We start from the raw sequence: 55,541 nt of genomic DNA on the forward strand, positions 1-55,541 counted from the left end.
ACGCTGACCAGTTCCAATCCGACTTGGCCGCGGGAGGCGGCCTCGGCGATCAGCGCGTCCATCAGCGCCTGGAACATCCCGGCCTTGGCCCAGGAGTTGAACCGGGAGTAGACGGTGGACCAGGGCCCATACCGTTGCGGGACGTCACGCCAGCCCGACCCGGTGCGGAACCGCCACAGGATCCCGTTGAACTGATCCCGCACCCGCCGCGGCAACGGCCCCGTGGCCGCGACCGGCACATGCGGCTCGATCAACGCCCACTCGGCATCGGTCACATCAAAACGCGCCACATCCGTGTTCTACCAGCGCGCCACCAGCCAACCTAGATCCGAACTTCAAACAGCTCCTAGCCCGCCCAGTTCCCGCCCCACCTCGCCGGCCTCTCCAGCAGCCCGCAGCACCCGCCGTGCGGGCCCTCGACCGACGCCACCCTGCCGATCGGCAGCAGACCGGGACCCGTACCCACCTCGCCCCCCAGCTCCACCACCCGGGCACACGCCGCCTCCACGTCGTCCACCGCGAAGAACACACCCCACTGCGACACCGCGCCCAGACACGACCGCATCGTCCCCGCCACCGGCCGCGCCCCACCGTGCCGAGCCGACGTGTACAAACCCGACGCCCGTTCACCGGCCGCCGACCTCCAGCCCAGCTCCGCGGTCCAGTAGGCGTCGTCCTGCTCCGGCGCGCTCGTCAGCAACTCCACCCAGCAAGGCTCACCATGCCGCGGCGGCGGCGCCCACGGACCGTGCAACACCCGCCCACCGTCCACAGAGGAATTCGCCCGCAACACCCGCGACTCGCCACCACCGAAGAACACGTGCCAACCCTGATCACCCGCAACGACCCGAGCCGCCAGCCGATCACCCACGAAACCCGCGAACGACCCACCCGGCTCCGCCACCACCGTCCACCCCAGCACCCCGGCGAAGAAATCCACCGACAACTCGGGCTCGGCAACGCTCAACTCAAGACGACGAACACCACAAGACGACACGGACATCCCATCGGGCGGGGATCAGGAGCGCGCACCATCCTCTGCTCCGACCACCCGAGACGACAATGCGCCATTCGGACGCATGCGCTCCGCACCCACGATGTCACGCAACGGCACCGGCCGGCCCAGGTGAAAACCCTGCCCCACCCGCACCCCCAACCCCCGCAAAGCCTCCACCTGCGACGGACGCTCCACCCACTCCGCCACCGCCGACAACCCCAACCCGTCCGCGATCCGCACGATCCCCGACACCAGCACCGCGTCCGCGTCACTGGTCTCGATGCCCTTCACGAACTCACCGTCGATCTTGATCCCCGTGATCGGCAGGTGCTTCAGGTGCACGAACGACCCGAACCCCGAACCGAAGTCGTCCAGCGTGATCCGGCACCCGAAACCCCGCAGCTGCGTCGCCAGCGCCACCGCCGCGTCCAGGTTCGTCACCGCCGCCGTCTCCGTGATCTCCAACCCCAGCCGCCCCGGCGCCACACCGGCAGACCCCAGCCTGTCCAGCACGAAATCCCCGAACTCCGGGTCCTCCAACGTCCGGCCCGACACGTTCACGTTGAACCGCAACCGCGAATCCGGCTGCGCCACCAACGCGTCGATCGCCGTCGACAACACCCACCGGTCCACGTCCAGGATCAGGTTCGACCGCTCCGCCACCGGCAGGAAGTCCGCAGGCCCCAGATACGGCTCCTGCCCGTCCTCCAACCGCAACAACAACTCGTGCCCCAGCGTCACACCCGACGCCAACTCCACCATCGGCATCCCGCACAACGCCAGACCGCCACCCGCCAGAGCCGCCCGCAACCGGTCCAGCACACTGACCCGCTTCACCGTGTCCGCGTAGTGGTTCGGCTCGTACACCGTCACCCGGTCCCGGCCCGCCGCCTTAGACGCGTACAACGCCAGATCCGCGTTCGCCAGCACCAGCTCCCACGAATCCCCCGGACCGAACTCCGCCAGCCCCGTGCTCACCGTGATCCGCGCCGGCGTCCCCGTCCCCGCCAGCGGAAAACCCGCCACCGCGTCCCGCAGCCCGTCCGCAACCTCCGACGCGTCCTTCGGCGACGCCCCCGGCAACACCACCGCGAACTCATCACCACCCAGACGAGCGATCAGCCTGTCACCCAAACGAGACTGCAACGCCGACGCCAGCATCCGCATCACCCGGTCACCCACCGCATGACCGCGCAGATCGTTGACATCCTTGAAGTTGTCCAGGTCCAGCACCAGCAACGCACCCGAACCGTTGTTCGCCAGCTCCCGCTCCAGCGCCCGCGTCAACGCCCGCCGGTTCGGCAACCCCGTCAACGGGTCCTGCTCCGCCATCCGCACCAGCTCGTCGTGCACCCGCGACGACTGCGTCACGTCATGAGCCGTGCCCAACGCCCGCAACGGCGCGCCGTCATCACCCAGCACGACCTCACCGAAGCACTCGAACACCCGCTCCTTGCCGTCCGGACGCAACATCCGGTGCGTGTACGTGAACACCGACCCCGTCTTCAGAGCCGCTTCCAGCGTCTCCTCGATCATCGGCAGGTCCTCCGGGTGCACCAGCTGCGAGTACAGCTCGAAGTCGAACGCCGTCCCCGGCTCGAACCCGAACATCTCCAGCAACGTGTCCGACCACGTCACCCGGTCCTCGCGGATCGACCACTCCCAGGTCCCCATCCGGCCCAACGCCTGCGCCCGGCGCAACGCGTCCGCCTCCTGGGTCACCGTCAGCTCACGATCACGCCACGCCGACACGTCCACGACCTCGTACATCAGATCGTCACCCAGCCGGGAGCACTGCACCTCGAGCCACTTCGGCCCCGGGACCAGCACCTCCCGCACCGGAGCAGGCACCTCGGGCACCCCCGGCAGCAGCGCGGGCAACGACCGCCCGTACGCCTGCTCGACCGGAACCCCCAGCACAGCACCCAGCGCGCGGTTGCACCACAACAGGTTCCCGCGCGCATCCGTCACGGCATAGCCGACACCCGCCCGGTCCAGCACCGTGCGGCAGTAGGAGGTCACGCGCGTCATGATCGTCCGATCACCGGACGTAAGCAACCCGCTACGCCGGTAGGTTCGCTACTTGGCGAACGGCTATCGCAGCCGCTCCAAACCCTTCGCCGACTCCACCAGCTCGGCCGCCAGCTTCCTCAGCTCCTCGTTCTCCGCCCCGTCCTGCGCCGCCGTCACCACGTCCTCCGCGGCACACCGCAGCTGGAACAACCTGTCCTGCAGGTCCGCCAGCTCCGCGGTGCTCAGCACCACCGCGTCCTCCGGCAGACCACCGCGCTGCAACGCCGCCCTGCGCTCGTACGCCCGCTGACGACACGGCTGCGCGCAGTACCGCCTCGGCCGGCCGATCCGCCCACTCCCCGGCAACCGCCTCCCGCACCACGCACAGTGCCTGGGCTCATCCGCCTCCATGGAGCGCTCCATGGCGCGCGACGGTAGCGAATGCCGGTGGGTGGTCTCCAGCGACGCGCCAGAAAGCCCGACCTTCGTAGGGAACCGGACAGTACCCGGCGGTCCGTCGATGTCGCTTCCGGGGCGATTCTGATCGACTTCGATCGATCTCTTGCGCCTCTGCGTGGTCGTTTCGTGCGATTGCGCTGGTATTTGGCGCCGATATGTTTTGTTTTCGTCTACACTGAAGTTATAGAGAATAGAAGAAGACATCTCGCCACCTGCCGTCCACCCCGGAGCCACCACCGGAAGGCAGACTCCACGACGTGACACATCCCTACCTCGCAGGCCCGCACCCCCGCGCCTTCGCCCACCGCGGCTGGCACGTCGACGACCTCACCGGCATGGAGAACTCGCTGAGCTCGTTCCGCAGGGCCGTGCAGGAGGGCTACCGCTACATCGAGACCGACGTCCACGCCACCGCCGACGGCGAGGTCGTCGTCCACCACGACCACACCCTCGACCGCACCACCGACGCCACCGGCGTCGTCTCCGCACTCCCCTGGACCGAGGTCAAGCGCTCCAACGTCGGCGGCCGCGAACCCATCGCCCGACTCGCCGACGTCCTCGAGGAACTCCCCGACACGTTCTTCAACATCGACGTCAAGTCCGAGAACGCCGTCGAACCCGTCATCACCCTGCTGCGCAAGGCCAAGTCCCTGCAGCGCGTCTGCCTCGCCAGCTTCTCCGACAACCGCCTCGCCCGCCTGCGCCGCCTCGCCGGACCCGAACTCCTCACCTCCATGGGCCCCCGCTCCGCCGGCGCCCTCTGGGCCGCAGGCCGCATCCCCTTCGCCGGACTCGCCGTCCGCGGCCAGGTCGCCCAGGTCCCCGTCAGCCAGGGACGCCTGCGCATCGTCGACCGCCGCTTCGTCCGGGCCGCCCACCGCAGGGCCCTCGAAGTCCACGTCTGGACCATCGACGACGAGGCCGACATGCGCGCCCTGCTCGACCTCGGGGTGGACGGACTCGTGACCGACCGGCCCGACGTACTGCGCCGAGTTCTCCAGTCCCGCAACAGCTGGTAACAGGTTGGACAGCCGATCATGGGAGGCGTCGGCGGACAAGTACAGTCCGCCGACATGAAGGTCCAGGGCGACGCCGCCGACGCCAACACCACAGGCCGCCGCAAGGAACAACGCGGCTGGGTCTGGTACGACGTGGCGAACTCCGTGTTCCCCACGTCCGTGATCACAGTCTTCCTCTCGCTGTACCTCACGAGCATCGCGACCAACGCCGCCAAAGCCGACACCGCGCTCAACGGCGCCAACCCCTGCGCGAACGACAACGCCTTCGACCGCTGCGACGTCACGCTCCTCGGCCTGCAGTTCCCCTCCGGCTCGCTGTGGGGCTACCTGCTCTCCGCCGCCACCGTCATCCAGGTGATCGTGCTGCCCGTCATGGGCGCCATCGCCGACCGCACCCAGAACAAGAAGAAGATGCTCGGCTTCTTCGCCTTCACCGGCTCCGCGGCCACCATCGCGCTCGCCACCGTCGAAGGCACCAACTGGAAGCTCGGCGTCCTGCTCTTCGTCCTCGCCAACATCTGCTACGGCTCCAGCGTCGTCGTCTACTACGCCTTCCTGCCCGAGATCGCCACCCCCGACGAACGCGACGCCGTCTCGAGCCGCGGCTGGGCCTTCGGCTACCTCGGCGGCGGCGTCGCCCTCGCCATCCAGCTCGGCATCACCCTGTCCGCCGACGCCCTCGGCATCACCTCCGGCGACGCCGCCCGCATCGCGTTCGTCATCTCCGGCATCTGGTGGGCCGCCTTCACGATCATCCCGCTGCGCGCCCTCACCGAGCACCGGAACCCGCACGTCCGCGAACACGGCGCCTCGGTCGTCTCCGCCGGCTTCAAGGAACTCGGCACGACCCTGAGGCAGGCCAAGGCCTTCCCGCTCACCCTGGCGTTCCTCGGCACCTACCTGATCTACACCGACGGCATCGCCACCGTCGCCAACGTCTCCGCCCAGTACGGCAGCGTCGAGCTCAAGTTCGAGCAGCAGACGCTGATCACCGTGATCCTCATCGTCCAGTTCGTCGCCTTCATCGGCGGCGTCCTGCACGGAGCCGTGGCCAAGCGCATCGGCGCCAAGAAGACGATCCTCGGCTCCCTGGTCGTGTGGATCGTCGTGATCACCGCGGCGTTCTTCGTCCAAGCGGGCGACGAGACGTCGTTCTACCTCGTCGCGGCCGGCATCGGCATCGTGCTCGGCGGCACGAACGCCCTGTCCCGCAGCCTCTTCAGCCAGATGGTGCCGCCCGGCCGCGAAGCGCAGTACTTCTCGCTCTACGAGGTCGGCGAGCGCTCCACCAGCTGGCTCGGCCCGCTGGTGTTCGCGGGCGTCGGCCAGGCCACCGGCAGCCTGCGCCCCGCCATCCTCGCCCTGATCATCTTCTTCGTCGCCGGCTTCGTCCTGCTGATCTTCGTCCCCGTCCGGCGCGCCATCAAAGCCGTTGGCAACAAGGAACCCGAACTCGTCTGACCACTCCTCGAAGGGGCGGTGCCGGTGCGGCACCGCTCCTTCGTCACGCCCGGACCCGCCGCCCGCGCCGCACGGGCGCCACCACCGCGAGCAGGAGCACTGCCGCCAGCACGTTCCGCTCGGCGGTGACCTCACCCCACGCCGCTGCCAGCACCACCAGCGGCACCAGCTGCAGCAACGCGAACACCGACAACGCCCTCCCGAACACGGCGTCACCCCGCACGAACGCGAAGACGCGCACCGCCGCGGTGACCAGCCCGACGAGCAGCAACCCCGTCCCCGTGGCGAACCCGCCGACCACGCCGAGCAGCACCGCTCCCCCACCCCACCACAGCAGCCTGCGCGCGGGCGGCGTCGGCGCCTCGCGGTGGAACCCCAGGCACAGACAGGCGAACGTCACCAGCGACGGCACCGCGAACGTCGCCGACAGCAACGCCTCCCGCACATCCCCGACGGACAGCACCGGCACGACCACCGGCGCGGCCGCCGCGACCTTGGCGAGCGTCCGCCGCCCGTCCAGCAACGCCGCGAACGCCACGAACGGCGCCAGCTCCAGCACCCGCCACCACACCGGATCCGGACCGTGCCGGCCGGCGAGCACGACCACCACCGCCGCCGAGTAGTACAGCCCCAGCAGCAACCCGAGCATCCCCAGCGCCCGCACCGCTTCCCCGCGCCACACCACCCTCGCCGGCACACCCGTGAACGCCGCCCCGGCCGCCAGGTGCGTGCGCACCGCGAGCCCGAGCACCGCCCACGTCTCCCACCACCCCGGCCAGCTGTGCTCCAGGTCGAGGTCGTCGGTCCGCTCGACCAGGAAGATCCCGACCATCTCCTCCTCACGGTCCCGCCGGTACCACCCCGGCAGCACCTTCAGCAGCGCCCGGTACCGCCGCTCCAGGTTCGTCACGCCCGACCCGCCCACGCCTGCAACCCTCTCCCCCGCAGCACCGCGCTCGCCGCGCGCACGTTCGCGCTCAGCCGCGCCACCTCCGCCTGCAACGCCCGCACCCCGGAGTCGGTGAGCCGGTAGTAGCGCCGCAGCCGCCCCTGGTGCACCTCCTCGCGGTCGCGCTCGGCCAGCCCGTCCGCCACCAACCGGTCCAGCACGCCGTACAACGTGCCCACCCGCAGCACCGTCCGCCCCTCGGACAGCTGCTCGACCGCCTGCACGATCGCGTACCCGTGCAGCGGCTCCTCCGCCAGTGCCGTGAGCACCAGGAACGCCTGCTCGGACATGACTCGACCACTCATGTCGCTGAATATATCGCGACGCGAGCTATATCGGGAACCTGAGTGACCGTGTGGATTTGAATTTGGTCAACACTGAAGCTATCGAAAGAACGAAGGGAAGAATGACGAGAGCCGGAGCGGCGACTTCAGGCGGCGCCACACCGGCCACCGGCGTACTCGGCGGATCCCGTCAGCCGAAACAAGGTGCGCGACGACTGGAACCCGCTGTCGGCGCAGCCCTCCCCTGCCCCTCCACCCACCCCTCCACGGCGGGCGGCGGGACACTTCGCGTTCGATGCCACGTTCGCGAAGGGAGCACTCGACCTGGGTCGGGCGTGCCGTGACGCCTCGAAGCTCTGCCCACTCCCCCATCTGAATACCCTGCCGACCACCGGCAACGGCTTCCTTCAGTTAACACTGAAGCTATAGAGGTTCCGAGCAGAGTCAATGTTTCGAAACCGGCGACAGCGGCTATGCCTTCCCGGAAGTAGCAGGTCGCATTCGGAGGGCGGACGATGGAGAGGGACGGACCGTGGGGATTCCTCATGATCGGGATCCAGGCACTAGGGTGACCCGCCGTGGACGCCCTCCCCGATCCGACAGACGCCCTGTCCGCTGTCCCTGTCGCTGGTTCCCGGCGCTCAACGCCGGTGGTCGGGCACCTCAAGTTCTTCTTCGGTCCGATGGACTGCGGCAAGTCGACGCTCGCCCTGCAGATCGACCACAACAACTCGCGCCAGGGCCGGCGCGGACTGCTGCTGGTCCGGCACGACCGGTCCGGCCGGCCGCAGATCTCGAGCCGCATCGGCATCACGCGGGCGGCCTCGGAGATCCGCGACGACGATCTCCGCCACCTGGTCCGCGCCGAGTGGGCCGAGGGCCGGCGGGTCGACTACCTGATCGTGGACGAGGCGCAGTTCCTGTCGGCCGCGCAGGTGGAGCAGCTCGCGGAACTCGCGGACGACGTCCAGGTGGACGTGTACTGCTTCGGGCTCGCCACCGACTTCCGCGGGGAGATGTTCCCCGGATCGCGCCGGCTGTTCGAGCTCGCCGACGAGCTGAAGGCCATCCAGGTCGAGGTCCTGTGCTGGTGCGGGGTGCCCGGGAGGTTCAACGCACGGGTGCGCGCCGGGCAGGTGATCAGGGCCGGGGACACCGTTCTCGTCGCCGACACGGTGCCGGACACGGAACAGCACCGATCGGGTACGGAGAGCGACGGTGTTACCGAGAACACCGAAACTACTGTGCGCTATCAGGTGCTCTGCAGGCGTCACTTTCGGTTGGGAGACCTGGGGCCTGACGTCGCACAAGGTGGCCAACTCCGGTTGGCCTAGGCGGTTACCAGCGGCCTCCACTGGGCCATTAGAGTGATGCATGAGCCCAGAAGCTTGATAACGCGTCACGATCCTGTGGCGATCGCATCCATTAGTAGGAAGCCTTCGTTGACGAGTGAACGACGTCACTGTGGGCAACCATGAGAGCGAGCCGGAAACAAACGGAGCAATCCGGGCGTTGCACACGGTGAGCAAGAAGCCTGGGCCCCGGCCCTGAGCCGAGCGAAAGGACACCGCCATGGCCGACCGCGTTTTGCGTGGCAGCCGGCTCGGAGCAGTCAGCTACGAGACCGATCGCAACCACGATCTCGCTCCGCGCCGGGCAGCGCGGTACGCCTGCCCGAAGGGACACGACTTCGAGGTCCCGTTCTCCGACGACGCCGAGTTGCCGCCGACCTGGGAATGCCGTCTCCACGGCACCGAGTCGAAGATCATCGACGGTGTCGAGCCGGAGGTGAAGAAGATCAAGCCGCCGCGCACGCACTGGGACATGCTCCTGGAGCGCCGATCGATCCCCGAGCTCGAGGAGCTGCTCGACGAGCGCCTCGAAGAGCTGCGCGGACGCCGCACCCGCACGGCCTGATCTCGACCTGACAGGTCGCAGACGCTCCAAGCCGTCCCGGTCTCCCGCCGGGGCGGCTTTTTGCGTGCCTCGTCAGGGCCGCTAGGAGGCCCGTGCGGCCGCTGTGATCAAGTTCCGGCCCCACCACACCCCCACGGCCGCCAGGACCGCCCAGATCGACAACGCGACGATCGAGCGCGGTGAGCCGAGGTCGCTCAGCGCGTCCCCCAGCACCGCGGCGAGCACCGTCGAGGGCACGAGCCCGAGCGCGGTGCCGAGCGCGAAGTGCCCGGCGCGCACCGACGTCACGCCCGCGCCGTAGTTGGCCAGCGCGAACGGCAGGACCGGCAACAACCTGATCACGAGCGTCGCCTCGACCCCGCGCCGCGAGAAGACGCGTTCGAGCACGGCGAACCGCTCCCCGAGCCAGCCCTCCACCGTGGCGCGGCCGAGCCGCCTGGCGACCGCGAACGCGATCATCGCGCCCGCGGTGAACCCCGCGATCGCGAGCGCGCTCCCCCACCCCACGCCGAACAGCAGACCCGCCGCCGTGGCGAGCACCGGCTTGGGGAAGAACACCGCCGTGCCCAGCGCGCACACCGCCACGAACACCGCCGGTGCCGCGCCGCCCGCGGAGTCGACCAGGGCGCGGAGCTCGGCGCCGTCCGGGAGGTCCACGAGCTGCGCCGCCACCGCCATGGCGGCGACGAGCAGCACGAGGAGGACCAGGCCCGCACGTCGCATCAGACCAACGTACCCGGCAAGCTGGAGGGCATGACCGTGCTGCTCCCCTCCGGCGAGACGATCCCCGCGCTCGGCATGGGCACCTGGATGATGGCCGAGCGCCCCGGCAGGCGCGCCGACGAGATCACCGCCCTGCGCACCGGCCTCGACCTGGGGCTGAGCCTCGTCGACACGGCCGAGATGTACGCGAACGGCGCGTCCGAGGAGCTCGTGGGCGAGGCGATCGCGGGCCGGCGCGACGAGGTGTTCCTGGTGTCGAAGGTGCTGCCCTCCCACGCGTCCGCGGCAGGGACGGTGAGGGCGTGCGAGGCGTCGCTGCGCCGGCTCGGCACGGACCGCCTCGACCTGTACCTGCTGCACTGGCGCGGCGGCGTGCCGTTCGAGCAGACCCTGGAGGGCTTCGCCGCGCTGGTCGAGTCGGGCAAGGTCCGGCACTGGGGTGTCAGCAACCTCGACCTGGACGACATGCGCGAGCTGACGGCGTTGCCGGGCTCCTGCCAGACCAACCAGATCCTCTACAACCTCTCCCGCCGCGGCCCCGAGCACGACCTGCTGCCCTGGCACGCCTCCACCGGCATCCCGGTCATGGCCTACTCCCCCGTGGAGCAGGGCCGGCTGCTGGACTCCCCCGCGCTCGCCTCGGTCGCCGGACGGCACGGCGCCACGCCCGCCCAGGTCGCGCTGGCGTGGGTGCTGCGGCTCCCGCACGTGAACGCGATCCCCAAGGCGGGCACCGCCGAGCACGTCCGGGAGAACGCGCGGGCGCTGGAGCTGCGACTGACCACCGAGGACCTCGCCGACCTCGACGACGCCTTCCCTCCCCCTTCCGGGCCGACCCCGCTCGCCGTGCTTTAGTACCGCGGATGAGCTGGACCGAGATCGAGCGCTGGATCGGCGAGAAGGCCCCCGCCCTGGACGCGGCGCTGCTCCCGCCTTCCACGGCCATCGACATCGCCGATGCCGAGGAGACCATCGGTTACGCGCTGCCGGACGACGTCATCGCCTGGTGGCGGCGGTTCGGCGGCATCGGCGAGACGTATCACCACTGGCCGCTCGTACCCGACATCTGGCAGCCGCACGGTCTCGACCGCGCCCTGCACTTCCGCACGCTGATGATGCAGGCGATCAGCGGGATCGCGTTCGCCACGATCGGCGAGGAGAAGGACTACGAGGCGGTGGCGCTGCGCGAGCCCGCGGGAACGCCGTGCGTGGACATCTGGTTGCCGGCGTGGCTGCCCGTCGCGGCGGACGGTTCCGGGCACGAGCTGTTCGTCGACCTGCGCGGAGGCCCGCTGCACGGGTGCGTCATGGAGTGGGGCAAGTACAGCGGCGCCGACGGCGAGGCGGTGTGGCCCGGCGTGACGGCGATGCTCGACGACACCCTGAAGGCGCTTCGGGGCGAGACCGCGCACCGGCTGGTGTTCGAGCGCGGGAACTTCCACTGGGAGTAAGACGCGCGTCCCAGTTCCGGGGCCGGCTGCCGCGCGGATCGCCACCGTCGACTCCCGGCACCGGACACAGGAAGCCAGGTGAGCGACACGTGCCAGGCGTCAGCAGCCCGCGCAGGTCCCCACACCTCGCACGCTCCAGTTCCGGCGTGTGACGCGCACCCCTGAACTCGAGGGGAGTCGCACGATGCACGTCTTCGACATGACGTTGCGCATCGCCGGGTGCATGGGCCTCGGCGCGCTGATCGGTTTCGAGCGGCAGTACCGCTCGCGGATGACGGTTCTGCGGACCAACGCCGTCGTCGCGGTGGGGCCGCGTTGTTCGTCCTGCTGTCCGCGCGCGGACGTGATCCTGCGCGACGGGCTGTCGGTGCGCGGGCTCAACACCGCGGCCACGCTCTGGTGCGCGGCCGCGGCGGTGGGGTCGCTGGCAGGTGCCGGCCTGCACGCCGTCGCGGCGGCCGGGACCGTGGCGATCATCGCGGTCGACGTCGGCCTGCGGGAGCTCTGCCGGGCCGTCGACCGCAAGGACGACGAAGGTCCAGGGCGCGGAACGGCGCAGGGCGGTGCGCGGGGAGCGTCGAGGCTCCGCGCACACCGCCCTGCGCCGTTCCGGTCGCTGCTAGCGCGGCTCGTACGTCAGGCAGTTCGCGTGGTGGCCGCCTTCGCCCTGGCCGACCCGCACGCTTTGCGCCGTGCACTCCAGCGAGGCGTTGTGCCGGCAGTCGGTGCGCGAACAGGCACCGACCTGGGCGACGACCTTGTCCAAGCCGCCCTTCGTGCCCAGCGGGATGAACGTCCCGCAGTCGGCGGCGCCGTTGTCACCGCGCACGGTGATCGCGAAGGCGTGGCAGCCGTCGTGGTTGTAGGAGCAGTCGCTCACGGTGCAATCGTGGACTGCGGGCATCGCCGGGTTCTCGAGAGTGGTCATGTCCGCTCCTGCCGTGGTGGGAAAGGTTCGGTAATCGCGACGATGCCACCGCGGCGCCGAGCCCGCAATTCGGGAGAAAATTAGGGGAGCCTATCCTTTCGCGATTCGGCAATGTCATTTCCCCTCGTCGGAGCACATCCCCGCCGGAGGAGATCACGCTGGTCAGCCACCGTGGTTCGCCCGGTGGGGCGATCCGGGGAAATTCGGGGTTTCACCGCCGCATTCACCGGGACCGTCTCGCCGCGCCATTGTTCGGACCCGGCCGGACGCGATCTCTTCCGCGCGTCACCCGTGGTCCAGAACGCGCCTCGGGAACCGCCGGGTGCGTTCTTCGCCCGGATCGCCGATCACACGCCCAGGCGAAGCCGCCGCAACGACCCAGCCGAAGCGCGTGTCCTCGTCGCTCGTCACGGCAGGGGCCGCGCCACGCCGTGTTCGAGGGCGTTCGCGCTACCACCCAGGTCTCGCCGGAAGCGACCCGCCGGAATAAACGGGGTCTGGTCCGGTTAGTATGGGTGACACGTCAACCAACTAGGTCGGGTGTGCTGTGAAGATCGCTGTTCTCGGTGCGGGCCACGTCGGTCCCGTCCTCGCGCGCCTCGCCCTCGGCGCGGGCCACGAGGTCGCCATCGCGGGCTCCGGTGATCCCTCGCGGATCGAGATGATCGTCGGTTTCCTCGCGCCGGGCGCGAAGGCGCTCACGGCGGCCGACGCGGTCGCCGACGCCGACCTGGTGGTGCTCGCCATCCCGTGGCACCGGTTCTCCTCGCTGGAGCCGGGCGCGTTCGCGGGCAAGGTCGTCGTAGACGCGATGAACCACTGGCCGCCCTCCGCCGAGCCCCTCGGCACGAGCGAGCAGGTGGCGGCGCGACTGGCGGGCGCGGACGTCGTCAAGTCCCTCAACCACGTCGCCTACCAGGACATGGAACCCGCCGCGGGTCGTGCCGTCGGCGTCGCCGGCGACTCACCCGGCGCCGTCGAGGTCGTCGCGTCGTTCCTGCGGGACATCGGGTTCGACCCGGTGCCGGTGGGACCGCTGGCCGCGGGACGGCTGCTGGAACCGGGCAGCCCGCTGTTCGGCGTCGCGGCCCGCAGGCAGGAGTTCGAGACGCACACCAAGGAGCAGTCATGACCACGTTCGGACTCGACACGTTCGGCGACGTCACCCACGACGCCTCCGGCACCCCGCTGTCGCACGCGCAGACCATCCGCGACCTCGTCGACCAGGGCGTGCTCGCCGACCAGGTGGGCCTCGACTTCTTCGGCATCGGCGAGCACCACACCGCGGACATGCCGCTGTCGGCGGCCGACGTGGTGCTGGCCGCGATCGCCGCCCGCACGTCGTCGATCCACCTCGGCTCGGCCGTCACGGTGCTGAGCTCCGACGACCCGGTCCGGGTGTTCCAGCGCTTCTCCACGCTCAACGCGCTGTCGGACGGCCGCGCGGAGATCATCCTCGGGCGCGGGTCCAGTGTGGACTCGTTCCCGCTGTTCGGCTACGACCTCGCGGACTACGAGGACCTGTTCGAGGAGAAGACGCACCTGTTCGCCGAACTGCTCAAGGGCGGGCCGGTCACCTGGCAGGGCAAGACCCGCGCGGCGCTGCACGAGCAGGACGTCGTGCCCCACACCGAGCCGTTCCCGACGTGGATCGGTGTCGGCGGCAGCCCGCAGTCGGTCGTGCGCGCGGCCTCGTACGGCTTCTCGCTGATGCTCGCCATCATCGGCGGTCACCCCGGCCGCTTCGCCCCGTTCTCGGAGCTCTACAAGCACGCGCTGGAGAAGTTCGGCCACGAGCCGCAGCCGATCGGGATCCACTCCCCCGGCCACGTGGCGCCGACCGACGAGCAGGCGCGCGAGGAGTTCTGGCCGCACTACCTCGACGTGATCGGACGGCTGGGCAAGACGCGCGGGTTCGCCACGCCGACGCCGGAGTCCTACGCGCACGAGGTGGGGCCGCACGGCGCGCTGTTCGTCGGCTCGCCGGAGACGGTCGCGCAGAAGATGGCCCGCACCATGAAGAAGCTCGACGCCAGCCGGTTCGACCTCAAGTACGGGATCGGCGGGCTGTCGCACGACTCGCTCCTGCGCACGATCGAGCTGTACGGGACGCGGGTCGTGCCGCGGGTCCGGGAGCTTTTGGACTAGACCAGTGTGATCAGCACGACAGCCGCCACGGCCGGGTTCACCCTCGGGCCGCCGGAACTCCCCTGATACTGCGAGCGTTGGGTTGCTGGAGAGGAAACCGGTGATTGTTCCCATGCCCACGAGCGCGCCCCGTCGCACGGGCTCGTTCGTACTGACCGAAGACGTCACCGTCCGGGTGACCGGACAGGCGCGCACCGCCGCCGCGATGCTGCGCGAGCACATCTTCAGACAGACCGGCTACCTGCTGGCCGAGTCGCCCGACGGCATGCTGATGGTGTCGCACGACCCGGCGATGCGCGGGCTCGGGCCCGAGGGGTACGCGCTGCTGGTCAGCAACGACGCGGTGATGCTGCGCGCCGGCACGCAGGCGGGGCTGCGGCACGGCGTGCAGTCGTTCCGGCAGCTGATGACCGGCGACGGCACGGTGCGGGCGGCCGACGTGCGCGACTCCCCCGCCTTCGCGTGGCGCGGGGTGTCGAGCGCGCTGCTGCCGCCCGCCGAGATGCGCAGGGCGATCGACCGGATGGCCGCCTACAAGCTCAACGTGCTGCACGTGTTCCCCGACGGCGATCCCGACCACCTGCGCGCTCTCGTCGAGTACGGCCGCGATCACGGCGTCACCGTCGTGCCGGAGCTCAGCCCGGCGACGATCGAGCTGCTGGAGCTGTTCCCCAGCCGGTGGGTGCACATCGGCGGTGCCGAGCTCACCACGAAGTTCGCCGCTCTGCTGGAGCGGCACGGCCGGTTGCCGGTGCGGTGGCACGACGGCAGCAGCGACGTGCTGGGCCCGCACGGCAAGCTCGCCGAGGGCGACGACGGGCTGCGGGCCGTCGCCACCGCGGGCTGGGTGGGCGAGCTGCGCACCGCCTCGGCCGTGGCTCCGGCCTGGTAGCCGTTCACAGTTCTCGCGTGACCGCAGGTCACGGGCGGCTCGCGGTTCACCTGTTTATATTTCACCTACCGCTGCGGAGCGTGTGCCGAACGGCGCACCCGGTTGATCCACAAGGCGGCTGCGGCGGGGAACGCCGCAGCACCGGGCGTTGTGATCACGACCGCGAAGCGTTCCGGTGCCTGTCCGCGAGCTGTCACCCGGCCTCGGTGACCTGGTTGGCCGCGGCGGACGCGTGCCATCGTGGGTGACGTGCGCTCCACTGCGGAATCCCGGTCCAGTCACGACTTCCGGCTCCTGCTGGTCGACGACGACCGGGAGCTGGTGGAGCTGCTCGCCACCGTGCTGCGCGGCGAGGGGTACGTGGTGGACGTCGCGCGCGACGGGCAGCGCGGCCTGCACCTCGCGCTCACCCACCCCTACGACGTCGTCGTGATCGACCGCGGGCTGCCGGTGATCGACGGGCTGGACCTGTTGTCCCGGTTGCGTTCCCGGTCCGTGCGGACGCAGGCGCTCGTGCTCACCGCGATGGGTTCGGTGCACGACCGGATCGAGGGCCTCGACGCCGGCGCCGACGACTACCTCACCAAACCGTTCGACCTGGGCGAGCTGACCGCGCGGCTGCGGGCGCTGTGCCGGCGGGCCGCGGAGCTGGCGGCGGTGCTGCGGATCGGCGCCGGCCGCCTCGAGCTGGAACAGCACCAGGTCGTGCTGCCCGACGGCGAGAGAATCCCCCTGACCGCCAGGGAGTTCGCGCTGCTGCGAGTGCTCGCCACGCACCCCGAGACCGTGCACACGCGCGCGGCGTTGCGGCGGACCGTGTTCCAGGACGCGCCCTCGACGTCCATTGTGGACACCTACGTGCACTACCTGCGGTCCAAGGTCGGGCGTTCGGTCGTGCAGACCGTGCAGGGGGTCGGCTACCGGTTGGGGGCTCTGTGAGGTCGTGGGCCGAGGCGGAGCGCGCGGAGGTCGGCAGGGCGCGGCTGCGGGTGAGCGTGCTGGTGGCGCTGGCGATCGCGCTGATGATCGCCTTCGTCGGCGGGATCGCCTACGTCGTCATGGTGCACGCGCAGGAGACGCAGGTGTCGCGCGAGCTGCGCTACAACGCCCGGTACGGGGTGCCGGGCATCGCGCCGCGCTGCGCGTGGGTGTTCGTGCTGGAGGACGGGACGCTGCACGAGGGTGACCTGGAGGTGCCGCGCGGGTTCCCGTTGCGCGACGACATCGACGCGGTGCACGCGTCACGTGGCTCCATCGAACGCGACGTCAAGGCGAACGGCACGGAGTACATGGTGCTCACGGCACCAGGCGCGGACGGCACGACGGTGCAGGCCGTGTTCGACCTGCGCTACCAGCTCCTCGACCGCGCGCACCTGCTGTTAGCGCTGGCGATCGCACTCGTGGCGGGCCTGCTGCTGGCCGCGCTGGTCGGCCTGACCATCAGCCGCCGCACGGTGGGACCGTGGGCGGAGGCGCTCGCCCGGCAACGCCGGTTCGTCACCGACGCGAGCCACGAGCTGCGCACCCCGATCGCCCGCGCGCACCTGCGGGCCCAGGTGCTCGCCGCCGGGCTGCCCGCCGACCAGCGCACCGACCTCGACGCGCTGGCCAGGTCGATCCGCGGGCTCGCCGACGTGGTGGACGACCTGCTGGCGTCCGCGCAGCTGCAGGAGCGGCGCGACCGCGTCCCCGTCGACCTGACCGACGTCGCGGAGGCCGCGGTGGTCGGCGAGACCGAACGTGCCACCGAACGACGGATCACCGTGTTGCTCGACCACCCCGGGCGGCCCGTGCTGGTCGGCGGGATCGAGACCGGGCTGCGCCGCGCCGCCGACGAGCTGCTGGCCAACGCCCTGCGCCACACCCCGGAAGGCGGCCGGATCTCGGTGAGCGTGCGGACCGTCGCCGGGCAGGCGGAGCTGGTGGTGGCGGACAACGGCGACGGGTTCCACCCGGCCGAGGCGGAGCGCCTGTTCGAGCGGTCCCACCGGGGACCCGGTGAGGGGCGGTTCGGGCTGGGCCTCGCGCTGGTGCGGGAGATCGTGACCGGGCACGGCGGGACCGTGGAGGCGGTGGGGCGGCCCGGTGCGGGAGCCCGGTTCACGCTGCGGCTGCCCCTGGCCGAAGCGGGCCTGCCGGTCGGCGGGGAACACATGACCGGCGCGTGCCCGTGAGCAGCGCGGCCGGCCCTCCTCACCACTCCCCGTCGACGGCCACCTCCGCGGCGACGCGCACGTCGGCGTCCAGCGGCCGGTCCGGGTCCACCGGTTCGATGGCCGCCACCAGCGCGTCCAGCAACGCGGCGCACCGGGGCGCGGTCGGCCGGCGCGCTCCCACGTGCACCGCCTGCCGCAGTCCCAGGGCGAGCGACCCGCACAGCATCCGCAGCAGCTCCGCGAGGTCGTAGGCGCGCAGGGCGGCCTGGGTGCCGAACGGCACGACGTCCTGGTTGTGCAGGTTCGTCGGCAGGCTCTGCGTGCTGGCGGGCAGCACACCGCGGCGGATCTCCGCGACGAACGCGGTCGTGGCGAGCTGGACTCCCTGCAGTCCGTGCTGCTGACCGGGTCCGGCGGCGAGCATGGGCGGCAGGCCGGTGTTGCGGGCCGGGTCGACGAGCAGGTCGAGCTGGCGTTCGGCGAGGTTGCCCAGCGTCGCGGTGACCATGGTCAGGACGTCGGCGGCGAAGGCGGCGGGCTGGCCGAAGAAGTTGCCGCCGTGCGCGACGAGGTCGTCGCCGGGGAAGAACAGCGGGTTGTCGCTGACACCGCCGAGATCGGCCGCCACCACGCCGTCGACGTAGCGCAGGGCGTCCTCGGCCGCGCCGAGCAGCTGAGGTGAGCAGCGCAGGCTGTACGGCTCCTGCAACGCCCGCAGGCCGCTCGGGGTGGTGCCGTCGAGCACCGCGCGCATCCAGGACGCCACCTCAGTCGCACCGGGGTGGCCGAACGCCGAGACCAGGCGCGGGTCCGCGAAACCGGGATCGGCTCCCAGCAGATCGGTCAGCAGGCACGTCAGCGACGCCAGCGCCCGGTGCGAGGCGCGCACCGACGACAGGGCGAGCGCCGCCGCGGCCGTCGTCACGGACGTGCCGTTCACCAGCGCGAGGGCGTCACGGCCGTCCAGCCGCAGGGCTTCCAGACCCGCCGAGGCCAACGCCTCCGCGGCGGGCAGGCGGGCACCGTCCAGGTAGGCGTACCCGCGGCCCCGCAGGGCCTGGGCGGCGTAGGCGAGCGGGATCAGGTCCCCGCTGGCGCCCACCGAGCCGTAGCGCGGGATCGCCGGGGCGAACGTCGTCGCGAACATCGCCGCCAGTCCCGAGACGACGTGCGGCGAGACCCCGGACAGGCCCTGCGCCAGCGACCAGGTGCGCACCAGCAGCGCGGCCCTGGCGATGTCCGCCGGGAGGTCAGGGCCCTGGCCCGCGCCGAGGTGCGCCAGGGTGTTGTCGCTCTGGTCGGCCTCGGTGGCACGCCCCGCGAAGCCCACCAGCGCGCCGAAGCCGGTCTTGGCCCCGTACACCGGGCGTTCGTCGTCGGCGAGCACCGTGCGCAGGTAGGCGCGGCCGCGCTCGACGCGGTCCAGGACGTCGGAGCCGACGAGCACGGGCATCGGCGCCGACGCGCGGAGGAGGTGCGGAACGGTCAGGGGCGAACCCAGGTCCACGGACGTGTCTGCTGCGGTCGCGGTCACCGCACGGACGGTAGGCAGCCGATCTCAGAGAGTTCTGAGATCGCGTGGGTAGCTTCCCCGTCCATGGCCCACGAGTACCTGATCATCGGCGCCGGACCGGCCGGTTTGCCGCTCGCCGCGCTGCCGGCGCGGGGCGGTCGCGACCACGCCGTCCTCGAGAAGCACCGGGACCTGCCCGAGGCGCACCAGCAGCCGCTGGTCGCGTTCGTGGAGGAATGCCTTGCCGGCGCGTGACGCCGAGCCGTTCCCGCGCGCGGTGCTCGACGTGCTCACCGCCGCCGCGGACCGGCCGGTGTTCGAGCACGGCACCCGCGTGGTGACCGGCGCGGAGATGCTCGACCTCGTCGCGCGGATCGCGTCCGGGTTGCGCGGCAACGGGATCGGGCCCGGTGACGGGCTCGCGCTGCTGCTCGGGGTCGACGCCGGGGCGTTCGCGACGATCCTCGCCGGACACGTCGTGGGCGCTCGGGTGGTGGGGGTGCGCCCGGGACTGACGGACGCCCAGGTGCGGCACCTGCTCGGGCTCGACATCGCGGCCGTGGTGACCGACGCCGGTGGAGCAGCGCGGGCGGTCGCGGCGGGGACACCCGTGCGGCTCACCGTCACCGACCTGCTCGCCCACTCCCCCGAACCCCTGCGTTGCCGCGGGAAGCTCGGCGACGTCGCCCGCCTCATCCACACCAGCGGCAGCACGGGCGCCCCCAAAGCCTGCGCGCAGACCTACGCCGCCATGACCGGTGCCTGGACCGCGCGGCCCGAGTCCTGGCCCCCTGCGATCCGGGACCTGGCGACGAGGCTCGACCGCTACCTGGTGTTCGGGTCGCTGTCGAGCCAGGTCATGTTCGAGTACGCGATCCTCACCCTCACCGCGGGCGGCACGATCGTCGTCGCCGACCACCCCGCCGACGCGATCACCGAGCTCAGGGCCACCGCACGCGTGATCACCGCGCCGGGCCTGGCGAAGCTCGTCGCCGCCCAGAAGCGCGAGCCCGCCGACCTCTCCACGCTGAAGGCCCTGCTGGTCTCCGGCTCTCCCCTGACGCCGGACCGCCACCGCGAGGCGCTGGACGTGCTGGGACCGGTGCTGTTCCACGGCTACGGCCAGACCGAGACCGGCATGATCTCGATGGCCACGCCGGACGATCCTCCCGGCACCGTGGGGAAGCCGCCCGTCGACGTCGAGGTCCGCGACGGCGAGCTGTACGTCCGCACCCCCGGCCAGGCGAGCGGGTACTGGGCCGACGCCGGGGAGTCGGCCGAGGTGTTCGTGGACGGCTGGGTCCGCACGCGCGACCTCGGCCGGATCGACGACGACGGCTACCTGCGGCTGACCGGCCGGGCCCGCGACGTCGTGATCGTCAACGCGAACCTGCACCACGTCGGCCCGATCGAGCAGGTGCTCGCCGAGCACCCGGACGTCGCCGAGGTCTACGTCGTCGCGGTGCCCGACGACGAGACCGGCGAGGCCGTGCACGCCTTCGTGGTGCCGAAGGCCGATCGGGTTCCCGAGCTCGGGGAACTGCGCGAGCTCGTCACCGCCCGGCTCGGCGCGGCCTGCGCCCCCAGCCGTCTCACCGCGATCAGCGAACCGCCCGTCGCCCCCAGCGGCAAACCCGACAAACGTCAGCTGGCCGAGTCGGCCACCACCGCGTGAAGGAGAACCCCGTGTCCAGCGAGGTAACGACCGAGTGTCTCGTCATCGGCGCCGGGCCGGCGGGCCTGCAGGCGTCCTACCTGCTCAAGCAGTCCGGGCGCGAGCACCTGGTGCTGGAGGCCGGCCAGGCCGCGGGGACGTTCTTCACCCGCTTCCCCCGGCACCGCCAGCTGATCTCCATCAACAAGGTCCACACGGGCTGGGACGACCCGGAGCTCAACCTGCGGGTCGACTGGAACTCGCTGCTGTCCGACGACCCCGAGCTGCTGTTCACCGGCTACACGCCGCGCTACTTCCCGGACGCGGACGACATGGTCCGCTACCTCGGCGACTTCGCCGTCAAGAACGACCTCCCGGTCCGCTACGACACCAGGGTCGTGTCGGTGACGCGGCCGGACGACTTCGTGGTGCGTGACCAGCACGGTGGCACCTACCGGGCGAAGCGCGTCATCGTCGCGACCGGTGTCTCCCAGCCGTACGTCCCGGACATCGACGGCGTCGAGCACGCCGAGCACTACTACGACGTGTCCGTCGACCCGCAGGACTTCACGGACAAGCGGGTGCTGATCATCGGCCGTGGCAACTCGGCCTTCGAGACCGCCGACGCGCTGATGGAGACCACGTCGGTCATCCACGTCGCCGGGCCGGGGTCGCTGAAGCTCGCGTGGCAGACGCACTTCGTCGGCCACCTGCGGGCCGTGAACAACAACTTCCTCGACACCTACCAGCTCAAGTCGCAGAACGCGTTGCTGGACGGGCACATCACGGCCATCCGCCGCGACGGCGACGGCTACCTCGTGAAGGTCAGCTTCCAGCGCGTGAACGAGGTGGTCAAGGAGATCCGCTACGACCGGGTGGTCCTCGCGACCGGGTTCCGGTTCGACGCCTCGATCTTCGCGCCGGAGTGCCGCCCGCGGCTCACGATCAAGTCGCGGTTCCCCGACCAGACGGCGGCCTGGGAGTCGGTGAACGTCCCCGACCTGTTCTTCGCGGGCACGATCACGCAGATGCGCGACTTCAAGAAGTCGACCAGCGGGTTCATCCACGGCTTCCGCTACGGCGTGCGCGCACTGCACCGCATCACCGAGCAGCGCTACCACGGCGTGGACTGGCCCAGCCGGTCGCTTCCGGCCGGCGCCGAGGCCGTCGCCGAGGCGATCATCGCGCGGGTCAACCGGACCTCCGCGCTGTGGCAGATGTTCGGGTTCCTCGCCGACGTGGTGCTGACCGGACGCGACGGCACGGTGCGCTACCTGGAGGAGGTGCCCGTCGCGCACCTGCACGAGGCGGTGGCGCGCGGCGAGTTCGGCGACGTCGAGTCGTACGTGACGGTCACCCTGGAGTACGGGGCCGACCACGACAAGGTCAACCCGTTCGACATCACCGCCGGCCGCAACTCGCAGTACGACACCAGCGGGCTCGACGGCCGCTACCTGCACCCGGTCGTGCGGCGGTTCCGCTCCGGCGAGCTCGTCGACGAGCACCACGTCACCGAGAACCTCGAGAACGAGTGGGACAGCGAGACCGTCCACAAGGCACCGTTGCGGGAGTACCTCCGGTGAACCCCGTGCTCGCGGAACTGCACGACAAGGCACGCGCGGTGCTCGACCCCGTCCACTACGACTTCTTCGCGGGCGGGGTCGGGGACGAGGTCGTGCTCGCGGAGAACGAGGCGGCGTTCCGGCGCCGCGCCCTGCTGCCGAGGGTGTTGCGGGGGATCGAGGTCCGGCAGGACTTCCCGGTGCTGATCTCGCCGACCGCGTTCCACAAGCTCGCCCACCCCGACGGCGAGCTGGCGACGGCACGGGCGGCGGGAACGACGACGCTGGTGTCGAGCATGGCCTCGACCGTGCCGATCGCCGAGGTCGTGGCGGCCGCGAGCGGACCCGTGTGGTTCCAGCTCTACGTCCAGCCGGACCCGGCCGTCACGGAGGCGTTGGTGCGCCGGGCGGAACGAGCGGGCTGCGCGGCGCTCGTGGTGACCGCCGACTCCCCCGTCTTCGGGCGGCACCGGCGCGACCTCGCGCACGGCTTCCACGACCTGCCGGCCGGGCTGGCGGCGGAGAACATGCGGGACCTGACCGGCCCCGGGCTGCGGACCATCGAGATGTCGCCGGCCGTGTCGTGGGGGCACCTCGACCGGCTGCGGGAGATGACCGCGCTCCCGTTGTGGGTGAAGGGGATCCTGCACCCGGCGGACGCGGTGCTGGCCGTGGAGCACGGTGTGGCGGGCATCGTCGTGTCCAACCACGGCGGACGTCAGCTCGACCTCGTCCCGGCGGCGCTCGACGCGTTGCCGGCGGTGGCCGACGCCGTGGCGGGGCGGGTGCCGGTCGTGCTCGACGGCGGTGTCCGCGGTGGAGGCGACATCGCGGTGGCACTGGCGCTGGGGGCTTCGGCCGTCGGCATCGGCAGGCCGGTGCTGTGGGGGCTGGCCGCGGACGGCGAGCAGGGCGTGCGGCGGGTGCTCGACGTGCTGCACGACGAGTTCCTGCACGTCCTGACGCTGTGCGGGGGCGAGCTGAGCAGGGACGTGGTGGTGGCCCGGTGCTGAGCTGGTTGCCCGCACGCGTGGTCGCGTTGCGCGCCAAGGTGTTCGAGAAGGTCAACGGCGACAACGCGATCACGTTCCCGAACGAGGTCATCGGCCCGGACCGCTTCCAGGAGCTCTACAGCCACCCCGCCGCCAACGGCCGCAGCAAGGGCGCCGGGTTGTCGGACCTGTTCTGGTACTGGCTCTCCCCCGGCCCCGAGGTGCACCAGGAGCACCTGGAGGCCGGGCCGCGCTACGACGACGTGGCCCGCGCCACCCGCACCTTCCTGTCCGGATCCACCGAGGAGCTTTCCGCCGCCGCCACGAGGTGCACGGCGAAGGTGCTCGACGAGGTGCTCACCGGCCGCGTCACCGAGGTGCGGCTGCGCGACCTGATGATGCCCGTGTGGGCCGAGTACTTCTACGAGATGGTGTTCGGCGAACCGTGCCCGCGGTACGCGCGTGACCTCATCGTCGACCACGCCGACGACGTCGTGAGCGCGTTGAAGTGCACCGGCCTGCGCCACCCCGCCCGCCGGGCGCGGCTGACCCGCTACCTGCGCGTGCGGCTCGCGGACGTCCGCCACCCGTTGCCGCGGACGTTGTCCGAGACCGAGCAGGTGCACTACCTGCAGGGCACGTACTTCAACACGGCTGTCGTGCAGATGTCCGAGGCGATGGCGCACCTGCTGCTCGCGCTCGCCCAGCACCCCGAGGTGGCGCGGCGGATCGACGACGACCGCTACTGCGCCCACGTGCTCGACGAGACGTTCCGCCTCTACCCGTTGTTCGGCATCGCGCACCGCATCACGACCGCGGACATCGCGCTGGACGACGAGACCTCGTTCCCGGCCGGGTCGGTGCTGTGCTTCAGCTACCCCGCCTACCACGCGACCGGCTACGCGAACCCCGACGTGTTCGACCCCGGCCGCTGGGAGAGCACCGCGGCCCGGCACGAGCACCACATCCCGTTCGGCGTCGCCGCCAACCGCCCCTGCCCGGCCTGGCGGCTCGCCCCCCTCGCGATGCGCACGTCCGCCCGGGAGGTGTTGCGGCGCGTGACGCTGCATTCCTCCGTGTCGCACACCAGGTCGTTGCCCAGCCGCGGCCCGTGCCTGCTCGTCCGCGAAGGCCCGGTGCCCCGGAGACGTCTGGCCTTCCTGCGCGTGCGCGACCGCTGGGAGGACGTCTGGCGCAGCGTCGTCCAGCTCGTGCTCGGTACCGCGATGGTGCTGCACGCCCACCACCTCCGGCCCGCGGGCCGCTACTTCGACACGCACGACACGCAGGGTTGCCCGGTCCGGCACTGATCCCAGGAGATGCCCGGTGAACCAGATCCACTTCGCGTTGCAGGTCTTCGCCGCACTGGCGGTCGTGCTCGTCGCGACCACCCTGTGCGGGAGACTCGCCATGCTGGTCAAGCAGCCCAGGGTCGTGGGCGAGATGGTCGCGGGCGTCCTGCTCGGCCCCGCGCTGCTCGGCGCCGTCGCACCCGGCGTGCAGGCCCAGCTGTTCCCCTCCGACGTGAAGAGCACCCTGTACGTGCTCAGCACTATCGGCCTGACGTTCTACATGTTCCTCGTCGGGTCCTCTTTGGACCACGGCCTCACCACGGGTGCCAACGCCCGCAAGGCCACGGTGCTCGCCGTGTCCGGCATCGTGCCCACGTTCCTGCTCGGCGCCGGCGCGGCGGTCCTCTTCTACGACTCGCTGAGCCCCGAGGGGTCGAGCCTGTGGGTGTTCCTGCTGTTCGTCGGCGGCGCCCTGTCGATCACCGCGTTCCCGATGCTCGCGCGGATCCTGGAGGAACGCGGCATCGCCAACACCCCGATCGGCGGCCTCACCCTCGTCGCGGCGGCGATCGACGACGCCGTGGCGTGGGCGTTCCTCGCGCTGATCATCGCGGTCGGCGCCTCCGGCAGCCCGTCCGGAGCCCTGCGCACCATCCTCGGAGCGGCGATCTTCGCGGTGGTCATGCTGACGCTGGGCCGCAGGTGGCTCGCCAAGCTCGGTGAGCGCGCCGAACGCGACGGCAAGCTCAGCCGCGACATGGTGGCCGTGGTGCTGCTGGTCGTCCTCGTGGCCGGCTGGTTCACCGACTACATCGGCGTGTTCTCGGTGTTCGGCGGGTTCATCACCGGCCTCGCGATGCCGAAGTCGAAGGTCGTGCGCCACGAGCTCGAGACCAAGCTCGCCGACCTCAACTCGATCCTGCTGCTGCCGGTGTTCTTCGCGTTCAGCGGCCTCAACACGCGGGTCGACGGGTTCGGCGCGGGCGGCGCGTTGTGGTTCCCGCTCGCGGTGATCATGCTGGCCGCGTTCGCCGGCAAGTACCTGGGCTGCGGGCTGGTGGTCCGCGCGCAGGGCTACTCGTGGCGCTACGCGTCGGCGGTCGGCGGCCTGATGAACGCCCGCGGGCTGATGATCCTGATCTTCATCAACATCGGCCTGGCCTACGACCTGGTGACGCCCGAGATGTTCGCGATCCTCGTGGCCGTCGCGATCGTCACCACCGCCGCGGCCATGCCGATCTACCGCGCGTCGCTGCCCGACCACCTGGAGGCCACCGCCGACGTCAGGCCGTCCCCCGCACCAGTGCGGTGAGCTCCTCGACGACGGCGGCCGGCTCGGGCATCCGGGCGATCTCGGCCGCCGCCGTCGTGGCCACGTTCCGCGCGGCCGGGTCGTCCAGCAGGTGGCGCGCCGCGGCGGTGACGGCGTCCGCGGTGGCCTCCGGACCGACGAGCTTCGCACCGGCACCGGTCTGGGCGAGGACGTCGGCGTTGACGAACTGGTCGGCGCCCTGGGGCAGCACGAGCTGCGGCAGGCCGGCCGCGAGCGCGCCGAGGACGGTGCCGGTTCCGCCGTGGTGCACCACGAGGTCAGCTCGCCGCAGCACCTGCGCCTGCGGCACGAACCCGGCGACGTGGACGGTGCCCGGCACCTCGCCCAGCAGCGCCGGATCGCCCGGGCCGAGCGCGACCAGGACCGTGACCGGCAGGCGCGCGAGCCCGTCGACCGCGGCCCGCAGGACCTCCGTGCGGCCGAACGACACCGTGCCGAGCGTCAGGTACACCAGCGGTTTCGCCGATTCGACCTCGGGCATCGGGACGTCCAGGTCGAACGCCGCCGGCCGCTGCCGCAACACCGTCGGGAGCGCCGCGACGACCGGATCGCGCACGACGTCCGGCCACAGGTCGACCACCACGTCGCCGAGCATCAGGTCGGCGGGCGCGGCACCGTCCCACAGCCACGCCATCTCCGGCGCGGCCAGCTGCTGCACCGGCGGCGGCATCGACCGGCCGATCACGTGCGACACGACCGGGATCCCCGCGTCCCGCGCGGCCTTCGCGGCGCCGACGTCGCTCTGCTCGTAGACGACGAGGTCGGGTCGGACCCGCGGCAGGAGCGCGGCGAGGTCGCCGGCTGTCGCGCGCGGCAGCACGTCCGCGAACATCGTGATCATCAGTCTGGTGACGTCGGCGTCACCGTGCCGACGGCGTGCCTCGGCTTCGGCCTCCCCGACCGAGATGCCCGCCGGGTGTGCCTCGAAACCGAGGTCCCGCACGATGCCGAGGAAGTCCTGTCCGGTCGCGAACACGACCTCGTGGCCCGCTTCCCGCGCTGCCCTCGCGAGCGGGACCAGGGGGAAGACGTGGCCGTAGGCCGGACGGCACGAGAAGAGGATGCGCACCCCGTCGAGGCTAGTGATCCTCCACCGGTCGAGGGGTCTTTTCAGTCAACACTGAAGCAATAGAGCAAGCAGAGATGGATTTGCTCGCTAGGCTCCGATGATGGACAGCAGCCGGCAGACCCGTGTGCGCCAGGCCTTCGACGACTTCTTCGCGACCGGCGAGCCGAAGTCCCCGAGCTGGGTGCTCGACCTGTTCGGGCACACGGCCTCCACAGTGCCCGCCTACCGGGACCTGCTGGCGGAGAACGGGATCGAGCCCGCGTCGATCACGACGTTCGAGGACTTCCAGCGGCTGCCGTTGCTCGACAAGGCGAACTACCACGAGCGGTACCCGTTGCCGGAGCTGTGCCGCGACGGATCGCTCACCGGCTGCGACATGATCGCGGTGTCGTCCGGGTCGAGCGGGCGGCCGACGGTCTGGCCGCGGGCGCTCGAGGACGAGCTGCACGTCGCGCGGCGCTTCGAGCAGGTGCTCGTCGACGGGTTCGGGGCGGACGAGCGGACGACGCTCGCCGTGGTGTGCTTCCCTCTCGGCACGTGGGTCGGCGGGCTGTTCACGCAGGCGTGCGTGCGGCACCTCGCGGCGAAGGGCTGCCCGATCACGGTCGTGGCGCCGGGCAACAACAAGGCGGAGATCCTGCGCGTGCTGCCGGAACTGGCGCCGCACTTCGAGCAGGTCGTGGTCCTGGGCTACCCGCCGTTCGTGAAGGACGTCGTCGACACCGGTGTCGCGGAGGGCGTCGACTGGCCCGCGTACCGGATCAAGCTCGTGCTGGCCGGAGAGGTGTTCAGCGAGCAGTGGCGCGACCTGGTGTCCCGGCGCGCGGGCATCGCCGATCCCGTCCGCGACGTCGCTTCCCTCTACGGCACAGCGGATTCCGGCGTGCTGGGCAACGAGACCCCGCTGTCGGCGAGCATCCGGCGGTTCCTCGCGGACCGGCCCGCTCTGGCGCGCGAGGTCTTCGGTGACCCACGGCTGCCGACCCTCGTGCAGTACGACCCGGCGAGCCGGTTCTTCGAGGTGCACGACGGCATGCTGGTGTTCACCGCGGACGGCGGGATCCCGCTGATCCGCTACCGGATCGCCGACGAGGGCGGGCTGCTGGAGCACGGCGCGTTGCTCGAACTGTGCGCCCGCAACGGCTTCACTCCCCCGCCGGGACCGGAGCTGCCGTTCGTGTTCCTGTTCGGGCGGTCGCTGTTCACGGTGTCGTTCTTCGGCGCGAACATCTACCCCGAGAACGTGGCGGTCGGCTTGGAACAGCCGGGGATCAGCGAGGTCGTCACGGGCAAGTTCGTGGTCGAATCCGTCGAGGACGAAGATCGCGATCGGCGGCTGCGGATCACGGTCGAGACCGCGCCGGGCGCGACCGCGGACGCGGCGGAGGTCGCCGAGTCGATCCGCGCCCAGCTGCTGCGGCTCAACAGCGAGTACGCGCACTACGTGCCCGCCGAACGGCAGCTGCCCGAGGTCGTGCTGAGGCCGGCCGGCGACCCCGAGCACTTCCCCACCGGCGTGAAGCACAGGTACACCCGACGGGCGTGAAAAGCGCTTTGCGCCACGCAGCAATAGCTTTCCCGGATTCCCCTCCCTGCCTGGAGTGGCGTTGCTGACGACCCGGCGGCAGGGTTGTCGGTGCCGCACCAGCAGACGTCGCCGGGGTCAGCCCTGCCCGGCAGGAACTGGGACTCGGCGGCGCTTCCACAGCCCGGCCACGCACGCGGCGAGGGCGGCACCCGTGAGCAGGACGTGGACGGCGCCGCCGAACCTCGTCGCGAACGTCAGGTCCGTGCGCAGCGGCACGCTGTCGACCATCAGGTCGTCGGTGAACATCCCGGTCGACCGCACCACGCTGCCGTCCGGCCGCACCACCGCGCTCACGCCGCTGATAGCCGCGACCACGACCGCCCTGCCGTGCTCGACGGCGCGCAGGCGGGCCATCCCGAGCTGCTGGTAGGTCATCTCGCCTCGGCCGTACCAGGCGTTGTTCGTCGGAACGACCAGCACCTGAGCACCCGCGGCCGCGCTCTCGCGCAGGACGTAGTCGTAGGCGACCTCGTAGCAGATGCCGACGCCCACGCGCGTGCCCGCGATGTCCAGCGCACCCGGTTCGGTGCCCGCCTCGAGGTCCGCTTGGTCGGCGAACGGCGTCACGAGCCGCGCCAGCGGGCGCAGCGGGATGTGCTCGGCGAACGGGACGAGCTCCTGCTTCGCGTACGACCGCCCCGCGCCGGTCACGGGGTCCCAGGCGATGACGGCGTTCTCCGCACCGCGCAACGCGCTCACGAGGGTCGGCACGCCGAGGTCGCGGATGGCGCCGTCGAGCACCGGGTCGCGGTCGCGGGTCCTGGTCGCGCTCTCCGGCCACACCACGAGGTCCGGCTCGGGCAGCGCGCCGCCGCGGACCAGCGCGGCCAGTTCGGCGGTCTTGCGCAGGTGGTTGTCGCGCAGGGTGGCGCCCTCGCTGAGCAGGCCGAGGCCGAGGTCGGGCGCGTTGCCCTGCACGACGGCGACGGTGCGCTGCCCGGCCTGGGCGTCGACCGAGATCAGCGGGCCCGCGGCGAGCGCGGCGACGATCGGCACGAGCGCCCACGCGCGGGTCCACCGGGGCAGCCAGGCGGCCAGGCCGAAGCCGGTGACGACCACCGCGAACGTCACCAGCGGCGCCCCGCCGACCACGGCGAGCCGCCCGAACGGCCCGTCGACCTGGCCGAACGCGACGCGGCCCCACGGGAAGCCGTTGAACGGGACGAGGCCGCGCAGGGTCTCCTGCAGCACGAACAGCAGCGCCGCCCACACCGGTGCCGCGGGCAACTGTGCCACCAGCGGGAACAGCGCGCAGACGCCGCCGATGAACAGCGCCATCAACGCGCTGAGCACGAGCCACGGCCAGGGGCCGAAGTCGGTGCCGAGGAAGTGCTGGATCCACCACAGGTGCGGCAGGAAGAACGCGAAGCCGAAGACGAACCCGAGACGGCCCGAGTGCCGGCCGTTCCTCAGGACGAGCCACAGCACGACGAACGCGGGCACGGCCAGCCACCAGAGCGTGCGCGGCGGGAAGCTCAGCGCCAGCGCTCCGCCGGACAGCGCGGCCGCGCCGTAGCGGACGAGATCAGCTCTGCGCAACGGACACCCTCGCCCGGCGCAGGACGACGTACGCGCCCGCCACCAGGGCGATCCCGAGCACGTAGGCCGCGATCAGCTCGGCGACGCGACCCGAGAAGTCACCCGCGAGCGGCGGCACCAGCAGCGCGAACACCCCGGCGACCGCGGCGACCCTCGTGCGCCACGGCCCGTCCGGCAGGCACGCGGCCAGCGGCAGCACCGCCCACAGCAGGTACCACGGCTGGATCACCGGCCCCAGCACCACGATCAGGCTCATCATCATCCCCAGCGCCGTCACCTCGGAGATCCCGCCGCGCAGGTGGCGGTGCACCACCACGGCCACGCCGCACAGGATCAGCACGAGCCCCGCGATCCGTGCCGAGGAAATTATCGCCTGACCGCTCTGCGGCCCGAACACCGCACCCGCCAGGTAGCCGGGCCAGTTGGTCGGCGCCATCCAGCTGTTGATCTTCGACGGCGTGCCGAGCGCCCGCACCCAGCCGAAGCCGGAGCCTCCGGCCAGTGACGTCAGGGCCGAGACCGCGGCGGCGGCGACCACCATGGACAGTCCCGCGAGGACGAACCTCACCAGGCCTCCGCCCAGTCGCCGGGCCAGTGCGGTGCCGACGACCGCGAGCGCGACGAGCGCGGGCAGCTTGACCTGTGCGCCGAGTCCGATGAGGACGACGCCGGCCGTGAACTGCCACCACTGCACGCCGGGCAGCGCGGTGAGGGCCACGACGGTGCCGGACAGCATGAGCCCGAGCATCAGGGCGTCGTTGTGGACACCGCCGATGAGGTGCCACAGCACCAGTGGGTTCAGCACACCCAGCCACAGCGCCGCGCGTTCGTCGACACCGGCGATCTTCGCGAGCCTCGGCACCGACCAGACCACGAGCAGCAGGCCCAGCACCGACACCAGCCGGTACAGCCCGATGCCCAGGACCGGGTCGCCGCTCGTGACCTCGGCGATGACGCGTTCGACCGTGCCGAACAGCGGCCCGTACGGCGACGGGGTCTCGCGCCAGTAGGAGCCGACCCGTGCGACGGCCTCCGCACTCGCCCCCGCCGCCGGGCTGACCACGTTCGGGTCGAGCCCCCGCGCGGCCACCTCCCCCTGGGCGAGGTAGCTGAAGACGTCGCGGTTGAACAGCGGCGGGGCCACCAGCAGCGGCCCGCACCACCACGCCAGCGTCCGGCGCAGCCACACCGGGTCCGGCAGCGCGTTCCTCAGCAGCACCCACGCCAGCACGACCAGCCCGGCACCCGCGATCGCCGCGCCCAGCGCGAGCGGCGGTGCCCCGGCGCTCACCGCCCACGCCCCGGCCGTGAGCAGGAGCGCGCCGCCGAAGCCCGTCCAGCGCACCAGGTCCGGGGCGTCGTCCCGGGTGGCGGGGGTGACGGTGGTGGGCCAGCGGTAGGTGACGGTCTGCACGGAAGAGACAGTGCTGTCCGGACCGGTCGTCACGCGTCCGACTGTGGTCGCGTTCCCACGTACGACTTGAGGATGATCTTTCGGAAACGGGTTTCGCGGCTCAACTCCCGGCGAAGTCGTGCGTCATCCACACGGTTTCCTCGGCGTCGCGGATCACGACCCCGGAGATCGGGTCGACGGCGTCCTCGACAGGATCGCCCGTGCCGACGTTCTCGGCGACGGAACTCCACCGCACGTCCGCCGCGGTGCTGCTCTGATGAACCCCCGACAGCCCAGCTCGGGGACTAGGCTCGTCAGGTGATCCGTGAAGTGACGCTGCGCCCCGTCGAGGACGCCGATTTCGACGCGTTGTTCGAGTTCATGCGCGACCCCGAATCGGTCAGGATGGCCGCGTTCACCGCGCAGGACCCCGACGACCGGGAGGCGTTCGAGGCGCACCTGCGGCGCAACCTCGCGAACCCGGACACCACGAACCGGGTGATCGTCGGCGACGGGCGGGTCGTCGGCAGCATCGCGAGCTTCGTCATCGAGGGCGACACCGAGATCACCTACTGGGTCGACCGCTCCGTCTGGGGGCAGGGCGTCGCCGGGCGGGCGGTGGAGCTGCTGCTGCGGGAAGTCACCACGAGGCCGGTGCACGCGCGGGTCGCGAGTGACAACGCCGGGTCGCGGCGGGTGCTGTTGCGGGCGGGCTTCGAGGTGGTCGGCACGGACGTGGGGTACGCCAACGCGCGCAAGGCCGAGGTCGAGGAGACGATCCTCAAGCTCGGCTGACGAACTCCTCGGTGCCCAGGACGCCGAGCAGTTGCAGCTTGTCGAACGCCTCGGTGCGCGGGGGTGCGGTCAGCACGAGCAGGGCCTGCGACTGGTCCTCGGTGAACAGCGCCTGGCAGTCGACCTCGATCGCGCCGAGCTGCGGGTGGATCAGCACCTTGTGGTCCTCGTAGCGCTTGGCGACCTCGTGCCGTTCCCACAGCCGCGCGAACTCGGCGCTTTCCTTCTGCAGCACGCGGACCAGCTCGCCTGCCCGTGAACGCGCGCCCATCGAGGCGTACGCGGCGCGCAGGCTCGCCACCTGGGCGCGGCTCTGCCGCTCGCGGTCGTCCTCGGGGTAGACCAGGCGCTCGCGCGGGTCGGTGAACCAGCGGTAGATCCCGCTGCGGGCGAGGCCGGTGAAGTGCGAGGAGTCGCCGTAGAGCGCCTCGGCGAACCTGTTCTGCACCAGGACCTCGCCGAGGTTCGACAGGATCAGCGCCGGGGTGTCGGTGATGCGGTCCAGCACGCGCTGCAACGCCGGCGCGACGTGCGTGGTGGTGACCTGGGGCGACGGGGCGTTGCGACCGGCGACGCGGAACAGGTAGTCGCGTTCGTCACCGGTCAGCCGCAGCGCGCGGGCGAGAGAGGTCAGCATGTGCTCGCTCGGCTGCGGGCCGCGTCGCTGCTCCAGGCGCGTGTAGTAGTCCGTCGACATGGCGGCCAGCGCCGCGACCTCCTCGCGCCGCAACCCCGTCGCCCGCCTGCGCGCGCCGGCGGGCAGCCCGACGTCCTGCGGCCGCAGTTCCTCCCGGCGGCGGCGCAGGAAGGCCGCGAGCTCCACCCGATCCATGCACTCCAGTATCCGGGGCCCGGCGCGCCGTGCCAGGGATCGCCGATCCCCCGATAAGCGCTCTCTGCCGCACGTCGGCGGAAGGTCCGAAGCTCGGTGCATGGACATCACCGGAAACACCGTCTTCATCCCCGGCGCCACCAGCGGCATCGGCCTGGCGCTGGCCCTCGCCCTGCGGGAGCGCGGCAACACCGTCGTCGTCGGTGGCCGGCGCACCGAACTGCTCGACCGGATCGCCGCCGAGCACCCCGGTGTCCACACCGTGCGCGTCGACACCACCGACGCCGGCAGCGTCGAGGCCGCGGCCGCGGACGTCCTCGGCCGGTTCCCCGGCCTGAACGTGCTGATCACCATGGCCGGCGTCATGCGCGTCGAGGACTGGCACCGCCCCGAGTCGTTCCTGGCCTCCGCCGAGAACACGATCACCACCAACGTCCTCGGCCCGATCCGCCTGATCGCCGCGTTCGTCGAGCACTTCCAGACGCTCCCGGACGCCACGATCATGACCGTCTCCTCCGGCCTCGCCTTCGCGCCGCTGAAGATCACGCCGAGCTACAACGCCTCCAAGGCGGCGATCCACATGCTCAGCGAGACCCTGCGCCTGCAGCTCGCGGACACGTCGGTGCGGGTCGTGGAACTGGAGCCGCCGGCGGTGCGGACCGACCTCCTGCCCGGCCACGCCGAGAACGAGCACGCGATGCCGCTCGACGAGTACGTCGCCGAGGTCATGGGCCTCATCGAGACCCAGCCCGACGCCAGGGAGATCCAGGTCGAGAGCGTGAAGTTCCTGCGCTACGGCGAAGCGCGGGGCGACTACGACCAGGTGGTCGCGGCGATCAACGCCGAGGACCCGCACGGCAAGTGACACCCGTCCCCGCGTCCCAGACGATGATCTTCCGTGCGACGCCGTCCACGCGGTCGTGACCTCCGCCGGTAGCGTGATGCCATGCCACAGATCACCGTCGAGTACTCCCCCGAGCTGCGCGGGGCGTTCGACCGCCGCGGGTTCGCCATCGCCCTGCACAACGCGCTGTCGCCGTTGGTCAGCGCCGATGTCGCCGAGTTCAAGACGCGGTTCCGGCAGATCGAGGAGATCGTGGTCGGCGACGGGTCACCCGTCGCGATCGTGCACGTGCGGGTCGGGTTGCTCACGGGCCGGCCCGTCGAGCTCAAGCAGCAGGTCGGGCAGGCGGGCGTGGATCTCCTGCGCGACCACCTCAAGCCCGTCGAAGGGGTTCCCGCGCAGGTGTCGCTCGAGGTGTACGACCTGGATCGCGAGCAGTACCGCAAGCTGGTGCTGTGACGGCCTCGCGGAGCGGGGACCCCCTGGGCGAGGTCTGACGGCGGCTGGCCGCACCGGCAGTTTCGGCCCGAACACTACCTCGAAGTCCCTCGCTGTCCGACACTGTCCGGGTCGGTCAGGTGTGCGAAGTCGGTGGGCCGCAACGGGTCCCGGACAAGAGGTGACGATCACTTGGCAACCGGGGACGAACCACTGCACTTCCGGGTCCTGGGGACGTTCGAGGTCACCCGCGGAGCACGAAGATGCACGCCGACGGCGCAGAAGCAACGGGCGTTGCTCGCTCTGCTCGCGTTGCACGCCAACGAGTTCGTGCCGACCAGCCGCATCGTGGACCAGCTGTGGGCGCGGGCGGCGCCCCGGTCGGCTGTCGCCGCGCTGCACGGGTACGTGACGGCGGTGCGGCGCGTGCTCACGCCGGGGTTCTCCAGCGGGCGTGCCTCGCACCCCGTGCTCAGCACCCGTCCGTCCGGGTACGTGCTGCACCTGGAACCGCACCAGCTCGACCTGACCCGGTTCCGGCAGCTCGCGAGGCACGGGCAGGCGGCGGTCGCGGCCGGTGACTGCGCCAGGGCCAGGGAGATCTTCACGTCCGCGCTCGCGTTGTGGCGCGGCTCGCCGCTCGCGGACCTGCGCGAGACCGGGTTGTTCGACCACGACATCTCCCGGCTGGAGAAGGAGTACCTCGCACTGCTGCGCGACCGCTTCGACGTCGTGCTCTGCCGCGGTGACGGGCACCTGGCGGTGTGCGACCTGGAGGAGCTGTGCGGGACCCACCCGTTGTGGGAGAGGTTCCACGAGCAGCTGATGCTCGCGCTGTGCCAGGCGGAGCGGCGCGCGGACGCGTTGGCGGCCTATGCGAGGGCGTACCGGGCGCTGTCGAGCCACGCGGGGATCGAGCCGGGGCCGCGGCTGCGGGCCCTGCACCAGGCCGTCCTCAACGGCGACGACCCGTTCGTGACGGGGCACAGGCACGATCGCGCGCTGTCCGCGTCACGGATGGAGCCCACCGCCTTCCCGTAGCCGCCAGTCGAGCAGCCGCCGGTAGAACACCAGCGGCTCGGCTTCGGCCACGTCGGCGCGCGTGACCTCGCCGATCAGCACGGTGTGGTCGCCGTGGTCGAACACGGCGGTCGGGGTGCAGCGCAGGTAGATCGGGGCCGCACGGAGGCGAGGCACCGCCGCGTCCCACTCCCAGGCGAGGCCCGTGAACTTGTCGGCGCCGCGGCTCGCGAACGTCCGCGCGACGTCTTCCTGCGCGCTGCCGAGCACGTGCACGCCGAACGCGCCGCAACGAGCGAGCGGGTCGCGGCACCGCGAGGCGTGGTCGACGACGACCAGCACCGACGGCGGATCCACGCTGTACGAGCAGATCGACGACACAAGCAGTCCGCACGGCTCCCCTGCCGCCCGGCGGGTGGTGATCACCGCGAGACCCGACACCAGCCGGCTCATGGCGTCGGTGAACGCGGCCACCGCGACTCCGGCGGCCACGTCCCCCGTTGCTGTCACGGCGGTGCCTACCTGGCCGTCGCCGCGGCGCAGAGCTCCCTGCGCTGCCGGGCGTCCTCGTCGTCGGTGACGGCGAGGACCGCGTCGTAGTCGAGGATCGCCGCGTCCATGTCGCCGGACTCCTCGTACGCGACCGCGCGGTTGTAGCGGGCGTCCGGGGTGTCGTCGAGCGTGATCGCGCGGCTGAGGTAGCTGATCGCGTCGGTCAGCTCGCCGGACGCCACGGCGACCGTGCCGCGGATCGCCCACGCCTCGGCCAGCTCCTCGTTGCGCCGCACGGCTTCTTCGAGTGCCTCGGACGCCGCGGCGTACTGCTCCCGTTCGACGAGCAGCTGGCCCTTGAGGCACAACAGGTGCGCGTTGCCCGGCGCGAGTGCGAGGGCGGCGGCGATGTCCCGCTCCGCCGCGTCGAGGTCACCGGTGGCCAGCAGGTGCCCGGCGCGGTTGATCCTCGCGTCGACGTGCTTCGGGTCCAGCTCGATGACGTAGCCGAAGTCGGCCATGGCGCCTTCGACGTCGCCGAGGGCGAGGCGGGCGTCGGCGAGGTTGTAGTACGCCTCGGGGAACGGCGGCGACAGGCGCAGCGCCTCGCGGTAGGCGGCGATCGCCTCCTCGTCGCGGCCGAGCCTGCGCAGGACGTTGCCGACGTTGAAGTGGTGCTCGGGGAAGTTCGGGTCCCGCTCCAGGACGTAGGAGTAGTCGGCGAGCGCGTCCTCCAACCGGCCCATCGCGCCGTAGACCTGGGCCCGGTTGTAGCGCAGCACCAGGCGGTGCAGCACGTGCTCGTGCGGTTCGAGCTCCCGGTCCAGCCGCGCCATGCCGTCCTCGACGAGGGCGAGCGCGACCTCGGGCTTCTGCTCGCGCACCTCCACCAGCGCCAGGCCGTTGCGGGTGAAGACGGACTGGAACGCCTCCTTCTTCGGGTCGCCGAGCTGCGACGCGAGGGCGATCGCCAGGTTCATCCACGCCCGTGCGCGGACGTAGTCCCGTTCGGGTTCCGGGTAGTGGCGGGCGTGCAGCATCGCCGTCGAGTACGCCAGCTCCAGGTGCACCGCCGGGTCCGTCGACGCGGCGCGGCCCTCGACGTAGAGCTCCTCGGCCTCGTGCGCGCGTCCGACGGCCGCCAGCACGATGCCGGTCTGGAAGGTCAGGTGCCACCACAGGTCGGCGTCGGCCTCCCGGTCCGCCACCCGGCGCCCGCGCAGGCCGACGTCCGCCGCGGCCTGGTAGAGGCCGACCTTGTGGCAGTGGTCGAGCGCGAGGCGCAACGCCCGCGCGCCGGCTCCGGCGGGGTCGCTGCCGTGCTCCAGGTGGTACGGGATCGCCCCGAGCCGCAACGAGAACTCGTCCGACCGCGAGAGCTCTTCGGCGCGGGCGTCGTGCAGGGCCGCGCGGGCCTCGGCCGGCAGGGCGAGGTAGGCGGCGAGCAGGCGCGGGTCGTCGTCCGTGCCGTCACCGTCCACATAGGCCCGGGCGGGGTCGGCCGGCAGCAGGGGTTCCCCGGCCGGTTCCGCTTCGACCACCGTCGCGTGCGCGGCGATGGTCTTCGCCAGGGACACGTCGATCTCGCCACGCGGGTCGGCCAGCGGCGCGCTGCTCGTGCCCACGACCACGGTGAGGTCCGGGAGGTCCCGGCGCCGCAGCAGGACCGCGATGAACTCCTGGTCCGACGGGTCGGCCTCGTGGGCGTTCTCGACCACCAGCGTGCGCGGCCCGCCGCCGAGGGCGGCCAGGTAGTCGCGCAGCAGTTCGGCCAGGCCGTTCGCGATGTTGCGGGTGTGCAGCCGCGAGTAGTAGCGGGTGCGCTCGCTGTCCTGCACCGCCCATTCGAGGGTGTGCCACGCGCTCGGCACCCGCCCGGCCAGCTCGGGGGTGCTGGTGAGCAGCTCGATGTTGTGCCGCTCCGCCAGGTCCGGGCACCGCTGCAGCAGGTCGTCGGCGATCCGGCGCAGCAACGACCCCGCGGCGGTGTACGGCCCGCGCAACCGGCGGTGGGCGTCGACGACCGCCCAGATCGGCGGCACGTCCAGAGCGGCGAGCGCGTGGGCCCGGTCGCCGCGCCGGTCAGCGCGGATCCAGAAGCGGCTGTCCATGGTGCGTCCTTTCAGTGGATGACGTGGTGTGGACGAGGGTCGCGGCGCGCCTTCACGCGCTCGCGGACCACGAGCCAGCCGAGCACCGCGCACTGCGCGATCGCCACGCCGCCGAAGACGAGCGAGTCGAGCAGCTGGGTGGTGGACACCGCGTCCCCGGTGAGCCGGCCGACCACGCCGGTCACGAACCGGTACAGCACGGGGGCGCCGGCGAGCGCGAACGTCGTGAGGCTGGCCGTGTAGCCGACGACCACGAGCCACGAGTACCAGCGGGCCACCCTGCGGTCGACCGGGTGCAGCACCGACTCGTCCTCCTCCGGACGCCCGAACAGCCGCCGGACCCGGTTGCGGAAGATCCGTTGCGCCGCCCCGTGCAGGTCGACGCAGCCGAGCACCGTGCTGACCAGCACGTAGATGTCCGTGCGCAGGTAGAAGAAGAACTGCCAGACCACCCGCAGCAGTGCGGCGAACGCGACGGCGAGCAGGAACCGCCCCGGTCCGGACAGCGACCCGTCGGCGTGCCGCGTCAGGTCGGCCGCGACGGTGCACGCCGCGATCCCCAGGACGTCGGCGAGCAACCCGGCGACGATCGGCAGGTACCGCTGCCGCCGCGGCACGGCCACGAGACCGTCCAGGGACGTCTCCAGCACGATGAAGTAGAGCCGCCGGCCGACGCGCAACCTCGACCGGACGCCGAGCCTCCGCCCGGCGAGCGCGTGGAACGACTCGTGCAACAGGAGCAGCGGAACCGCGGCGACGAACAAACCGACCTGGATCACCATGTAGTAGTCGGAGAAGAAGATGTTGTGATAAGTCGGCCGCAGGTCCGCGTTGACGGCCATCGCGTACAACGCCCATCCGGCCAATGCCGCATAGAGCAACCACGCGATCGGCGAGAACAGAGCGGCGCCGAGGGCCGAAAAACGCACGGGTGCCGCCTCGATGACGACTTCCCCGGATTTGCGAACGAGGTCGAGCTCGTCGAGAGCGCCGACGACGTCCTCGATGTCGACGCTTTCCCCATAGGTCCGTTCGAACCATTCCGCCGCCTCGCGGGGAGTGTCGCCCGCGACCAGCCTGCGCACCAGCTCGGCGCCCTCACCGGGGAAGATGCCGTACGAGTCGACGTCGGCACGGCCGATGGTCACCTCGTCGCCGTCCTCCAGGAACACCAGCGGGTGCAACGGCACCGGCCGGTCAGGATCGAACTCGGTCACACGTTCCTCCCCGGTGTGAGATCGGGTGCGCCGGCCGACCGGGCCCGGCGCACCCGCGTCGCGCCTTAGGCCGGCTTGACGTTGTACTGCGAGCAGGCCGCCGCCGTCAGGCGAACCGGGCCCACCTTGCGAACCGTGATCTTCTTCATTTTCGCGCGGGTCTTCTCCACGTGAATCACCTCCTTGTAGCCGATACCGACATCCGAGAGTCTGCCCGCGCACTCCAAGAAAGCTCCAACGGAGTTCCAAAATTCCGGCGGCGCTTTGAGAACGGAAAATGAAATGGGCGAAATCACTCCGGCGAATGCCTTCCGGGGCGGCGCCGGGAGCCTCGTCCGGGACCGCGCGGGGAGGGATGAACTACGTTGGGCCCATGGAGATCCTGGACATCCCGGTCAGCACCCTCGCGGGCGAGCCCGGCGGCCTCGGCTCGTTGCGGGGCAAGGTGTTGCTCGTCGTGAACGTCGCCTCCCGCTGCGGTCTCACGCCGCAGTACGCGGGTCTGGAGCGCCTGCAGGAGAAGTACGGCGCGGAGGGCTTCTCCGTGGTCGGCTTCCCGTGCAACCAGTTCGCGGGTCAGGAGCCGGGCACGGCCGAGGAGATCGCCACGTTCTGCTCGGCCACGTACGGGGTGACGTTCCCCCTGTTCGAGAAGGTCGAGGTCAACGGCCCCGATCGCCACCCCGTCTACACCGAGCTCGTGAAGCACCCCGACGCCGAGGGCGTGGCGGGCGACGTGCAGTGGAACTTCGAGAAGTTCCTCGTCTCACGCGACGGACAGGTCATCGGCCGGTTCCGCCCGAGCGTCCAGCCCGAGGACACCGCGGTCATCGAGGCGGTCGAAGCGGCTCTGCGCTAGTCGGCACTTGCCGGAGCACCGTTCACCGTGGACAGTCGGGCGGTGCTCCGCCCGGGCGCGACGGGTACTGGGTGGGGTTGGTCCGGTAGTCCCACAGCAGCGCCTTCATGTACTCGCGGCGGCCGGGCAGGTCGATCACGGCCTGGTCGGCGAGCACCTGCTCGGGGTCGACGTGCTCCGGGTCCCGCACCCCCCGCGAGCCACTGCTGCCGGGTGCCGTCGAGGCCGAGGCCTGCTCGATGCTGTTCCTGGCCGAGAACAAGCGCCGGGTCTGGTGCGCCGCGAACGTCTGCGGCAACCGGGCCCGCGTCGCGCGGCACTACTCGCGCACGAAGGCCTGACGCCCGCAGGAGGACTGTCCCTTGCGGACGACCCGTCGCCGTTCGGCGAGCGGCAATCCGCACGGGAAGCCAAATGCTCCCGCAGGGGGAACACGGCGATCGGCGGTACGCGCTGCGGCGTCCGCCTCATCTTCACGCCTCGTGGTTTGGCGACGGACGTCAGCGGGCAAAGGATCGCTCATGATGGCGTCCTACTGGGAAACCGCCCGGACCGGTTTCCTGGCGTTCGTGGGCATCGGGTTGATGGTGCTCCTCCCCCTGGTCCTCCTGCACTACTTCCGCTTCCGGCGCGTCGAGCCGCGCCGGGCCTTCGTGCTCTACGGGCTGCTGCTCTACGGACTCGTGGCACTGGCGCTGATCTTCCTGCCGTTCCCGTCGGACGTGTCGAATCTGTGCACCGGCGACCGGATGCTGTCGACGGTGCCGTTCCAGTGGGTCACCGACATGAGCAACAACATGGCGGCCAACGGGCAGTCCGGCATCCTCGCGATGGTGAAGTCGCAGGCGTTCCTGCAGCAACTGTTCAACGTCGCGCTGTTCGTACCGCTGGGCGTGGTGCTGCGCAAGGCGTACGGCAAGGGGCCGCTGGCCGTCATCGCCATCAGCCTCGGCGTCTCGCTCGCCGTCGAGGTGGTGCAGTACACCGGCAACCTGGGCTTCTACCCGTGCCCCTACCGCATCGCCGACGTCGACGACCTGATCTCCAACACCTTCGGCGGCCTGCTGGGCTGGATGGTGGCGCCCGCCGCGCTCGTGGTGCCCAGGGTGCCCTCCTCCGGCGAGTCGGCCGCTTCGGACGACACCGTGACCTTGCCGCGCCGGATCCTCGGCCTCGTCGCCGAACTCGTCCTGGTGATCGCGATCGCGAAGCTGCTGCTGCACTCGGACCCGCGCTGGGCGGTGGCCGTGCTCGTGGCGTTCCGCGTCGTGCTGCCGGCCGCGGCGGGCGGGATGACGATCGGCGGGGTGCTGCTGAACTACCGGATCCGATCCGAGGACGGCACTCGCGCCAACCCGCTGCAGCTCGTCCTGCGCGAGCTGCTCGGCGTCACCGGGTTCGTCGCCTACGCCGCCGTCGTGTCGCCGTTGATCGACATCGGCTGGTGGGACCTCGTCGTGGCGGCGTTGTTCATCGGCGGCGCGTTCGTCGTGCCGGTGTTCCGGCGCGACCAGCGGGGCTGGCACGAGCGTGTGGCGCGCACGCGGGACGTGTTCACCGGCGTGACGGCCGGGTACCCCGAGCCCCATGACGACGTACACGCACACCGCTGAGGCCGACATCCCGGCCGACACGCTGTTCGGGTTCCTGGCCGAGCCGCGGAACCTGCCCCGCTACTTCCCGCAGATGACCGCCGCCGAACCCGAGGGCGGCGAGCAGGTCCACGTGGAGGCCGACGTGCACGGCCACCACGTGGAGGGCGAGGCGTGGCTGCGCCCGGACCCGCAGCGCCGGACCCTCGAGTGGGGCGCCGAGGGCCCGGACGACTACCACGGTGAGCTGCAGGTGGAGGAGGTCGCGCCGGGCCGGTCGCGGATCACGGTCAGCCTGCACAGCGTGCGGGAGGCGCAGGGCGACGAGGTGCAGCGGGGCCTCGAGCAGACGGTGGCCGTGCTGACGCAGACCGCGGCGGCCGACGACCGCGCGACGGACTGACGGCCGCACGAACGGGCTGCTCCCCCGGTCTCGCCACTGGCGGGGCCGGTGTTCTTCGCCCGGGTGGCGATCTTCCCCACGGCGCCGTCCGGTGAGGGACTGGGCGTAGCCGCGGAGGTGGGTGGACGGCTCCCGCGACGCCTGCGGGCGCACCCTGGACGCGAGGCCGAAAGCGGCAGCCGTTCACGCGTGCGTCCGGGGTCAGGGCAGCAGCCGGGGCACCGCTCTCACGTAGACGACCATGCCGACCACCTCGACCAACGTCTGCGTCACCACGACCGCGGCCGCGAGCTCGCCGGGCAACGCCAGCTCCAGCGGCAGCACGACGAGCGAGTTGCGCGTGGCACCGGTGAACACGATCCCGCGCGCTCCGGCGGTGTCGAGGCGGAACGCGCGGGCGACGACTCGGCCCGCGAAAGCCATGACCACCAGGAAGACCACGTAGATCGGCACGACGCGGGCGAGCAGGGGCAGGTCGTCGCCGAGCTTCGGCACCTGCGAGGCCACCACTGCGAACAGCGTGGCGGCCATGAGCGGCACCATCGTCGTGCTCAGGGCGTTGGCGACGGTCGCGGCCTTCGGCGCGGACTGCGTGAGCCACGCGAGGGTCAGCGGGATCGCGATCAGCACCACGAACGCCTCGGCGAACGGACCGGGGTCCACGACGTCGGCGCCGGATCCCAGGAACAGCAGGAGATAGCCCGGCAGCAGCACCAGTTGTGCGATCAGCAGCAACGGCGTGGCGGCCAGCAGCCGGCTGTCCGCGCCCGCCAGGCCGCTGAACACGATCACGTAGTCGACGCACGGGGTGAGCAGGACCAGCAGCACGCCCAGCCTCACCGCCTGGTCCGCAGGCACCAACGGCAGCAACGCGGCGACCACCAGTGGCACCACGGCGAAGTTGACCACCAGCGCGGCGGCCAGGAACCGGCCCGCCCGCAGCGAGCGTCCGAGCTCGGCCACCGGGACCTGGAGGAACGTGACGTAGAGGAGCAGGGCCAGCACGGGGTTGATGGCGTGCTCGAACCACGAGGCCGCCGCCGGCACCGCCCAGCCCGCCGCGAAGCCGGCCACCAGTGCGCCGAGGTAGACGGCGGCCTGGTGGCGTTCTGCGGTCGCCGCGAACCCCGGCACCTCACCCTCCCGATCGGACGGTCAGGAGGGTAGCCGCCGCGCCGGCGCGTCGAGCACCTCGGTGTGCGCGTCCGCCACCTCGACGGAGAGGCGCAGCGCGCCGCCGGCCGCGGTGAGGCCGGAGGTGGAGGAGGAACAGCAGCCGGTCTCGCGCATCGCCAGGTCCGCGGCCCTGCCCGCGACCTCCGGCCGCGGGCAGGACGTGCGTCGGGCGCTCCGCGCGGTCGCGGCAGAAGCGTCCGCCGGGAACCGGGTCCGCCGTTGTGCCGGGCAAGTCCACCTCCGGGGTTCGTCAGCCGAACCGGAGCGGTTTCCTCACGGGCTCCTCCAGGACACGCGACGCGAGCCACGCGAGGCCGTCGGCGGTGGCGGCCGGCGTGCCCGTCGGCTGGACGACGTGGCTGAGCACCGTGCGGGTCATGAGGTCGATCAGCACCTCGGCCTGCTCGGCGGTCAGGCCCGTGCGGTAGGTCTCGACGCGGGCCGCGAGCATCGCCTTGACCTCGATGAGCAGGGTCTCGGCCTGGGTGGTCAGCAGCGGCACGAGCTCGGTGTCGGCGCCGTGCGTGGCGGAGGCGATGGCACGCACCAGCAGGTTGCCGCGCGCGAGGTCGAGGACGTCGCGCACCGCGTCGTGGATCGCTTCGACGAGGTCGCCGGCGTGGCGGTCGAACGCGCCGCTGATCGCGGCGAGGAACCGGTGCAGCTCGTGGGCGAGCATCGCGTCGGCCAGCGCGTTCTTCGACCCGACCTCGTTGTAGACGGTCTGGCGGCTCACCCCGACCTGCTCGGCGAGCCGCGTCATGGTGACCGCGGCCCAGCCGTCGCGGGCGGTCATCTCGATCGCCGCCTCGACGATCGGCTGCCGCCGGCCGGAGGCCGCTGCTGGAGAGGTACCGCCCATGCCCCGATCCTAGGCCGACGTGACGTGGCCCGGCGCGACGAAGTCGATCTTCTCGCGGACCCCGCAGTCCGGGCAGCACCAGGAGTCCGGGATGGCCGACCACGGCGTTCCGGCGGGGAAGCCCTCGCGGGGGTCACCGGTCTTCTCGTCGTAGACGTAGCCGCAGCCGGGGCACATGCCGCCCGCTGTCGCGTCGCCGCGGGTGTCGGCGACGACGTCGTCACCGGCGCTGCTGCCGCCGTAGCGGGCCAGGACCCGATCACGCTTGCCCGGTTGGATGTTGGCGCGGCCGACGTCACCGCCGAAGTGCGCCCGCACCCGCGGGTCCATGACGCGGCGCCACAACGGCGGCACGAGCGCCAGCAGGATCATGCCCGCGTAGCCGGTGGGCAGCACCGGCGACTCCTCGAAGTCGCGCAGCGTCTGGTAGCGCCGGGTGGGGTTCGCGTGGTGGTCGCTGTGCCGCTGCAGGTGGTAGAGCAGGACGTTCGTGGCGATGTTGTTGGAGTTCCAGCTGTGGCTCGGGTCCACGCGCTCGTACCGCCGGCGGCCCGGCGCGCCGACCTTCTGCCGCAGCATCCCGTAGTGCTCCATGTAGTTGACGACCTCGAGCAGCGAGAAGCCGATCACCGCCTGGACCAGCAGGTACGGCACGATGCCGACGCCGAGCCACACGATCATCGCCGCCCACAGCACCGCCGACATCAGCCACGCGTTGAGCACGTCGTTGCCGATCCGGAACGGGTGCCGGTCGCGCCGCCCGTACCGCTTGCGCTCCAGGCGCCACGCCGACTTCACCGAGCCGAACACCGTGCGCGGCCAGAACCGGTAGAAGCTCTCCCCCACCCGGCTGCTGGCCGGGTCCTCCGGCGTCGCGACCCGCACGTGGTGGCCGCGGTTGTGCTCGATGTAGAAGTGGCCGTAGAAGCTCTGCGCGAGCGCGATCTTCGACAGCCACCGCTCGTGGCTCTCCTTCTTGTGCCCCAGCTCGTGCGCGGTGTTGATGCCGATACCGCCGATGCAGCCGATCGACACGGCGAGCCCGATCTTGTCCACGACGGACAGATCACCGCGCGCGATCACCCAGAACGCCACCACGAACCCGACGTACTGGATCGGCAGGTACAGGTAGGTGATCCACCGGTAGTAGCGGTCGTTCTCGAGCCGCTCGATCACGTCGTCGGGAGGGTTGCTCCGGTCGAGCCCGGCGACGAGGTCGATCGCCGGGACGATCACGAGCACCACCACCGGCCCGATCCAGAACCACACGCCCCAGCCGGTCACCGCGTGCATCCCGACGGCCAGGAAAGCCAGGGACGGCACGACCAGCCCCAGCAGCCACAGGTACCGCTTGCCGTCCGTCCACCGCTCGGTTGAGCCGACGGGCACCGTTGCCTTCATGTCGCTCATGCCACGCTCCTCAGGAGGTTGACAGAACGATAGGACGCGTAAAGCTGATTTGACAATAGGTTGCCATTTGTAAACCTTGACGAGCACAGCTTCGAGCGCGGCGCCGATGTCGCGGAGGATCCGCTGAGGCGAACCACCGCGCCGCACGACGACTGCCGCGTGGAGTGGCAGAAGGCGGTCTGCTCGACGATCGACACGGTGGGCTCACCGGGAAAGCGTTGCGTCACAACGCTTTCCCGATGAACGCCCGATCAGCGCCAGAACCTGCGCCGACGCTCCGGCTCCGGGTCGCCCGCACCGGTGAACTCGCGCAGCACCTGCACCGCACGCGCCCACAGCCGGTCCACGTCTCCCCCGGCCGTCAGCTCGGCCACGAGGTCGCGCACCGCGTCGTAGGCGGGATTCTGTCGGCCGCCGAGGAGGGTGCCGAGGCGGCTGGCCAGGTCGGCGAGCAGGTCCTGGCGCTCCCACCCGGGCAGGTGCGCGTCCTTCTCCAGCCGCCGCAACTCCACCGCGGCGATCTCGCGCAGGTCCGCCGGGTCGTCGGCCGCGGGCAGGGGCAGGGCCTCGACCCCGCGTCCCCGCGTGCGCATGAGCTTCGGCGCGGCGGGTGGCGGGCCACCGGGAGCGCCTCCCGCGACGGACTGCGGCAGGAAGGGCGCGGGCGGCGGCGCACCGAACGGCGCGGGTGCGGCGAAGGCGGGCGCCGCCGCGGCGAAGCTCGGCATCGGGGGCCGCGGAGCTTGCGCCTCCCAGCCCGCAGGCTGCTCCACCGGCTGCACGACGCGATGCACCTCACCGTCGGACACGACCCGTTCGTCCACGGCCACGAACGCCGTGAACCGGCACAGCACACCGAACTCCAACGACGTCCGCACGATCGTCGTCTCCACGGCCCGGTCACCGGTCGCGTACCGGTCCTCCAGGTCGCGCAACGCCGCACGGGCCCACTGCGCCCGGACGGCCGGCGACGTGTGCCGCTGCACCGCGACCGTCTCCTGCCACTCACCACCCTCGCGAGTCCGGCCGCGCACGGTGAACGACTCGGGCGCCGCACCGGCGTACCGGCCGAACGCCACCAGCGGCACGCCGGGGTAGATCGCCGTGGGCAGCTTCGGCAGGTCGGATGACGGCGACAGGACGACGTCCGTGATCACGGGCGCGCCGATCCGCCGCTGGATGTGCGTCATCGCCTCGTCCAGGCGGTCCTCGCTCTCGACGAGCTCGCACCGGCCCGCTCCCGCCGCGGCCAGCCTGCCGAGGAAGCCCGCGTTCACGGCCGAGTCGATGCCGACGGCGTGCACCCTCGTGCGACCGAGCACCGGGGCGATGTCGCGCAGCAGCTGGTCCTCGTTGCCGACCTGGCCGTCGGTGACGAGCACCAGGACCGGGTCGCGACCCTCGTCCGCCTTCGAGAGCAGCGTCAGGCCCTCGCGCAGCGGCCCGAACATCTCGGTGCCGCCCCGCGCCTGCACGGCCGCGAGGTGTTCGACCGCGCGGAAGCGGTGGCGGTCGGTGGCCGCGACGAGACCGGACCCGAGCGTCTCCGGACGCTCCAGGCGGTCGTCGAAGGTGATCACCGAGAACGTGTCGTCCGCGGTGAGCGTGTCGACGATGCGGGCCGCCGCACGCCGGGCCGCGACCATCTTCCAGCCGGACATGCTGCCGGAGCGGTCGAGCAGCAGCACGACGTCCCGCGGGCGGACCGGGCTCGTGGGCTCCGGGGGCAGCACCGTCAGCTGGTAGGTGCCCTCACCGCTGTCGTCCGCGTCGGGCACGCACACGACGGCGGAGCTGTTGCCCCGGTAGGCCAGGCGGAGCACGAAGTCCCGGTCGACCCGCTCTCCCGGCCGCACCACGACGGTGGTGCCCTCGGTGACGACCGCGTGCAGGCTCGACCGGACCTCGCCGAGCTCCAGCCCGGCCGGGTCGACCTCCACACCGATCGAGAGCCGCACGGGGTTCGGGAAGCCGGGCAGCAGCACCGGTGGCGAGATGCGGGACGCGTCCGGCACCACGTCGGTGTCCTCCGCGTGGCCGTCGCCCACCGACGGACCCGGCAGCGGCGTGCCCGGCACGTACCTGGGCGCCACCACCAGCGGGAACCGGAACGTCGCCGCGCCGTCCTCGAACACCAGCGGGCCCACCAGGCTGAGCTCCACGGTCACCCGCTCGCCCGCGGGGATGTTGCCGACGCGCATGGTGAACACGTCCGGCCGTTCCTCCTCGACGATGGACGCTCTTCGCCCGGACGCGATCGCGTCGTCGTAGGCCTGCCGGGCCTGCGCGCGTTCCTGCAGCTCGGCCTCTACCGTGCGGCCGCTCGCGGTCATCTTCATGCCGGTCACGGCGGCGCGGTCCGGCAGCGGGAACACGTAGGTGGCTTCGAGGGCGGTGTCGTGGGTGTTCACGAACCCGGTCGTCAGCACGACGCGACCGACCAGGCCGGTCACCTCGGCTCGCACGTCGAGGCGTTCGAGCGGCAGGTTGCCGCGTTCGGTGCGCAGGGCGCCGAGACCCGCGTCCTCGGTCGTCCGGCCGATGCGGTCGGCTTCCGCTGGCTTCATCGGGGCGACGGAGAAGGTCATGACGGTTCCCTTTCGTTGAGCAGGCCTCGGGCGGCGAGCAGGTCGAGCAGCGGTCGGGCGGCGGCGGCGATGTCCGCGCGGTCGGCGGCGGTCGGCGATCCCGGCACCAGCAGGACGGTGCCGCCGCCGAGAGCGACGCCGTTCAGGACGGCGGCCTCCCCCGCGACGGCGGTGCCCGGTGGTGCGGGCGCGGGTGGCGCTGCGGCCGCCGGCTCCGCCCAGAACCTCGGGCGGACGGCTTGCACCGGCGGCGCGTCACCGGAGTCGAGCAGCGCCTGCGGAACGCGGGCGATGGCGGCGAGCGCCGAGTCGGCGGCTCCCGCGAGTTCGGCCTGGATGTCGGCCAGCGTCCTCCCCTGCGACTGCAGTCTCTTCACGGCCACGAGCTGGAGCAGGTGGCGCCTGTCGTACAAGGCGGTGCGGCCGCGCATCGCCGAGGGTCTGTCCACCAGGCCCGTCGTCGCGTACCAGCGGACGGCCCGCTTGTCGGGCACGTCCCTGACCCGGCCGTTGGGCGCGCCCGAGTACTCCGCCGACAACGCGGCGGAGACGCGGTCCAGCAACTCGTCGAGCGTCCACACCCTCCGATAGTGACACTGCAACCGTGACAGTGTCAACGTCGTAAACCTGGTGACGTGCACGCGCGGTGGCCGGGTAGGGTCCAGCCGTCCGCGTGCCCCTGCAAGCCCCTGATGAGGACGGAGAGCACGAGTGACCACGGACGAGGCCGGCACCCTGACCGGCCACGACGCCGCGTTGAGCCGGTTGAGGACCCAGAAGGCGAAGATCCGGTACGCGCTCGAGCACCTGCCGCGCGGCTGCTCGGTCGAGGACGTCCGCCTCTGGCTCAACAGGCAGGGCCAGACGGTCCCGAGCAGGCCGTACGCCACTCCGATCGTGAACGAGTGGCGCGCCCGCAACGGCGTCGAAGACACGAGCGGTCACGTCCCGCTGACGCCCGAGCTGATCGCGGAGCTCGACAGGACCGAACGCCGCTCCCCCGCCGATGCCGCGCCGGAGCCCGAACCGGTGGCGGCCGAGACCGCCGGGGCCAAGGGCTTCTACGCGGTCGCGCTGCTGAGCATCGGCGTCAGCGTCGACACCTCGTGGCGGTTCTTCGAGCAGCGGCTGGGCATCACCGACGTCGTGGAACGGGTCGTCCTGTTCTCCGTGATGGAGGCCGCGCTCGTGGCCTGCGGCTGGGCGATGCGCGCGGGAGTGCGCCAGAACGGCCGTCCCGGCCCCGCGCGGCTCGTGGCGTGGGCGCTGACGGCGTTCGCCGCGTTCGCCGCCTTCAGCCTGTCCGGGCCGGTCGCCGGTGCCGCCCGCGTCCTGCTCGGCCCGGTGCTGGGTCTGGTGATGCTGCACCTGGCGCTCGGCATCGAGATCCGGGCCGCACGCCGGCGCGCCACGACGTGGGCGCGCGTCGGCCGAGAGCTGCGCGAACGTCTGCTGTCGGTGCTGAACCTCGGCGACGACGGCCGGGACGCCCTGGCGCGGACGAGGGACAAGGCGGCGCTGAGGGCCGCGAGGCTCGCCGTCGCCAGCCGGTGGACGCCGCGGCGCAAGGCACGCCTGCGCAAGGCACTGCACGCCTCGCACGTCGCGCACGACCCCGTGCAACGCGACCGGATGCTGCGCGAGCTGGGTGTGCTGCAGCACGCCGAGGAACTTGCCCGGACCCGTCAGCCGTCGCCGTGGTGACCCCGTTCCTGACCTCCGACACCTCGCTCGCCGGCGAGCTGGCGGCGCTGGTCAACCGCGTGTACGCCGAGGCGGAGAAGGGGATCTGGCTCCAGGGCGGCGCCCGGACCACCGAGGCCGAGGTGGCGGGCCTCATCGCCGCCGGCGAGATCGCCGTGGCCCGGTCGGACGGCCGCGTCGTCGGCTCGGTGCGCGTCCACCGGCTCGAGGACGGCGCGGGCGAGTTCGGGATGCTGGTGGCCGCGCCGGAGGAGCGCGGCACGGGCATCGGCACGGACCTGGTGTCGTTCGCCGAGGACTGGGCCCGGTCGGCCGGCGCCCGCGAGATGCAGCTGGAGCTGCTGGTCCCGCAGGAGTGGAACCATCCGGTCAAGGAGTTCCTGCGGCGCTGGTACACGCGCATCGGTTATCGCCACGTGCGCACGGACGACCTCGAAAGCGCCTATCCGCACCTGGTGCCGCACCTGGCCTGCCCGTGCGACTTCCTCGTCTTCCGCAAGACGCTCGATCCCAATGAGTGAACGCTCAACCGGTTCGTTCGCGGCGCCGGGTACCGTCCCGCTCCTAAACCGAGCTCTTGAGGGGGACGACCCGTGCGCCGTCTGCGTGGCACCGCCGTTGCCGCGATCGCGTTGACCCTGGTGGTCAGCGCCTGTGCGAAGGACTCCGGTCAGAACAGCACGAACAACGCCGGTTCCGCCGGCGGCTGCGAGTTCTCGACGCCACCCACCGCGCCCGCCACGTCGAGCACCACGGCCGCCGCGGGCGACCGGGTCGACGGCAGCGCGCTGAAGATCGGCCTGGCCTACGACATCGGTGGCCGCGGCGACGCGTCGTTCAACGACCTCGCCGCCGCCGGGTTCGACAAGGCCATCGCGGACATGGGTGTGAAGAAGGAGAACACCCGCGAACTGTCCGCCGCGCCCAACGAGGACGAGTCCGCGAAGCAGACCCGGCTGCGCCAGCTGGCGTCCGAGGGCTTCAACCCCATCGTCGGGGTCGGTTTCGCGTACACGGAGTCGCTGAAGGTCGTCGCGCCGGAGTTCCCGAACGTCAAGTTCGGCCTCGTCGACTCGGCCGTCGAGGGCGCGGCGAACGTCACGCCGCTGGTGTTCGCCGAGCAGGAGGGCGCGTTCCTCGCGGGCGTCGTCGCCGCGTACCAGAGCAAGAAGTGCCACGTGGGCTTTGTTGGCGGCGTGGACATCCCGCTGATCCAGAAGTTCGAGGCGGGCTACAACCAGGGAGCGCGCACCGCCGCGCCGAAGGTCCAGATCGACAAGAAGTACATCACCCCGGCCGGTGACTTCACGGGCTTCCAGGACCCGCCCAAGGGCCAGGAGGCCGCCAAGGGCCTGATCGACAAGGGCGCCGACGTCGTCTACCCGGCCGCGGGCGCGTCCGGCATCGGCGTGTTCGCCGCGGTGAAGCAGGCGGGCGTGCTGGCGATCGGCTGCGACGCCGACCAGTACAACCAGCCGGCGCTCGCCGCCAACCGCGACGTGATCGTGGCGTCGAGCCTCAAGCGCGTGGACGTGGCCGTGTACGACTTCTTCCACGCCGCCGCGAAGAACGACGTCGCGTCCCTGCCCGAGGTGTTCGACCTCAAGTCGAACGGCGTCGGGTACGCGACCTCCGGCGGGAAGGTCGACGCGAAGCTGCAGGGCATCCTCGAGGGCTACAAGGCCCAGATCATCGAGGGCAAGATCAAGGTCGCCGACAAGGTCTAGCCGCGGTACCCGGTGCCGGGCACGCGCCGCCGATGTCCACCACAGAGGTGGGTCTCGGGGCGCGTACCCGGTGACCGGGGACGAGCAGGCAGTCCGGTGTCCGCGAGCGACCTTCCCATGATCGCGACCCTCTCCCCCGCCGGCTCCGGCACGTTGACGCGTTCGTCGAGGAACGGCTCGGCGGCGTGAGGGTGGAGATCCGGCCGGCCCCGCCGCGGGCCGAGGTGGGCAAGGTGCCCGAGGCCGGGATCAGGCGGCAGCCCGGCTCGGCACCCGGTTCGCCGACGGGATGACCAGCACCGCCGACAGCACGGCGCCCAGGCTGAGCAGCACCGCGTTGAGCACCTGGTCGCGCGGCTCGTACATGTGCAGCATCCGCAGGTGGTAGACGAGGTGCAGCACGTTGAAGGTCAGCAGGACCGCACCGGCCAGGCGCACCAGGGCCTGGTTGCGCACCTGTGCCAGAGCGACCAGGCTCATCACCGCGAACGCGAGGTAGACGGCGCCGACGTCCGCTGCCAGGTGCTCGTTGTAGGGGCCGAGTTGCGGCAGCCACCGCAGGCCGAGGCCCGGGAAGTTCGCGTACCAGGCCGCGGGGAAGAAGTACGCGTAGACGCCGACGTACGCCGACGTCAGCCCGATGAAGGTCAGGGTGATGCGGTCCAGGAGCGGTTTCATGGTGATGGAGCGAGACAGCCCGTCGCTTTGTGACAGTCCGGACGGCAGTAACGGCGTGTGCCGCTGCCACGGCCGCACGGCGCGCCGGTAGCGTTCGGTTCGTGGAACCAGTCCCGCTGCCGTGGGGCCGCCCGGTGCAGGAACGGGCGGACGCCGCGCGCAACCGCGCCCACCTGATCGGCGTCGCCCGTCAGATGGTGGCCGAACTGGGCGCGGACAGGGTCACGATGGACGGTCTCGCCGACCGCGCCGGACTCGGCAAGGGCACCGTGTTCCGCCGCTTCGGCACGCGGGCGGGCATCTTCCTCGCGTTGCTCGACGAGGAGGAGACGCTCTTCCAGCAGCAGGTCATGAGCGGGCCGCCGCCTCTCGGTCCCGGTGCGCCGGCGGTGGAGCGGCTGGTCGCGTTCGGCCGGGCGCGGCTCGAGTTCCTCGTCGAGCACACGGTCCTCGCCCGGGCCGCCTTGGACCCCGGCCAGCCCGTTCCCGCCGGCGACAGCCCCTCGCTCTTCCACGTGCACATGCTGCTCGGCGAGGCGTGTCCGGACGAGGCCGCGAGCGGCACGCTGGCGTTGCAGCTCGTCGCGGCTCTCGAAGGGCCGGTCCTGCTGTACCTGCGGGCACCGGAGGACGCGCCCGACCCTCAGACCGTGGTCGCCGACCTCGCCGCGAGCTGGCAGGTCCTGGTCGAGCGCGTCTGCGACTGATCCTCAGCTCGGTGAAGCGGGAGCTCTCAACGCGCAAGGCTCAACGCGGTCCGGCACACCTCCACAGGATCGCGAACATCAGCCACCGTCGCCGCCGCTCGCTGCGCCGCTGCCGCGAAGGCGGGATCGCCGAGCACCCGCGCGACGGCGTCCCGCAGAGCCTCGACGCTCGCCGGCCGGACGACCACCCCGCTCCCCTGCCGCGCGACCCGGTTCGCCATCTCCCACTGGTCGCCGCCGCCGGGCACCACCACGACGGGCACCGCGGCCCGCAGCGCCTTGACGAGCATCCCGTGCCCGCCCCCGCACACCAGGACCGACGACTGGCGCAGCAACCGCTCCTGGTCGCCCGGCCCGGACCTCACCCAGCCCGGCAGGTCCGGCGCGGGCGCGAACGTCGAGACCACCGCCCTGAGGTTCCTGCCCCGCAACGCTTCCACGGCCATCTCGGCCATGCTCCGCGCACCGGTCCACGCCGTCGACGGCGCGATCATCACCAGCGGTTCGTCACCGGGCGGCGGAGACAGCGTGCCGCGACCGGCCTCCCACAGCAGCGGCCCGACGACGTGCGCGTCGGCTGGCCAGTCCGGGCGTGGCACCTCCATCGCGGGCAACGTCGCGATCAGCCGCACGATCGGACCGGGTTCACCGGCACCGAGCCCGATCCTGCTCCGCACCTCGGCGCGCTGCCGTTCTCCCCGGCGCACCGAGCGGGCCGTCAACGCCCGCAGCACCTTGTCGCGCAGCCGGCCGCGCACACCGGTTCCGGGGGCGAGCCCGCTGCCCATCGGCGGCAGCCACCTGGACGGCTCGTAGAGCGGGTGCGGCGACAGCTGCGCCCACGGCACCCCGGCGAGTTCGGCGGCCATGCCCGCACCGAGCGCGAGGACGTCGCACACCACCAGGTCCGGCCGCAGTGCCCCGAACCGCGGCGCCAGCGCCGTCGCCAGGACCCCGGCCTGCTCGTGCAGCGCGAGCCCGAGGTCCGGCACGTCCCCGAGGTCCGCGAGCGACAACCCGGCCACCCGCGAGGCGGTGATCCCCTCGGCCCGCGCCGCCTCGACCCACCGGCCGCCGGTCAGCAGCACCGGGGTGTCGCCCGCCGCCAGGAACCGCAGGCACAACGCGATGGCGGGCACCACATGACCGGGATCGCCCCCGGAGACGACGACTACGCGCACACGGGCCAGACATAGTGCAGGTGCACCGGCCTGTCCAGACGACTGGCCGCCGCCGTGCCGATCGTGTTCGCTGGGAGGCATGGACCGGCCCCGCTGGCAGGAGTACTGGAACCGCAAGTCGGAGACGTACGACCGGGAGATGGGCGTGCTGGACCGCCGCGTCTTCGGCGACTCCCGCCGCTGGGCGTGCTCCCGGGCGACCGGCGAGGTGCTGGAGGTCGCCGTCGGCACCGGCCTGAACCTGCCGCACTACCCCGCCGGCGTCACGCTCACCGGCTTGGACCTCAGCGACCGCATGCTCGACCTGGCCCGCGCCCGCGCCGCCGGGCTCGGCCGTCCGGTGACGCTGCGCCAGGGCACCGCCCACGCCCTGCCGTTCGCCGACTCCTCGTTCGACACCGTGGTCTGCACGCTGGGCCTGTGCGCGATCCCGGACCACGAGACCGCCGTGGGCGAGATGGTCCGCGTGCTGCGGCCCGGCGGACCGCTGATCCTGCTCGACCACGTGGCCGCCACCTCGCGGTTCGTCCGCGGTGTGCAGTGGCTGCTCGAGCGGATCACCGTTCCGATGGCCGGTGAGCACTTCCTGCGCCGGCCGTTGCACCTCGTGCAGGCGCACGGTCTCGTTGTCGAGCAACGGCAGCGGTTCAAGCTGGGCGTGGTGGAGCGGCTGGTCGCGCGCAAGCCGGTCAGCAGCAGTGGTGACCCCGCCACGCCTCGCGACCTTCCCTGACCGCCACGGCCGCGATCACCAGCGCCGCCACCGGATCCGCCCACCACCAGCCGAACAGGCTGTTGACCACGAGGCCGACGAGCAGCACCGCCGACAGGTAGGTGCACAGCAGCGTCTGCTTCGAGTCCGCCACCGCGCTGGCCGACCCGAGCTCCCGCCCGGCTTTGCGCTGGGCGTAGGACAGGCCCGGCATCACCAGCAGCGACACCGCCGCGAGCACGATGCCGACCGTGGAGTGCTCCGGGCGCTCCGCCTGGAGCAACGCCAGGGCGGACTCGACCACCACGTACGCCGCCAGGGCGAAGAACGACACCGCGATCACCTTGAGCGCGGTACGTTCCCGCCGCTCGGGGTCGCGTCCGGCGAACTGCCACGCCACGGCGGCCGCCGACGCCACCTCGATCACCGAGTCGAGCCCGAACCCAATCAACGCGGTCGAGTTCGCGGCGGTGCCCGCCGCGAGCGCGATGACCGCCTCGACGACGTTGTAGGTGATCGTCGCCGCGACCAACAACCGGATCCTGCGCCGCAACGCGGTCCGGCGACCGGTTTGGACGGGCGGGCAGCAGGCGTCACCCATCGACGCACTCCGGCTGCGGCTCGACCGCGAGGACGACGTCGACGAGCTCGCCGATCGCGCGCTTCAGGTGCGGGTCGGCGAGCTCGTAGCGCACCTGACGCCCCTGGTAGGCGGCAACGACGAGGCCGCACCCGCGCAGGCACGCCAGGTGGTTGGACACGTTCGACCTGGTCAGCCCCAGCCGTTCGGCGAGCCGGGCCGGGTAGCCGGGACCGTCCAGCAGGGCGATCAGGATCCGGCAGCGCGTCGGGTCGGCCAGC

Annotated in this window: 59 protein-coding genes and 1 pseudogene (1 of these 60 running past the window's edge); 32 read left to right on the forward strand and 28 right to left on the reverse strand. The window is 71.6% G+C overall.

Annotation, left to right across the window (positions count from 1 at the left end):
• From BLQ91_RS31725 to BLQ91_RS31740, 4 genes are all read right to left on the reverse strand, one after another.
• A partial coding sequence (locus BLQ91_RS31725; protein WP_143022907.1) for a transposase occupies positions 1–290 on the reverse strand: 290 nt, incomplete at its 3' end.
• A gap of 56 nt (positions 291–346) precedes the next feature.
• Positions 347–1,003, reverse strand: coding sequence for a VOC family protein (locus tag BLQ91_RS31730; RefSeq protein WP_090102858.1), 657 nt, complete (start codon positions 1,001–1,003; stop codon positions 347–349).
• Positions 1,004–1,018: 15 nt separating this feature from the next.
• The gene (locus BLQ91_RS31735; protein WP_245733955.1) at positions 1,019–3,019 is read right to left on the reverse strand and encodes a putative bifunctional diguanylate cyclase/phosphodiesterase; all 2,001 of its coding nucleotides are present in this window, start codon (positions 3,017–3,019) and stop codon (positions 1,019–1,021) included.
• Between the two features lie 72 nt (positions 3,020–3,091).
• Complete coding sequence (locus BLQ91_RS31740) at positions 3,092–3,433, reverse strand: hypothetical protein (RefSeq protein WP_030475304.1); 342 nt, start codon at positions 3,431–3,433, stop codon at positions 3,092–3,094.
• Positions 3,434–3,726: 293 nt separating this feature from the next.
• On the opposite strand from BLQ91_RS31740, the gene BLQ91_RS31745 reads away from it, so the two are divergent.
• Positions 3,727–4,488: a glycerophosphodiester phosphodiesterase family protein gene (locus BLQ91_RS31745; RefSeq protein WP_245733956.1), complete on the forward strand. Its 762-nt coding sequence runs from the start codon at positions 3,727–3,729 to the stop codon at positions 4,486–4,488.
• A 54-nt stretch (positions 4,489–4,542) separates the two neighbouring features.
• Entirely contained in the window at positions 4,543–5,949 is a 1,407-nt protein-coding gene (locus BLQ91_RS31750) for an MFS transporter (RefSeq protein WP_176960059.1), read from the forward strand.
• Positions 5,950–5,992: 43 nt separating this feature from the next.
• Here the strand turns inward: BLQ91_RS31750 and BLQ91_RS31755 are convergent, their stop codons facing one another.
• Together BLQ91_RS31755 and BLQ91_RS31760 are read right to left on the reverse strand one after the other, a co-directional pair.
• On the reverse strand, positions 5,993–6,874 hold the full coding sequence (locus tag BLQ91_RS31755; protein ID WP_090102865.1) for a hypothetical protein: 882 nt from the start codon (positions 6,872–6,874) through the stop codon (positions 5,993–5,995).
• A complete protein-coding gene (locus BLQ91_RS31760) occupies positions 6,856–7,203 on the reverse strand; it encodes a PadR family transcriptional regulator (RefSeq protein ID WP_245733957.1) in 348 nt (115 codons plus the stop codon). Before BLQ91_RS31760 ends, BLQ91_RS31755 begins: the two co-directional genes overlap by 19 nt.
• A gap of 557 nt (positions 7,204–7,760) precedes the next feature.
• Here BLQ91_RS31760 and BLQ91_RS31765 point away from each other — a divergent pair.
• Both BLQ91_RS31765 and BLQ91_RS31770 read left to right on the forward strand, forming a co-directional pair.
• Positions 7,761–8,516: a thymidine kinase gene (locus tag BLQ91_RS31765; protein WP_090102869.1), complete on the forward strand. Its 756-nt coding sequence runs from the start codon at positions 7,761–7,763 to the stop codon at positions 8,514–8,516.
• 238 nt (positions 8,517–8,754) lie between these two features.
• Positions 8,755–9,099: an RNA polymerase-binding protein RbpA gene (locus tag BLQ91_RS31770; protein WP_065919117.1), complete on the forward strand. Its 345-nt coding sequence runs from the start codon at positions 8,755–8,757 to the stop codon at positions 9,097–9,099.
• Positions 9,100–9,180: 81 nt separating this feature from the next.
• Here BLQ91_RS31770 and BLQ91_RS31775 read toward each other — a convergent pair whose 3' ends face one another.
• Entirely contained in the window at positions 9,181–9,822 is a 642-nt protein-coding gene (locus BLQ91_RS31775) for a TVP38/TMEM64 family protein (RefSeq protein ID WP_090102872.1), read from the reverse strand.
• Between the two features lie 30 nt (positions 9,823–9,852).
• Between BLQ91_RS31775 and BLQ91_RS31780 the strand changes: the two genes are divergently transcribed.
• The 3 genes and pseudogenes from BLQ91_RS31780 to BLQ91_RS43655 all read left to right on the forward strand — a co-directional run.
• Positions 9,853–10,677, forward strand: a complete 825-nt coding sequence (locus BLQ91_RS31780; RefSeq protein WP_090102873.1) for an aldo/keto reductase — start codon at positions 9,853–9,855, stop codon at positions 10,675–10,677.
• An 8-nt stretch (positions 10,678–10,685) separates the two neighbouring features.
• Positions 10,686–11,273 carry an SMI1/KNR4 family protein gene (locus tag BLQ91_RS31785; protein ID WP_090102874.1) on the forward strand — a complete coding sequence of 196 codons (588 nt, stop codon included), beginning with the start codon at positions 10,686–10,688 and terminating at the stop codon, positions 11,271–11,273.
• A 271-nt stretch (positions 11,274–11,544) separates the two neighbouring features.
• Positions 11,545–11,718 (forward strand): annotated as a pseudogene (locus tag BLQ91_RS43655) (hypothetical protein); the annotation flags it as partial.
• 174 nt (positions 11,719–11,892) lie between these two features.
• On the opposite strand, the gene BLQ91_RS31795 reads toward BLQ91_RS43655, so the two are convergent.
• On the reverse strand, positions 11,893–12,201 hold the full coding sequence (locus tag BLQ91_RS31795) for a DUF1540 domain-containing protein (RefSeq protein ID WP_090102875.1): 309 nt from the start codon (positions 12,199–12,201) through the stop codon (positions 11,893–11,895).
• A 547-nt stretch (positions 12,202–12,748) separates the two neighbouring features.
• Here BLQ91_RS31795 and BLQ91_RS31800 point away from each other — a divergent pair.
• From BLQ91_RS31800 to BLQ91_RS31820, 5 genes are all read left to right on the forward strand, one after another.
• Positions 12,749–13,333, forward strand: coding sequence for an NADPH-dependent F420 reductase (locus BLQ91_RS31800; protein ID WP_090102876.1), 585 nt, complete (start codon positions 12,749–12,751; stop codon positions 13,331–13,333).
• Positions 13,330–14,349 (forward strand): LLM class flavin-dependent oxidoreductase, encoded by a 1,020-nt coding sequence (locus BLQ91_RS31805; RefSeq protein ID WP_090102877.1) that lies wholly within the window; start codon positions 13,330–13,332, stop codon positions 14,347–14,349. The genes BLQ91_RS31800 and BLQ91_RS31805 overlap by 4 nt, the downstream gene beginning before the upstream one ends.
• 100 nt (positions 14,350–14,449) lie before the next feature.
• Positions 14,450–15,241 (forward strand): glycoside hydrolase family 20 zincin-like fold domain-containing protein, encoded by a 792-nt coding sequence (locus BLQ91_RS31810; protein WP_281199705.1) that lies wholly within the window; start codon positions 14,450–14,452, stop codon positions 15,239–15,241.
• Positions 15,242–15,490: 249 nt separating this feature from the next.
• Entirely contained in the window at positions 15,491–16,180 is a 690-nt protein-coding gene (locus BLQ91_RS31815) for a response regulator transcription factor (protein ID WP_090103077.1), read from the forward strand.
• Positions 16,177–17,415: a sensor histidine kinase gene (locus tag BLQ91_RS31820; protein ID WP_218130475.1), complete on the forward strand. Its 1,239-nt coding sequence runs from the start codon at positions 16,177–16,179 to the stop codon at positions 17,413–17,415. Before BLQ91_RS31815 ends, BLQ91_RS31820 begins: the two co-directional genes overlap by 4 nt.
• 19 nt (positions 17,416–17,434) lie before the next feature.
• Here the strand turns inward: BLQ91_RS31820 and BLQ91_RS31825 are convergent, their stop codons facing one another.
• Entirely contained in the window at positions 17,435–18,931 is a 1,497-nt protein-coding gene (locus BLQ91_RS31825; protein WP_342670678.1) for an aromatic amino acid ammonia-lyase, read from the reverse strand.
• A gap of 63 nt (positions 18,932–18,994) precedes the next feature.
• Here BLQ91_RS31825 and BLQ91_RS41715 point away from each other — a divergent pair, with 63 nt between their 5' ends.
• Genes BLQ91_RS41715 through BLQ91_RS31850 form a run of 6 tightly spaced genes read left to right on the forward strand, consistent with a single transcriptional unit; the run spans position 18,995 to position 25,722 of the window.
• Positions 18,995–19,165: an FAD-dependent monooxygenase gene (locus BLQ91_RS41715; RefSeq protein ID WP_176960057.1), complete on the forward strand. Its 171-nt coding sequence runs from the start codon at positions 18,995–18,997 to the stop codon at positions 19,163–19,165.
• A complete protein-coding gene (locus BLQ91_RS31830; protein ID WP_218130476.1) occupies positions 19,152–20,585 on the forward strand; it encodes a class I adenylate-forming enzyme family protein in 1,434 nt (477 codons plus the stop codon). Before BLQ91_RS41715 ends, BLQ91_RS31830 begins: the two co-directional genes overlap by 14 nt.
• Before the next feature lie 11 nt (positions 20,586–20,596).
• Positions 20,597–22,147 (forward strand): NAD(P)-binding domain-containing protein, encoded by a 1,551-nt coding sequence (locus BLQ91_RS31835; protein ID WP_090103086.1) that lies wholly within the window; start codon positions 20,597–20,599, stop codon positions 22,145–22,147.
• Entirely contained in the window at positions 22,144–23,139 is a 996-nt protein-coding gene (locus BLQ91_RS31840) for an alpha-hydroxy acid oxidase (RefSeq protein ID WP_090102879.1), read from the forward strand. Before BLQ91_RS31835 ends, BLQ91_RS31840 begins: the two co-directional genes overlap by 4 nt.
• On the forward strand, positions 23,133–24,428 hold the full coding sequence (locus BLQ91_RS31845; protein ID WP_245733959.1) for a cytochrome P450: 1,296 nt from the start codon (positions 23,133–23,135) through the stop codon (positions 24,426–24,428). The genes BLQ91_RS31840 and BLQ91_RS31845 overlap by 7 nt, the downstream gene beginning before the upstream one ends.
• A gap of 16 nt (positions 24,429–24,444) precedes the next feature.
• Positions 24,445–25,722 carry a cation:proton antiporter gene (locus BLQ91_RS31850; protein ID WP_090102881.1) on the forward strand — a complete coding sequence of 426 codons (1,278 nt, stop codon included), beginning with the start codon at positions 24,445–24,447 and terminating at the stop codon, positions 25,720–25,722.
• Here the strand turns inward: BLQ91_RS31850 and BLQ91_RS31855 are convergent.
• Positions 25,694–26,812 (reverse strand): glycosyltransferase, encoded by a 1,119-nt coding sequence (locus BLQ91_RS31855; RefSeq protein ID WP_090102882.1) that lies wholly within the window; start codon positions 26,810–26,812, stop codon positions 25,694–25,696. The genes BLQ91_RS31850 and BLQ91_RS31855 overlap by 29 nt on opposite strands.
• Before the next feature lie 100 nt (positions 26,813–26,912).
• On the opposite strand from BLQ91_RS31855, the gene BLQ91_RS31860 reads away from it, so the two are divergent.
• Positions 26,913–28,358 (forward strand): phenylacetate--CoA ligase family protein, encoded by a 1,446-nt coding sequence (locus tag BLQ91_RS31860; RefSeq protein ID WP_176960061.1) that lies wholly within the window; start codon positions 26,913–26,915, stop codon positions 28,356–28,358.
• Between the two features lie 117 nt (positions 28,359–28,475).
• Here the strand turns inward: BLQ91_RS31860 and lnt are convergent, their stop codons facing one another.
• The 3 genes from lnt to BLQ91_RS43470 all read right to left on the reverse strand — a co-directional run bounded on the left by lnt (position 28,476) and on the right by BLQ91_RS43470 (position 31,588).
• Positions 28,476–29,939: an apolipoprotein N-acyltransferase gene (lnt, locus tag BLQ91_RS31865; protein WP_090102886.1), complete on the reverse strand. Its 1,464-nt coding sequence runs from the start codon at positions 29,937–29,939 to the stop codon at positions 28,476–28,478.
• The gene (mptB, locus tag BLQ91_RS31870) at positions 29,926–31,353 is read right to left on the reverse strand and encodes a polyprenol phosphomannose-dependent alpha 1,6 mannosyltransferase MptB (protein ID WP_245733960.1); all 1,428 of its coding nucleotides are present in this window, start codon (positions 31,351–31,353) and stop codon (positions 29,926–29,928) included. The genes lnt and mptB overlap by 14 nt, the downstream gene beginning before the upstream one ends.
• A 100-nt stretch (positions 31,354–31,453) precedes the next feature.
• Positions 31,454–31,588, reverse strand: a complete 135-nt coding sequence (locus BLQ91_RS43470) for a hypothetical protein (RefSeq protein ID WP_281199706.1) — start codon at positions 31,586–31,588, stop codon at positions 31,454–31,456.
• A gap of 62 nt (positions 31,589–31,650) precedes the next feature.
• Here BLQ91_RS43470 and BLQ91_RS31875 point away from each other — a divergent pair, with 62 nt between their 5' ends.
• On the forward strand, positions 31,651–32,127 hold the full coding sequence (locus BLQ91_RS31875; protein ID WP_245733961.1) for a GNAT family N-acetyltransferase: 477 nt from the start codon (positions 31,651–31,653) through the stop codon (positions 32,125–32,127).
• On the opposite strand, the gene BLQ91_RS31880 is transcribed toward BLQ91_RS31875, so the two are convergent.
• Complete coding sequence (locus BLQ91_RS31880) at positions 32,114–32,959, reverse strand: helix-turn-helix transcriptional regulator (protein WP_090102889.1); 846 nt, start codon at positions 32,957–32,959, stop codon at positions 32,114–32,116. The two genes, BLQ91_RS31875 and BLQ91_RS31880, sit on opposite strands and share 14 nt — an antisense overlap.
• A 100-nt stretch (positions 32,960–33,059) precedes the next feature.
• Between BLQ91_RS31880 and BLQ91_RS31885 the strand changes: the two genes are divergently transcribed.
• The 3 genes from BLQ91_RS31885 (at position 33,060) to BLQ91_RS31895 (ending at position 35,282) form a co-directional block, all read left to right on the forward strand.
• Positions 33,060–33,824: an SDR family oxidoreductase gene (locus BLQ91_RS31885; RefSeq protein WP_090102891.1), complete on the forward strand. Its 765-nt coding sequence runs from the start codon at positions 33,060–33,062 to the stop codon at positions 33,822–33,824.
• An 81-nt stretch (positions 33,825–33,905) separates the two neighbouring features.
• On the forward strand, positions 33,906–34,262 hold the full coding sequence (locus tag BLQ91_RS31890; RefSeq protein ID WP_090102893.1) for a 5-carboxymethyl-2-hydroxymuconate Delta-isomerase: 357 nt from the start codon (positions 33,906–33,908) through the stop codon (positions 34,260–34,262).
• Positions 34,263–34,433: 171 nt separating this feature from the next.
• Positions 34,434–35,282, forward strand: coding sequence for an AfsR/SARP family transcriptional regulator (locus BLQ91_RS31895; RefSeq protein ID WP_143022908.1), 849 nt, complete (start codon positions 34,434–34,436; stop codon positions 35,280–35,282).
• On the opposite strand, the gene BLQ91_RS31900 is transcribed toward BLQ91_RS31895, so the two are convergent.
• The 3 genes from BLQ91_RS31900 to BLQ91_RS31910 are packed head-to-tail and all read right to left on the reverse strand — an operon-like array spanning position 35,253 to position 39,081.
• On the reverse strand, positions 35,253–35,771 hold the full coding sequence (locus BLQ91_RS31900; protein ID WP_143022909.1) for a flavin reductase family protein: 519 nt from the start codon (positions 35,769–35,771) through the stop codon (positions 35,253–35,255). The two genes, BLQ91_RS31895 and BLQ91_RS31900, sit on opposite strands and share 30 nt — an antisense overlap.
• An 8-nt stretch (positions 35,772–35,779) precedes the next feature.
• A complete protein-coding gene (locus BLQ91_RS31905; RefSeq protein WP_090102900.1) occupies positions 35,780–37,864 on the reverse strand; it encodes a tetratricopeptide repeat protein in 2,085 nt (694 codons plus the stop codon).
• Between the two features lie 11 nt (positions 37,865–37,875).
• Positions 37,876–39,081, reverse strand: a complete 1,206-nt coding sequence (locus BLQ91_RS31910; protein WP_090102902.1) for a hypothetical protein — start codon at positions 39,079–39,081, stop codon at positions 37,876–37,878.
• A 373-nt stretch (positions 39,082–39,454) separates the two neighbouring features.
• On the opposite strand from BLQ91_RS31910, the gene BLQ91_RS31915 reads away from it, so the two are divergent.
• Positions 39,455–39,940, forward strand: coding sequence for a glutathione peroxidase (locus BLQ91_RS31915; protein ID WP_090102904.1), 486 nt, complete (start codon positions 39,455–39,457; stop codon positions 39,938–39,940).
• A gap of 22 nt (positions 39,941–39,962) precedes the next feature.
• Here BLQ91_RS31915 and BLQ91_RS43020 read toward each other — a convergent pair whose 3' ends face one another.
• Positions 39,963–40,130, reverse strand: coding sequence for a hypothetical protein (locus BLQ91_RS43020; protein ID WP_245733962.1), 168 nt, complete (start codon positions 40,128–40,130; stop codon positions 39,963–39,965).
• Positions 40,131–40,179: 49 nt separating this feature from the next.
• Between BLQ91_RS43020 and BLQ91_RS43025 the strand changes: the two genes are divergently transcribed.
• The 3 genes from BLQ91_RS43025 (at position 40,180) to BLQ91_RS31930 (ending at position 41,935) form a co-directional block, all read left to right on the forward strand.
• Positions 40,180–40,281, forward strand: coding sequence for a CGNR zinc finger domain-containing protein (locus BLQ91_RS43025; protein WP_240011749.1), 102 nt, complete (start codon positions 40,180–40,182; stop codon positions 40,279–40,281).
• A 180-nt stretch (positions 40,282–40,461) separates the two neighbouring features.
• Positions 40,462–41,553 (forward strand): VanZ family protein, encoded by a 1,092-nt coding sequence (locus BLQ91_RS31925; protein WP_090102908.1) that lies wholly within the window; start codon positions 40,462–40,464, stop codon positions 41,551–41,553.
• A complete protein-coding gene (locus BLQ91_RS31930) occupies positions 41,528–41,935 on the forward strand; it encodes an SRPBCC family protein (RefSeq protein ID WP_090102910.1) in 408 nt (135 codons plus the stop codon). Before BLQ91_RS31925 ends, BLQ91_RS31930 begins: the two co-directional genes overlap by 26 nt.
• A 201-nt stretch (positions 41,936–42,136) precedes the next feature.
• Here the strand turns inward: BLQ91_RS31930 and BLQ91_RS31935 are convergent, their stop codons facing one another.
• From BLQ91_RS31935 to BLQ91_RS31955, 6 genes are all read right to left on the reverse strand, one after another.
• Positions 42,137–43,069: an arsenic resistance protein gene (locus BLQ91_RS31935; protein WP_090102913.1), complete on the reverse strand. Its 933-nt coding sequence runs from the start codon at positions 43,067–43,069 to the stop codon at positions 42,137–42,139.
• A 21-nt stretch (positions 43,070–43,090) separates the two neighbouring features.
• Positions 43,091–43,225, reverse strand: coding sequence for a hypothetical protein (locus BLQ91_RS43475; RefSeq protein WP_281199707.1), 135 nt, complete (start codon positions 43,223–43,225; stop codon positions 43,091–43,093).
• A 136-nt stretch (positions 43,226–43,361) separates the two neighbouring features.
• Entirely contained in the window at positions 43,362–43,973 is a 612-nt protein-coding gene (locus BLQ91_RS31940) for a TetR/AcrR family transcriptional regulator (protein ID WP_090102915.1), read from the reverse strand.
• Positions 43,974–43,982: 9 nt separating this feature from the next.
• Complete coding sequence (locus BLQ91_RS31945; protein ID WP_090102917.1) at positions 43,983–45,383, reverse strand: fatty acid desaturase; 1,401 nt, start codon at positions 45,381–45,383, stop codon at positions 43,983–43,985.
• A gap of 251 nt (positions 45,384–45,634) precedes the next feature.
• On the reverse strand, positions 45,635–47,971 hold the full coding sequence (locus BLQ91_RS31950) for a VIT domain-containing protein (RefSeq protein WP_090102919.1): 2,337 nt from the start codon (positions 47,969–47,971) through the stop codon (positions 45,635–45,637).
• The gene (locus BLQ91_RS31955) at positions 47,968–48,552 is read right to left on the reverse strand and encodes a MerR family transcriptional regulator (protein ID WP_090102920.1); all 585 of its coding nucleotides are present in this window, start codon (positions 48,550–48,552) and stop codon (positions 47,968–47,970) included. The genes BLQ91_RS31950 and BLQ91_RS31955 overlap by 4 nt, the downstream gene beginning before the upstream one ends.
• A 130-nt stretch (positions 48,553–48,682) precedes the next feature.
• On the opposite strand from BLQ91_RS31955, the gene BLQ91_RS31960 reads away from it, so the two are divergent.
• The 3 genes from BLQ91_RS31960 to BLQ91_RS31970 all read left to right on the forward strand — a co-directional run bounded on the left by BLQ91_RS31960 (position 48,683) and on the right by BLQ91_RS31970 (position 51,402).
• Complete coding sequence (locus tag BLQ91_RS31960) at positions 48,683–49,675, forward strand: hypothetical protein (protein ID WP_090102922.1); 993 nt, start codon at positions 48,683–48,685, stop codon at positions 49,673–49,675.
• A complete protein-coding gene (locus BLQ91_RS31965) occupies positions 49,672–50,196 on the forward strand; it encodes a GNAT family N-acetyltransferase (RefSeq protein ID WP_090103091.1) in 525 nt (174 codons plus the stop codon). Before BLQ91_RS31960 ends, BLQ91_RS31965 begins: the two co-directional genes overlap by 4 nt.
• 81 nt (positions 50,197–50,277) lie before the next feature.
• Complete coding sequence (locus BLQ91_RS31970; RefSeq protein ID WP_090103093.1) at positions 50,278–51,402, forward strand: BMP family lipoprotein; 1,125 nt, start codon at positions 50,278–50,280, stop codon at positions 51,400–51,402.
• Positions 51,403–51,651: 249 nt separating this feature from the next.
• On the opposite strand, the gene BLQ91_RS31975 is transcribed toward BLQ91_RS31970, so the two are convergent.
• A complete protein-coding gene (locus BLQ91_RS31975; protein ID WP_090102924.1) occupies positions 51,652–52,080 on the reverse strand; it encodes a hypothetical protein in 429 nt (142 codons plus the stop codon).
• A gap of 101 nt (positions 52,081–52,181) precedes the next feature.
• On the opposite strand from BLQ91_RS31975, the gene BLQ91_RS31980 reads away from it, so the two are divergent.
• Positions 52,182–52,787 carry a TetR/AcrR family transcriptional regulator gene (locus tag BLQ91_RS31980; RefSeq protein WP_245733963.1) on the forward strand — a complete coding sequence of 202 codons (606 nt, stop codon included), beginning with the start codon at positions 52,182–52,184 and terminating at the stop codon, positions 52,785–52,787.
• 26 nt (positions 52,788–52,813) lie between these two features.
• On the opposite strand, the gene BLQ91_RS31985 is transcribed toward BLQ91_RS31980, so the two are convergent.
• The gene (locus BLQ91_RS31985) at positions 52,814–53,968 is read right to left on the reverse strand and encodes a glycosyltransferase (protein WP_090102926.1); all 1,155 of its coding nucleotides are present in this window, start codon (positions 53,966–53,968) and stop codon (positions 52,814–52,816) included.
• Positions 53,969–54,047: 79 nt separating this feature from the next.
• On the opposite strand from BLQ91_RS31985, the gene BLQ91_RS31990 reads away from it, so the two are divergent.
• Positions 54,048–54,701 (forward strand): class I SAM-dependent methyltransferase, encoded by a 654-nt coding sequence (locus BLQ91_RS31990; protein ID WP_090102928.1) that lies wholly within the window; start codon positions 54,048–54,050, stop codon positions 54,699–54,701.
• On the opposite strand, the gene BLQ91_RS31995 is transcribed toward BLQ91_RS31990, so the two are convergent.
• A complete protein-coding gene (locus BLQ91_RS31995) occupies positions 54,658–55,281 on the reverse strand; it encodes a cation diffusion facilitator family transporter (protein WP_090102929.1) in 624 nt (207 codons plus the stop codon). The two genes, BLQ91_RS31990 and BLQ91_RS31995, sit on opposite strands and share 44 nt — an antisense overlap.
• Positions 55,274–55,541: the 3' portion of a Cd(II)/Pb(II)-sensing metalloregulatory transcriptional regulator CmtR gene (cmtR, locus tag BLQ91_RS32000; RefSeq protein ID WP_090102931.1), read on the reverse strand. It continues 50 nt past the right edge of the window; the window shows 268 of its 318 coding nt (coding positions 51–318); its start codon lies off the right edge, out of view; it ends in the stop codon at positions 55,274–55,276. The genes BLQ91_RS31995 and cmtR overlap by 8 nt, the downstream gene beginning before the upstream one ends.

The sequence above is a fragment of the Lentzea jiangxiensis genome, from assembly GCF_900104175.1.
Lineage (GTDB): Bacteria > Actinomycetota > Actinomycetes > Mycobacteriales > Pseudonocardiaceae > Lentzea > Lentzea jiangxiensis.

Bases quoted from the DNA above. Each gene is read 5' to 3' on its own strand.
- BLQ91_RS31750 (WP_176960059.1), top strand. From the start codon at position 4,543: ATGAAGGTCCAGGGCGACGCCGCCGACGCCAACACCACAGGCCGCCGC.
- BLQ91_RS31730 (WP_090102858.1), bottom strand. From the start codon at position 1,003: ATGTCCGTGTCGTCTTGTGGTGTTCGTCGTCTTGAGTTGAGCGTTGCC.
- BLQ91_RS31775 (WP_090102872.1), bottom strand. From the start codon at position 9,822: ATGCGACGTGCGGGCCTGGTCCTCCTCGTGCTGCTCGTCGCCGCCATG.
- BLQ91_RS31890 (WP_090102893.1), top strand. From the start codon at position 33,906: ATGCCACAGATCACCGTCGAGTACTCCCCCGAGCTGCGCGGGGCGTTC.
- BLQ91_RS31990 (WP_090102928.1), top strand. From the start codon at position 54,048: ATGGACCGGCCCCGCTGGCAGGAGTACTGGAACCGCAAGTCGGAGACG.
- BLQ91_RS31770 (WP_065919117.1), top strand. From the start codon at position 8,755: ATGGCCGACCGCGTTTTGCGTGGCAGCCGGCTCGGAGCAGTCAGCTAC.
- BLQ91_RS31760 (WP_245733957.1), bottom strand. From the start codon at position 7,203: ATGAGTGGTCGAGTCATGTCCGAGCAGGCGTTCCTGGTGCTCACGGCA.
- BLQ91_RS31950 (WP_090102919.1), bottom strand. From the start codon at position 47,971: ATGACCTTCTCCGTCGCCCCGATGAAGCCAGCGGAAGCCGACCGCATC.
- BLQ91_RS31885 (WP_090102891.1), top strand. From the start codon at position 33,060: ATGGACATCACCGGAAACACCGTCTTCATCCCCGGCGCCACCAGCGGC.
- BLQ91_RS31915 (WP_090102904.1), top strand. From the start codon at position 39,455: ATGGAGATCCTGGACATCCCGGTCAGCACCCTCGCGGGCGAGCCCGGC.
- BLQ91_RS31780 (WP_090102873.1), top strand. From the start codon at position 9,853: ATGACCGTGCTGCTCCCCTCCGGCGAGACGATCCCCGCGCTCGGCATG.
- BLQ91_RS31880 (WP_090102889.1), bottom strand. From the start codon at position 32,959: ATGGATCGGGTGGAGCTCGCGGCCTTCCTGCGCCGCCGCCGGGAGGAA.
- BLQ91_RS31795 (WP_090102875.1), bottom strand. From the start codon at position 12,201: ATGACCACTCTCGAGAACCCGGCGATGCCCGCAGTCCACGATTGCACC.
- BLQ91_RS31995 (WP_090102929.1), bottom strand. From the start codon at position 55,281: ATGGGTGACGCCTGCTGCCCGCCCGTCCAAACCGGTCGCCGGACCGCG.
- BLQ91_RS31805 (WP_090102877.1), top strand. From the start codon at position 13,330: ATGACCACGTTCGGACTCGACACGTTCGGCGACGTCACCCACGACGCC.
- BLQ91_RS31860 (WP_176960061.1), top strand. From the start codon at position 26,913: ATGGACAGCAGCCGGCAGACCCGTGTGCGCCAGGCCTTCGACGACTTC.
- BLQ91_RS31975 (WP_090102924.1), bottom strand. From the start codon at position 52,080: ATGAAACCGCTCCTGGACCGCATCACCCTGACCTTCATCGGGCTGACG.
- BLQ91_RS31740 (WP_030475304.1), bottom strand. From the start codon at position 3,433: ATGGAGCGCTCCATGGAGGCGGATGAGCCCAGGCACTGTGCGTGGTGC.
- BLQ91_RS31940 (WP_090102915.1), bottom strand. From the start codon at position 43,973: ATGGGCGGTACCTCTCCAGCAGCGGCCTCCGGCCGGCGGCAGCCGATC.
- BLQ91_RS31930 (WP_090102910.1), top strand. From the start codon at position 41,528: ATGACGACGTACACGCACACCGCTGAGGCCGACATCCCGGCCGACACG.
- BLQ91_RS41715 (WP_176960057.1), top strand. From the start codon at position 18,995: ATGGCCCACGAGTACCTGATCATCGGCGCCGGACCGGCCGGTTTGCCG.
- BLQ91_RS31925 (WP_090102908.1), top strand. From the start codon at position 40,462: ATGATGGCGTCCTACTGGGAAACCGCCCGGACCGGTTTCCTGGCGTTC.
- BLQ91_RS43475 (WP_281199707.1), bottom strand. From the start codon at position 43,225: ATGCGCGAGACCGGCTGCTGTTCCTCCTCCACCTCCGGCCTCACCGCG.
- BLQ91_RS31945 (WP_090102917.1), bottom strand. From the start codon at position 45,383: ATGAGCGACATGAAGGCAACGGTGCCCGTCGGCTCAACCGAGCGGTGG.
- BLQ91_RS31785 (WP_090102874.1), top strand. From the start codon at position 10,686: ATGAGCTGGACCGAGATCGAGCGCTGGATCGGCGAGAAGGCCCCCGCC.
- BLQ91_RS31905 (WP_090102900.1), bottom strand. From the start codon at position 37,864: ATGGACAGCCGCTTCTGGATCCGCGCTGACCGGCGCGGCGACCGGGCC.
- BLQ91_RS43025 (WP_240011749.1), top strand. From the start codon at position 40,180: ATGCTGTTCCTGGCCGAGAACAAGCGCCGGGTCTGGTGCGCCGCGAAC.